This is a genomic window from Collinsella sp. An7, assembly GCF_002159335.1.
In the GTDB taxonomy this organism is placed as follows: domain Bacteria; phylum Actinomycetota; class Coriobacteriia; order Coriobacteriales; family Coriobacteriaceae; genus Coprousia.
The window spans coordinates 1-48,876 of record NZ_NFHP01000009.1; the positions used below are offsets into that span (position 1 = coordinate 1).

Genomic DNA, 48,876 nt, shown 5'->3' on the forward strand with positions numbered 1-48,876 from the left:
CAAGGTGCCCGCCGCGTCCCCTCGCTCTCGGCTCCGGGCCGCGCGGCAAGGAGATATATTGCCAGCCCTCCCCCCGGGGCGCAAGGGGGAATCCGGGGCTCCATAGTTCCTACACAATTTAGAGCTCGCGTTTGGGGTGCATCCCTCTTCCCCTATTCATCTATGCAGCTCTTGAACTGGGAAAATGCATGCACCCCATAAACGCATCCTTATATCTTGCTAGCTCAGGTCCTCTCCGTTTGAAGCGATCACCCTTCTATATCAATCGAAAGATCTCTTCTTTGAGCGCCTCCGCGTGCCATTACCCTCGTCATCCAAGTTGACGTAGATAAAGCCGTAACGCTTGCTCATCTGGCCTGTTGCCACCGACACCGGGCCGATCGGGCCCCAGCATGTATAGCCCATGAGGTCGACGCCGTCCTCCTCAACCGCATCTTTCATAGCCTTTAGATGCGCGCGCAGATACTCAAAACGGTAATCATCCTCTATATAAGTTGCCTCATGAGCTAATCCACAGCACTTGGCGCCCTCTTTCATATGAAAGCGGTGGTAAAAGAGCCCGACAACTCGTTCCAGTGTTTGCCGTTCTATATAGGTATATAGATGGGTTCCTCGCGATCCGCACCGATACATCGCCTTACTTAGGTTCTGTAGTCATAGCAATGTGAGATTCGCCCGGGTTTTGTGCAGATCGGTTTTGCGATCCGCCCGTCTTTTATGCGGAATCGCGCCGGATTCTGCGCAATAGAAGGGTGGGCGAACCGCGCTTTGCGTTGCGACCATGGGTGCGCGGGGGTCGCCCGCGGCGTCGGCTGACAGGGGGCAGCCGCTCGGGCTGGATCGAGGTGAGCGTCCGCAAGTCGCATCGGCCGCCGACTCCCAAGGCGAGCTCTGGGGGCGCAACATCGCCGGACAACAGACCGCGGGAACGTGCCCAGCAGCGCCACGTCCACTTGATAGCAAAACGGGGTGCCCGAAGACACCCCGTTGCAGTTCCCCAAAGGGATGCATGAAGCCGTAGCGGCCTTACGCCTCGAGCGCCTTCTTGGCAATGGCGGCGAGCTCGTTGAACGACTCGATGTCTTCGTAGGCCATCTGGGCGAGCATCTTGCGGTCGAGCTCGATGCCGGCAACCTTAAGGCCGTGCATGAACTGGCTGTAGGAGATGTCGTTCAGACGCGCGGCAGCGTTGATGCGCTGGATCCAGAGGCTGCGGATCTCGCGCTTCTTGGTGCGGCGATCGCGATACTGATACTGGAGCGAGTGCTGGACCTGCTCCTTGGCGTGCTTGTAGGTACGCGAAGCGGCACCGTAGTAGCCCTTCGCCATCTTCATAACGGTGCGGTGGTGCTTACGGGCCATAACGCCGCGCTTGACTCGTGCCATGAAAAATCACTCCTAAAAGGTATTGCTCAAAACAGAAAAACGGACGGTTCGCTCTTAGGCGAGGCGCGAGGTAATCACCTTGCGGTCGGCGGCGGAGAGCTCGGTCTCGCTGCGGAAGTTGCGCTTGCGCTTGGTGGTCTTCTTGGTGAGGATGTGGCTCTTGAACGCCTTGGCGCGCATAATCTTGCCGGAGCCGGTGACGCGGAAGCGCTTCTTGGTGCCGCTGTGGGACTTCATCTTAGGCATGGGGTACTCCTTATCGCTGACAGAACAGGCAAACCGATGAGACGCTAGGCGCTCTGCTCGGATGCATCCTTGGACTTCTCCTTCGACGGCTTCTCGTCGAAGGCACCCTTGATGGGGGCGATGGTCATGATCATGTTGCGGCCCTCGAGCTTGGGCTGCGACTCGACGGTGGCGTAGGGCTTAAGGTCCTCCGCCAGGCGATCGAGCACGTTCATGCCCTGCTCGGGATGAGCCATCTCGCGGCCGCGGAACATGATGGTGATCTTGACGCGCGCGCCCTTCTTGAGGAAGCGCAGCACGTGGCCCTTCTTGGTCTCGTAATCGCCCACGTCGATCTTGGGACGGAACTTCATCTCCTTGACCTCGACGCGGGACTGGTTCTTACGAGCCTGCTTGGCCTTCATGGCCTGCTGGTACTTGAACTTGCCGTAGTCCATGACGCGGCAGACCGGGGGATCGGCGTTGGGCGCGATCTCGACGAGGTCGAGACCCTGCTCATCGGCGACACGCTGCGCATCGCGGATGCCGAAGAGACCGAGCTGCGAACCGTCTACACCGATGAGACGGCAGCGCGTCGCGGTGATCTCGTCGTTGATGCGCGTGTCATCGTGCTTAGCTATTTTTGGTACCTCCCTTTTGTGTACGCTCGCTAACGAAAAAACCCGGAAACCAAAGGGCATCCGGGCATCACGTCGTACGCTACGGTGCCAAGCCAGCCGGCAGGACACGTGCAAACCATGTTGTGATAACCAGACAGCTACCCTCGGGCGCCGCAAGGTGGGGGCGCTTGACCCCGCTTCGTCAGGCACCGCATACGCAGTGTGGGATGCATGATAGCACAAGCGCGCGCGGGTGCGGGTCGTTCACGGGATAATCATGAGGAGGCCTGCGGATTGCAGCGGTGCGGACGATACCGGTCGGGCGAACGTGAGAAAAACGCACCCGTCCCCCTTTTCTCACCGACCGCTCCCCGAAGTTTTGCCGCCGCCCGTCCGGTCGGCTCAAACCGCCCCTTAGAATACGAACTTGTGCGCGCTCAACCACCCTTCGCGTCGCAGCGCGCCGGAAAGGAGGGCCGCTATGGGCCTTCGCTCTATGATTCGGAGTCTCTTGGGACGTTCCGGCGGTAGCCGCCGAGCGCGCCGACAGGGCCGCACCTTGGTCTCGGCGCCAGCAGCGCCACGTGTGGCCGAGATTGCGCCGGGCTATCCCGCCTCGGATTGGGAGGAGCTTCCCGCCTACCTCCCGGTCGACCCCGTCGAGCATCGGCATGCCGTCATCATCGCAACGGCCATCGCCGCGGCGGACCGCCCCGAGAGCTCCTTCTCGGTCAAGCGCGTATCCATCGCGAACCCCGAGTACCGCCGCGTGGCGTGCATCGCCACGGCGCTTGGAGCGGGAGCGCTCCCAGAGAGCTCCTTTGTGGTCAAGCACATCTATCGTGAGAAAGCTTAGGAGGAACCCCATGCTGCGCAAGTTCAAGATCTCGATCGACGGCACGTCCTACCTCGTGGAGATGGAGGAGATCGGCGCCCCCGCGGCGACCCCTGCCGATGCCGTGGCGCCCGCTGCTCCCGCTCCCGCGGCTGCCCCCGCTCCCGCGGCACCCGCTCCGGCACCCGCCGCCGCGCCCGCCCCTGTGGCCCCGGCTCCCGCGCCCGCACCGGCCGGCGCGCACGTGCAGACCGCGCCCATGCCCGGCAAGATCGTCGACATCAAGGTCAACGTGGGCGACCCCGTTAAGGTCAACCAGCCCGTCCTCATCCTCGAGGCCATGAAGATGGAGTCCGAGATCGTGGCGGAGCAGGACGGCGTCATCGCCTCCATCAACGTCGCTAAGGGCGACATGGTAAACCCGGGCGACGCGCTCTTCTCGCTCTCGTAGCCGAGCACCGGCGTGCCGACCGCCCCTAAGGCGCCCAGCCACCGCACCTGCGCACTCCCCTCGACCGCCCGACGGACGCCTCCGCCGGCGGCGCGACAGAAAGGTTTCCACCGTGGAGATATTAATAGAAGGCGTCGTGGCCCTCGTTGCAGAGCCCGGACGCATCGCCATGATGCTCATCGGCGCGGTGCTCATGTACCTCGGCATCAAGAAGCAGTACGAGCCCACGCTCCTCGTGCCCATGGGTCTTGGCACCATCCTCGTGAACATCCCCGGCTCCGGCGTGCTCGCCACCGGCGGCCAGCCCGGACCCTTCCAGATCCTCTTTGACGCCGGCATCGAGACGGAGCTCTTCCCGCTTCTGCTCTTTATCGGCATCGGGGCGATGATCGACTTCGGTCCGCTCCTCTCTAACCCGTTCTTGCTGCTCTTTGGCGCCGCCGCGCAGTTTGGTATCTTCTTTGTGATCATCGTGGCGAGCCTGCTCGGCTTTGACATCAACGACGCCGCCTCGGCCGGCATCATCGCCGCAGCCGACGGCCCGACCTCGATCTTTGTGGCCAACTCGCTCGGGTCGAAGTACATGGGCGCCATCATGGTCGCCGCCTACTCCTACATGGCACTCGTGCCCATCATCCAGCCCATCGCCGTCAAGGCCGTGACCACCAAGCGCGAGCGCCGCATCCGCATGACCTACAACCCGCGGGCGGTCTCCAAGACGGCCAAGATTCTCTTCCCCGTGATCATCTGCATCATCGCCGGCCTCATCGCGCCCGACTCGCTGCCGCTCGTGGGCTTCCTCATGTTCGGCAACCTGCTGCGCGAGTGCGGCGTGCTCGAGAGCCTCTCGCTCACCGCACAGAACGAGCTCGTGAATCTCATCTCGATCCTTCTGGGCCTCTGCGTCTCGGTAAAGATGGAGTACCACGACTTCCTGCAGGTCGACACGCTCATCATCATGGCGCTCGGCCTCCTCGGCTTTGTGATGGACTCCGTGGGCGGCGTGCTCTTTGCCAAGTTCCTCAACCTCTTCCGCAAGGAGAAGATCAACCCCATGATCGGTGCGGCGGGCATCTCGGCCTTCCCCATGAGCTCACGCGTGATCCAGAAGCTCGCCACCGAGGAGGACCCGCAGAACTTCATCCTCATGCAGGCGGCGGGCGCCAACGTGGCCGGGCAGATCGCCTCGGTGGTGGCCGGCGGCCTCGTGCTCGGCCTCCTGCTCTAGAAGGGAGCGACGCTCATGCCTTTTGACCTCGCAAACCTCGAGATTGCCGTCCAGATCCTCGGACTCGGCTGGGGCGGCATCTTTATCGTGATGTTCATCATCTACCTCGTCTCGCTCGCGCTCGGGCGCATCTTCCCGCCGAGCGAGGACGAATAGGTTAGACCCGAGAGGGGTGAGACCCGTATGACCCGCAAGATCCACTTTATGGAGACCATCCTGCGCGATGGCCAGCAGAGCCAGATTGCCACGCGCATGCCTATCGAGGACATGCTGCCGGTGCTCGAGGACCTCGACGCCGCCGGCTACCATGCGCTCGAGGTGTGGGGCGGCGCCACCTTTGACGCCTGCCTGCGCTACCTTAACGAGGACCCGTGGGAGCGGCTGCGCACCATCCGCGCGCATGTGAAGCACACCAAGCTCCAGATGCTGCTCCGCGGCCAGAACCTCTTGGGGTACCACAACTACCCCGACGACGTGGTGGCCGCCTTCGTCAAGAAGTCGGTTGAGAACGGCATTGACGTGCTGCGCATCTTTGACGCGCTCAACGACACCCGCAACCTCACCACCTCGATCCGCGCGGCCAAGGAGGCCGGCGGCGAGGTGCAGGCTGCCATCTCGTACACCACGAGTGACGTGCACACCGTGCGCTACTTTGTCTCGCTCGCCGTGGAGATGGAGCGCGCCGGGGCCGACTCGATCTGCATCAAGGACATGGCGGGCGTCCTCACGCCCGATGTGGCTACCGAGCTCGTGGGCGAGATCAAGGCCGCCTGCAGCCTGCCGCTCCAGGTGCACACGCACGGCACGGCGGGCATCGCCCAGATGACCTACCTCAAGGCCGTCGAGGCCGGCGCTGACATCATCGACACCTGCCTCTCCCCCTTTGCCGAGGGCACCTCGCAGCCGGCCACGGAGTCGATGGCAATCGCGCTCGAGGCGCTCGGCTACGAGACCGGGCTCGATATCGACCGGCTGGAACGCGTGGCCGAGCACTTCGTGCCCGTGCGCGACCGCTTCCTCGCCGAGGGCGTCCTAAACCCCAAGGTGCTGTCCGTGGAGCCCAAGGCGCTCCTCTACAAGGTACCGGGCGGCATGCTCTCCAACCTCATCAACCAGCTGCACGATCTTGGGCTCGACGACAAGTACGACGAGGTGCTCGCCGAGGTGCCGCGCGTGCGCGCCGAGCTTGGCTACCCGCCGCTCGTGACGCCGCTCTCGCAGATGGTGGGCACGCAGGCCCTCATGAACGTGGTGACGGGTGAGCGCTACAAGGTGGTCTCGAACGAGATCCGCGACTACGTGCGCGGCATGTACGGCCGCCCGCCGGTAAAGATCAGCCGCGCGATCCGCGAGCAGATCATCGGCGAGGAGGAGCCCATCACCTGCCGCCCGGCCGACCTCATCCTGCCCGAGCTGGGAACCCTGCGGAAAGAGATTTCCTGCTATGCGCGCTCTGAGGAGGATGTGCTCAGCTACGCGCTCTTTCCCGAGCAGGCGCGCGACTTCCTCGGCCGGCGCGAGGACCCGTTCTACGACGTACCTGTGCAGGAGGTCACCGTCTCGGTGGACGTGGCGTAGCGGGCGCCCGCTGGACCTTTTACCGGCAGTTCTTACGCAACAGAGTGCGGCAACGGCGGGACCACGTCTCCGCTGTTGCCGCACTTTGTTGCGTAAGGACCTGTTTGAGCCGCCTTAGGCGATCATCTGCGGCAGCCGTGCAAAACGAGGCGCGCGGACCGCCGCAGGCAAGCCCGCGCACCCTTCGCTATACCACCGTCACGCGGCCGGCGTTGCCCACGATGGCCTTGGCCTCCGCAATGAGCGGGATGGAGCGGGCGTTCACGCGGGCGGGAATCTCGGCACGCATGGTCTGGCCGTCGCGTTGCTCGATAAAGAGCTCCACCCGGTCGCCGCCGGGGTTGGTGGCAAAGAGCGCCGCGAGGCGCGACATGTTGCCCTGGCTAAAGCGCGCGCTCGGCACCATCACCTCAAAGACCTTGGGCTTGTTGGCCTCGTCGTTGAGCTCGAGCGGCAGCACCTCCTGCGCGATGATCTGATCGCCGCGGTCGCTTCGCTCAAGCTTGCCGCGCACGCGGATGAACGCGTCGGAGAGCACGGCGCCCGTCTCGGGGTCGGTCTCGCCGTAAAGGAAGCTCTCGCACTCCTTGTAGACCTTGGGGAACATGACGATGGTCGCCTCGCCCTCCATGTCCTCCAGGCGCACGATCGCCATGGGATCGCCCTTCTTGGTGACGCGCTTGCCCACCTCGGACACCATGCCGGCAAACCAGTAGGGCTTGCCCTCGGCGATGGGCTTGTTGATGGTGCCGCCGCCGGGCGCCGCGACTTCCACACCGGTCTCGATCTGGGCGAGCGTGTACTCGCGGGCCTTGCCGAGCGCGTACTCGTAAGGGCGCAGCGGGTGGTCGGAGACGTAGATGCCGAGCACCTCGCGCTCGGCCGAGAGCTTGACGTAGCGGTCCCACTCCTGGCCATCGGGCTCGGGTACGCTGACCTCAAAGCCGGAGCCCTCCACATCGCCAAAGAGGTCAAAGAACGAGACCTGGCCGCTTGCGCGGTCCTTCTGGCGGCGTGCCGCAGCGTCGACGATGTTCTCGGGGTTGGCCTTGTCTACAAAGCTCATGAGCTGGCGGCGCGGGTAGCCCGACGAGTCGAAGGCGCCTGCCTTGATGAGCGCCTCGATTACGCGGCGGTTGGCCTGGCTCGAGTCCACGCGGTCGACGAAGTCGTGCAGGTTCTTGTAGGGGCCGCCCTGCTCGCGCTCGCGGATGATGGCCTCGGCCACGCCCTCGCCCACGCCGCGGATGCCCGCGAGACCAAAGCGGATGCCCTCGGGCACGGCCGTGAACTCGGTACCCGACTCGTTGACGTCTGGCGGGAGCACGGCGATGCCGTCGTGGCGGCAGGCCGAGATGTAGTGCACGATCTTATCGGTCTTGCCCGTATAGGAGGTGAGCACGGCCGCCATGTACTCGTTGGGGTAATGGGCCTTGAGCCAGGCGGTCTGCATAACGAGGATGGCGTAGCCGGCGGAGTGCGACTTGTTGAACGCGTAGGACGCGAACTCGAGCACGTCGTCCCAGATGCGCTGGGCGGTCTCGCGCTTGTAGTCGTTGCGCTCGGCGCCGTTCATCCAGTGGTCGTAGATGGTCTCCTCGCGGCCGTCCTCCCAGCTGAACACCTGCTCGGTGAGCATCTTGATCTTCTTTTTGGCCACGGGCTTGCGGATACGGCTGTCCGACTCGCCCTTGGAGAAGCCGCACATCTCGACCGAGATGTTCATAACCTGCTCCTGGTAGACCATGGTGCCGTAGGTCTCGCCGAGGATGTCGTCGAGGCGCGGGTCGTACGAGACGGCGGGCTCCTTGCCGTTCATACGGTTGATGTAGCTCGTGACCATGCCGGCGCCCAGCGGGCCGGGGCGGTAGAGGGCGATAAGAGCGACCACGTGCTTGTACTCGGTGGGCTTCATGTTCTTGATCGTGGCCGTCATGCCGGCGGACTCGATCTGAAAGACGCCCGCGGTGTGGCCGGTCTGCATGAGCTTGAAGATCGCCGGGTCGTCAAAGGGGATGGCGTCGACGTCGATGTCGATGCCGGTGCTCGCCTTGATGTTGGCTTTGGCCTTGGAGATGACGGTGAGCGTGCGCAGGCCCAGGAAGTCCATCTTGAGCAGGCCCATGTCGGCCACCGTGTGGCCTTCGTACTGGGTGATCTCGACGCCGCCCTTGGTGTCGAGCTTGGTGGGCACGTGCTCGTTGACCGGGTCGCGGCAGATGAGGACGGCGCAGGCGTGCACGCCCTCGCCACGCGTGAGGCCCTCGATGGAGAGCGCCGCGTCGATGATGCGACGGGAGTCGTCGTCGGTCCGGTAGGCGTCGGCAAAGTCGGGGTTGAAGTTCTCCTCGTGCCCCTCCTGGCGCTCGAGTACCTGGCGGAGCTTGACCTTGGGGTCGCTCGAGATCATCTTGGAGAGCCGCTGGCCCACGTAAACCGGGTAGTCGAGCACGCGCGCCGCATCGTTGATGGCCTGCTTAGCCTTGATGGTAGAGTAGGTGATGACGTGCGTGACCTTCTCGGAACCGTAGAGCTGACGGACGTGCTCGATTACCTCGAGCCGCCGCTCATCATCGAAGTCCATATCGATATCAGGCATCTCGGTACGCTCGGGCGAGAGGAATCGCTCGAACATGAGGCCGTTCTCGAGCGGGTCGAAGGTGGTGATGTCCATGGCGTAGGCCACGATGGCGCCTGCGGCCGAGCCACGGCCCGGGCCGACGCCGATGCCGTGCTGCTTGGCCCAGCGCACGTACTCGGCCACGATGAGGAAGTACGCGGCAAAACCCTTGTCGCAGATGACCTTATACTCAAACTCAAAGCGCTCCTTGACGGAGACGCCTCCCACCTCTTTGGTCTCCCAGTCGGGCCCGTAGCGCTTGGCCAGACCCTCCTCGCACTCGCGGCGGAACTGGCTCTCGTGCGTCTCGCCGGGATCGAGCAGCGGGTAGCGCGGGAGGATGATCTTGCCCCACTCGAGCTGCACGTTGCACTTTTCGGCAATCTCGAGCGTGTTGTCGCAGGCCTCGGGACAGTAGGGAAAGAGCGCGCGCATCTCGTCCTCGGACTTCATGTAGAACTCCGAGCCCGTCATGCGGATGCGGTTGGGGTCGTCGACCTTGGAGTTGGTGCCGATGCACATCATGATGTCCTGCACCGGGGCGTCATCGCGCGTGAGGTAGTGGAAGTCGTTGGTGGCGATGACCTTGACGCCGATCTGACGGGCGATCTCGATGAGCTTGCGGTCGAGCTCCTCGTCGGTGAGGCCGCTGTCGGTGGTAAGGCCGTGCTCCTGGATCTCGATGTAGAAGTCGCCCGGGGCAAAGGTGTCGCGAAAGGTCTCGGCCCACCTGAGGGCGCCCTCCATGTCGCCGTGGTCGATGCAGCGCGGAATGATGCCCGACAGGCACGCCGAGCAGCAGATGAGGCCCTCGGCATGCTTTTGGAGGCTCGGGAGGGTGACGCGCGGCTTGTAGTAGAAACCGTTGACGGCCGCGTCGGAGACGACCTTCATGAGGTTGATGTAGCCGGTTTCGTTCTTGGCCAGAAGGATGAGGTGGTAGAGCTCGGGCTTGCGGTCGCGCGCAAGGGTCTCGTCGGGTGTGAAGTAGACCTCGCAGCCAAAAATGGGCTTGATAACCGGAGCGGGCTTGACGGCGTCGAGCGAGCCGCACTCGTCCCATGCCGCGCGGTCGCGCTCCCACTGGGCGCGGGCGCGCTCGTCCGACGGGGCCTCGCCGAAGTCGCCCTCGGCAAAGGTTGTGCGGTCGTGCTTCCACTGCTTGAAGTCGGGCGCGCCGTTGTTGACGGCGTCGCACGCGAGACCGAGCTCGGGGATGCCGTACATGTAGCCGTGATCGGTAAGGGCAACGGCCGGCATGCCGAGCTCGACCGCGCGCTTGACCATGTCGTCTACGCGGGTGGCACCGTCGAGCATGGAGTATTCGGAGTGGTTGTGCAGGTGAACAAAGGCCACGGATGCTCTCCTCGTCTGATGCGCTCAGAAATCGCTTCTCTTGCTTGGAACCAGATTCTACCGCACGGTGCGGACCCCAATGGGGGCGCGCGAAGCCGCCACACCTTGTTCGATTGCGGGCGGTTGCCCTCACCCGCCGACGGGGTCAAGGCCGGCCTGCCTGGCCCCAGCTTCGGACAGTCCTGGGCTCGCTCGGAGGCGTCACCGGTGCCTCCGGTTCGTGCGGAACTCGCTGGGACCAGGCGGGCCGATCCCGACCTCGTCGGCTGCTGTTGCCTACGGCTGCAGCAACTCGAGCAGGACGGGACTTCGCGCTGGGAGGGAAGGATGTTGGACGGGTGCCGGTGATGTGCGGGGCACTTGGTTCTAGCGGGCTTGGCGGCCCTGTCGCCTCGCCGGGCTTTGCCCGGCTTGGCGCTCTCGCGCTGCGGCTTCGCGCAGGAAGAGGGGTTGCTAAAAATGCCCGCAACATACGGATAGCCGGCCTATGCAGATGCCGAGAGGGTTCGACCACGGGCGCCACCGTTTGGGAATGTCAGCTGCGCTGCTCGAGAGTGATATTCACAAACTTGCATATTTACGCGTATATATTCAGACAAAGAGGCCGGGGAGCACCACTTGCCCCCGGCCTCTGTTGCAACAGCCATGTTTGGCCAAAGGGCTAGTCCTCTTCGCTCTCCAGCTGCTCCAGGAGCGGGTTTTGGCCATGGTGGTTCTGGCGATCTTTCTTGGCTTGGCGAACGATGGCCTTGAGCGTCTGGTCGGCGCGGCGCTCGGCGCGCTTCTCGTAGCGGCGCAGGCGGAAGTTGGCAAAGAGCCCGCGCTCGGGCGCGGGGTTCACGAACTTCTCGCGGTACGTGAGCGTAAGACCGTCCTCGCCACGCGGTTCTACCTGATAGCGAATGGTATTGCTGCCGGAATCGTAGGCAAAGTGCACCTCATAGACCTCCGGGTAGCGATACTTGCGAATCTTGACGTTCATGGTGACGTTGGACTTGCGGACCTGCGAGGAGCGCTTCTGGTACTTGAGCCCGGCGAGCTTATTGCGGCTCACGCGCTTGCCCGTCGCGCGCTGCACGTCATCAATGATGGAACGCTCAATCTGGTCGAAGAACTCCTCCGGCGTGACATCCAGCTCCCGCGTGAACTCCATGCTCGAAACTCCTCAAATTCCGCCGCCCACCCGGACGGTCCCCATGCACACGGCCTCTATTCTACCCAGAGAGCACCCCACCAACCGCCGCCCTACACCCGAGGCATCCTCACAGCAGCGGCATCCGAGCAACATCCTTACCCTCTCGCAGCCCTAACCCGCTCGTGCAGGGCTGGAGCCGGCGAGGTCCGCCGCGAGTTCCACAGCGAACGGGAGGCGCCAGTGGCGCCTCCCGCCGAGCGAGGACTGTCCGAAGCGCCGGACCTCGCCGGCTCCAGCCCTCGCAAGTACCGGTTACTACTCCTCGCGGGGACGCGCGAGGTCCTCGAGCTCAACGCCCGGATAGCGCTTCTTGAAGTTCTCGTTGAACATGTCGGCGAGCTTCTGAGCGGCCTTGTCGTATTCCTCCGGGTCGTCCCAAGTCTGGCGCGGGTCGAGCAGCGTGGTGGGAACGCCCAGGCACTCGCGCGGCACATCGACACCGAAGATCTCGTCGCGGCGGTAGCCGGCGTCGTCGATCGAGCCGTCCATCGCGGCGCGCACGAGGGCGCGGGTGTGCGAGAGGGCGATGCGGTGGCCGATGCCGTAGGGGCCGCCCGTCCAGCCGGTGTTGACGAGGTAGACGCGGGTGTTGTGGCGCACAATCTTCTCGCCTAGCAGGTATGCGTAGACCATGTGGTCGAGTGGCATGAATGGCTCGCCAAAGAGCGCCGAGAACGTGGGCTGCGGCTCCACGATGCCGATCTCGGTCCCGGCGACCTTGGCGGTGTAGCCGGTGAGGAAGTGGAACATGGCCTCCTCGCGCGAGAGCTTGGAAATGGGCGGCAGCACGCCGTAGGCATCGGCGGTGAGGAAGAGCACCACGCTCGGGCTTTGGCCCACGCCGGACTCCACGACGCGGTCGATATGCTCGATGGGGTAGGCCGCGCGGCCGTTCTCGGTAATGGAGCTGTCGGAGTAGATGGGCTCGCGGGTCTTGCGGTTGAGCTTAACGTTCTCGGACACGCTGCCGAAGCGGATGGCATCGAAGATGTCGGGCTCGCGCTCGTGGGTCAAATCGATCGTCTTGGCGTAGCAGCCGCCCTCGATGTTGAAGATGCCGCGCGGGCTCCAGCCGTGTTCGTCGTCGCCGATGAGCAGGCGCTCCGGGTCGGCCGAGAGGGTCGTCTTGCCCGTGCCGGACAGACCGAAGAGCACCGCAGTCTTGCCCGTCTTGGGGTCGACGTTGGCCGAGCAGTGCATCGGCAGCACGCCGTCCTCGATGGGCAGGAGGTAGTTCATCATCGTGAAGATGGCCTTCTTGATCTCTCCGCAGTATCCGGTGCCGGCCACGACGATCTTCTTGTGGTTCATGTCGAGGATGACAGCCGCGGGCTCAACGCCGTCGCGATCGCGCGAGCAGACGTAGGTGGGAGCCGCGTAGACGGTGATGTCGGGGCGGCCGAACTGCTCGAGCTCGTCGACCGTCGGGCGGACGAGCATCTGGCGGATGAAGAGCGCCTGATGCGCGCGCTCGGCCACGACCATGACCTTGCGGGCGTACTTGCGGTCGGCGCCGGCGTAGCCGCGCACGATGAAGAGGTGGCGGCGCTGCGACATGTAGCGCGCGACGTTCTTGCGGACAACTCGGTAGGTGGCCTCGTCGATGGGCTTGTTCTGCTTGCTCGCCCAGTTGACGTTCTTATCGGCCTCACCGGCGTCGACGATATAGCGGTTCTCGGGCGAGCGGCCGGTGAAGGCGCCCGTCGAGACCGAGAGCGACCCGGTGGAGGTCAGGTACGCCTCGTGGTGGGAGATGGCATGCTCGATGAGCTTTGCAGGGCACCAATCGACGTGCACGCGGTCCTGATCGACCTCGATACCGAGATTGATCAGGATAGATTCGATCATGGGCTCGGTCATACATACTCCTTGGGATAGAGGGCCTATACGCACCATCTTTTTCAGTATGACCGATGGGTTTGGGCGATAGTCCCCGCTCGGGGAAAGGTTCGGCGAACGGTAGCTCGCAAAGCCGACGCTGGGTGGTTGCCGCACACGGGTGCGCGGGCCGGGCGGGGCCGAGGTCCCGGCTTCGGACAGTCCTGGCTCGCACGGAGGCGCCACTGGCGCCTCCGGCTCGTGCGGAACTCGCCGGGACCTCGGCCCCGCCCGGCCCGCCCCCAGCTGCAGCAACACCCCGAACGCGGCGGGTTGACTCGCAGGGGGCAAGATGTTGCAGCGGCTACAGAGGTGCAAGGAGAACGGAGGGCGACACTCGTCCGAACCTGGAGCGGGAGTGGGTCACTTGCTTGTCGGTTGGCCGTGTCCCGCCGGCGGCTGGCTTCGCGCCGCCTAGCGCGACTGGGGGTTCGCAGGCGATATAGTTGTCGCAGCTCAGCCGCATGCCCTCGGCGGCTGGCTTCGCGCCGCCTGGTGCTACTTTGGCACTCCCTGCAAACAGTTCAGCACGGTCGCCGGAACAGATAGGCGCCGCAGATTCCGAGCTTAGAGATGATAAGTAACCGTCTCGGGCTCGGCGGGGTCTGCTGGATCGGGGATCTCCACGCGGACGAACGTGAGGGTCACGTGGTCGTAGCCGGCATCGTGGAGAACGCGGGCGTAGACCTCCGCCTGGAGACGGTGCTTCTCTTGCAAGGCATCGGGCGTCTCGGCGGGGGAACCTCCCGTCTTGTAGTCGAGCACGAGGGCCTCACCGGGGCGGGCGGGGTCGGTGGCGAGAAGATCGATGGCGCCCTCCACGTAGGGGCCGAAGGCGTCGCGATAGGCGGGGTCCCCGGGGACGAAGAACGGCACCTCGGCGCGGAGCTCGGGCCAGGTCAGCACCTCGGCGCGAACGCGCGAGCGCTCCCAACGGGCAAGGGCCGTCTCGAGGCGCTCGCATTGGGCCGGGGTGACGCCCCACTGCCGGCACTGTGCGTCCACGCGCGCCGCGGGCACGGCGTCGGCGCCCGTCTCTACGAGCCACTGCGCCAGCGCATGGAAGGCGGAGCCGAGCGCCGTGGGGTCGCCCGCGCCCTCCCCTCCCGGCGTAGGCCGGTCTGCGCGCGCAGGCGCATCGCGCACCACGGCCTCCTCCCCCGCCGCGCCCTCGGCGTCGGCCGCGCGGACGGAGGCGTCGGCGCGGTCCTCCACCTCAGCATGAAGCGCCGCGGCAAGCGAAGTGTAGCTATACGAGTCGCGCTCCGGCCGGACGGGGGCGGCAACGTTCGCCTCCACGGGCGCGGGCCACACAAGCGGCACATCGCGCTCGGCGGCCTCTTCCTCCGGCCCGTCGGCCGCGGCATCGGCAGAGAGGGCGAGAGGATAGTCCTCCGCGGCAAAATGCACCTGCGGCCCCTTGGCCCCGCGCGAGGGGTAATAGGGAAAATCGAGGTCATCGAGGAGCACGAGCTGGTAGTCGCCCGCGTGCGCCCCCTCAAAGTCGAGCCGGTCGCACCCTAGGTCGGGCGCGCCGGAAAGCTCCGGATCTTCCGGCAGGATACGCCCCATGACCTCGCCCACGAGCGAGGTCGCATGCCCGGGCATGAGCTCCCCCGCGCTCCGCGCACCCATCACGAGGATCGCCACCTCGCGCGCACGGGTGAGCGCCACGTAGAGCTTGCGCGCCGCCTCCTCGTAGTCGAGGGTGGCGTTTTTGGTGCGCATATAGGCAAAGGCCTCCGTTGCCGAGGCGGGCACGCGGTCGAGCTCGAGCACCTCCTCGTCGAGCTCGGGGACATCGCCGAGCAGCTCCTTGTCAGACGCCGGGTCAAAGCGGTTGGGCCGCGCCGCCCAGAGCGTCTCTCCGTCCTCGTCGAGCATCTGGATGCGGTCGCGGCTGGCCGCGATACCGTCGCACTCCGTGACAGCGACCACGGGAAACTCGAGGCCCTTGGAGGCGTGGATCGTCATGATGCGCACCGCGTCGCCATCCGCGCCCGAGAGCATCGCCGGCGACTCCTTGGCATGCGCCACGTGGTCGGCAAAGCCGCGCGCCACGAGCCGCGGCGCAAGCGCGCAGCCCTCCTCGACCTCCTTCACGATCGCGAGCGCCCGGAGCACGTTGGCCGCAACGGCATGCTCCTGCGCGCCACCCCGCTCGAGCCGCCAGAGCCAGCCCGACTCGTTGACGGCGTCGCGCGCGATGACCGACATCGGCTCGCGGCCCACGCGCGCGAGCGCCCGGCTGAGCACCTCGCGCGCGCGGGCGAGCAGCGGAAGCTCGCCAAACTCCTCCATAATCTCGCCCGTAAGCAGCACATCGGCCGTAACGCTCCGGCTGTCGACCACCCCCGCCTCGGCATCCACATGCGTGGCGAGCGCCAAGAGCTCCGTCGCCCCCAGGGCAAACATCGGCGAGGAGAGCAGCGGGGTGATTCCCGTCTCGCCATCGTCGGGGTTAGCCAGAAAGTTGAGGAGCGCCCCCACCGTGCCCACCTCGGGCGCACGGCGAAAGACCGACGTGCCACCCGAGACAACGCAGGGCATCCCCGCGGCGCGCACGGCCTCGGCGTAGACGTCTGCGCGCGAGAGCGCCGCCATGATGATCACCATCTCGCCCGGGGTAAAGCCCTCCTCGTCGCGCAGGCGCCGGAAGCGCGCGGCGATAGCCTCGGCGCGGGTGCGGGCGCGCTCCTCGGAGGTCCCGCCCACCACGAGCACGGCCTGGCGCCGCGAGGTCTCGGTGCCGCGGAGCACGCGGGCATGGGCGCGCCGGTCCTCCCCGCACGAGACGAGGTGCAGAAAGTCGCGCCCGAGCCGGTTGGCGCTGCCGCCCTCAAAAATCCGGTCGGCAAACGAGAGGATGTCGGCGTGGCTGCGGAAGTTGGCGTCGAGGTCGCACACGGTGCCACCAAGCCGCTCGGTCTCATCCTTCTTGGTGCGAAAGACCGACACGTCGGCCCCGCGGAAGCGGTAGATTGACTGCTGCGCGTCGCCCACCGTGCAGAGCTCGCGCCCGTCGGGGCTGCAGAGCAGGCGCACGAGCTCCACCTGCTGCTGAGCCGTGTCCTGGAACTCGTCCACCATGACCATGCGGAAGCGCCCGGCAAACTCCCGGCGGACCTCCTCGTGGTTTTTGAGCGCGTCGTAGGCGAGCGTGAGGAGGTCGTCGTTGTCGAGCACCGCACGCTCGCTCTTGAGCGCCGTGTACTCGGTCTCGACCTCGGAGGTGAGGGCCATGAGCTCGTTGAGCGCGGCGTCGCGGGCGGCGAGGTAGGCGTCGGCAAAGAATCGGTCGCGTGCCGCGCGCACCTCGCGCACGGCCGTCTTCTCGTCCTTGCCCATGCCGCGACCCGTGAGCGAGAGCTTGCCGCACGCCGCAAAGCAGACGCGCAGTGCCGCCACGTCGTGCGCCGAGGCCTGCCAGGCGCCGAGCGCCTCCACGGCCGTGCGCGCCGCCTCGTTGTTGGCGTAGGAGGGCGCCTCCGCTATCTCGCGGTAGGCCTCGATGAGCTCGCGGTAGGCGGGCTCTGCCGGCACCCGGTGGAAGGCGGCGAGCCCCTCGGTGGAGGCGGAGGCACGTGCGAGAAGCGCCACCACGATCTTGAGGAGACTGTCGAGGTCGTGCGAGCCGGCTGCGGGGCTCTCGAGGTTAAAGGTACCAAGGAGCTCGTCATAGGCACCCGACCCCTGCGCGTCCTCGGCGCTCACGCGGCGGAGCACGTGCTCGGCCGCGCGGCGCTTAAGATCGTCGGCGTATTCCGCCACCGAGAAGCCCGGGTCCACGCCCAAATCGAGCGCGTGGGCACGGATGATGCGGGCGCACATGCCGTGGATCGTGGAGATCCAGGCGCCGTCGACCCGCTCAGCCTCGGCCTCCATCCCCTCGGCGATGAGCCCCGCGCGGATGCGCTCCTTGAGCTCCGCGGCGGCCTTCTCGGTAAAGGTGATGGCGAGCACCTGGTCGATTCCGTCGAGGAAGGGCTCGGGTACCGCCGGATCTGCCCATTCGTCGCGCGGCTTGGAGCCGGGACGGAGCGCGTAGAGCACCCGCTGGGTGAGCGTGAAGGTCTTGCCCGAGCCGGCTCCCGCAGAAACGAAGAGCGGTCCCTCGAGCGTGCGGACGATGCGCTCCTGCTTTTTCTCCAACTGCGGCATTTCAGCGCCTCCTCGCGCACATCGTGAGCGGGCAGTGCCCGCAGGAATCTTGAGCCGGTGACGGTGCCACACGGCCGGCCTCGAGCGCGTCGAGCTCGACGGCAATCGCTCGCTCGACCTGCTCCAAAAGCTCGCCAAACTCGAGCTCGCCATCGTGCTTGGCGGCGCTCCGCCCGCGCGCGGGCTTGACGCCGGGGTAGCCCGAGACCTTATCGCGCGGGAAGGCCGGCGGCTCGCTCTCCACAAGCGCCGCGGCAACAGCGCCTTTAACGACGGGACCGCGCGTGCCGAAGTAGACCGCGCCCTGCGGCGAGCCGCCCGTGAGCCGCGCGTAGGCCGTGGCGTAGATGAGCGTCTGCACCTTGGGTGCGCGGTCGGCCTCGCGCCCGGGGAGCCAGACCGGGCTGAGCTGCTCGTCCTCGTCGAGCGCCATGGTGGGGTCGGGGCAGGCAAACTCCCCGAGCGAGGCACGGTTTTTGTAGTCGATGATCACAAAGCGCTCGCCTGCACCCGCCGCGGGCGCCGTGTCGATGCGGTCAATCCGGCCGCCGAGCGGACGGCCCGCATAGGAGACGCCCTCCTTGTCGAAGGCGTACTCCAAAAGCGCCGGCGAGAAAATGCTGAGCATATCGCTCTCGTGGCGCACGACCTCACGGAGCTTGGGGCGCATGGCCTCGATCTGGTTGCGCTCGAGCTCGTCGGTGGCCACAAGCGGGCCCTTGATGGTCTGTGGCTTGCCGCCGGTGGCCTTGCTGTAGCGCCCATGCGTGTGCTTGCCGCGGGCGTGGTCGTCGCGCGTCTCGTCAAAGGCAATTTCGAGCTCGGCAAGACACGCGTCGAGGTTGGCAGGGGTCACGCGCGCAAGGCCCGCCTCGATGAGCCGCTCATGGAAGCGCTGCATAACATCGTGGACGAAGTTGCCCATCTCGATGGGGCCAAAGCCCGCGTCGAGCCGGCGGGTCGAGACGCGGTTGGTGACGAGCCACCGGTAGGGGCAGGCGAGATAGCTCTCGATCTGGGAGGCCGAGAGCGTGCGCGGGCGTGGCTCGCCACCCACGACGCGCGTGGGCAGGAGGAGGAAGGGGTTGAGCTCGGGCGCAAGGGCGTGCTCGGCGGGACGGGGCGCACGGTCGACGCAGGCACCGCGGCCACCCGCCGGGTCGAGGTTGGCAAAGAGCGCTCCCTCCGTGGGGAGCGGTTCTGCGTGCGCGGCAGGCGTACGCGCGGGGAGCGCCGCCTCGCGGGCGCGAAGCTCGGTGAGGGCGAGCGCGGGATAGAGCTCCTCGCCATGGGCATCGTGCGCGACGTAAGCGAGTGCCGCAGACGTGCGCGCGGTCCCGAGCGCACAGCGAAACGCGCGGCGCTGACGCGGGGCGGGGGCCATGGCATACGGGGCGGCACCGAGCTTCTCGGCAAGAAGGTCTGCCACCGTGGCACGGACCGAAAGCGGATAGGATGCGGCGTCGGCATCGGCCAGAAGGACCGCGTCGTAGCTCATCGGCGCCGCAGCGGCAAGGGTATCGATCGTGGTGAGGGTCACCTGGACGGGGCGGTCGCTCACGGCTTGCGGGGCAACGGTATACGCCGCGCGCACGCGCAGGGCGGGGAGCACGGTAAAGACCCGCTCCTCCCCCACGCCCCATGCGCGCGCCTCCTCAAAGAGCGAGAGCGCGGCATCGAGCGCGGCGAGCTCGGCCTGCTGTGCGGCCGCACCCGCGGAACCAAACGCACCGGCAGGCGCGCCGGCGGCAGCCTCGCGCATGAGGGCGAGCGCGCGGGCATAGGCACCGCGGCGGATGGCATCGAGCACGTCGCGCACCACGATGGGGCGCGGCTCGGTGGCGGGCAGGCCCTCGGCCTCGGCGGCAGCCGCACGGTCGTGAGCCCGCTGGCGCTCGCGGCTCTGGAGCCGATCAAGCTCAGCCCAGAGCGTATCGCGGGTGAGCTTGCGCGTCTTGCGGAGATGACTGTCGAGCGTACGCGCCGCGCGGGAGGCGGCAGGGCCGAGTCCCGAGAAGGGCGAGCGCATCCAATCGGGCAGCTCGGGCGCGGGCCACCACGTACTCGGCTCCTCCGTCTCGAGGCGCTCGACAACGTCGGCGAGCATAAAGAAGGCCTCGCCGGCGCGCGTGCGCTCAAAAGCGAGAGATTCCTCCCCGGCTACGGCGATGCCGCGTGCCGCTAGGCGAGGCGCAAGGTCGCGGAGCGCCGCGAGCGGGCGCGGCACCGCGACGGCGATGGTCGCCGTCGCGCCCGACTCGGGGGAATCCGCCTGCGCGACGACGTCCTGCCCGCCTGCCGCCACATTGGAGACAGCCTCGTGCGCCAACTCGTCGATGAGCTGGGTGTAGGCGGCGGCGCGCGCCGTCGGCCCCGCCACCTCGGCGATACGCGGGACGAGGGGCACCGAGGCGTGCGGTCCCTCCTCCGACGCGGCGTCATCGCACGCTGGCAGTGCGCACGACCTAACGGTAACGCCTTCCTCCAACAACACCGTGCGCAACTCACTTGCAAGTGCATCGGCCTCGGGCTCAGCGAGGATCGCGACCTCGCCCTCCCCCGCCACCGCGGTGAGCAGGCAGGATAGGTGGCGCGGATACTCGGCGATGCCCCGCACGGCGACCGCCCGGGCACATGCGGGCGCCCCCTCCGCTAGAAAACCGGTTGCAAGCAGGGTCGCCGCCGCCGACGGCTCGAGGTACCCCGCAGCATCGAGGCACTCACCATAGGCGGCAACGAGCTCGACCACCCGGCGCTCTGCGGCGGTCAGCTGGGCGCCAGACGCCTTGTCCTGAAGCGCGGGCAGCAGATCGCGCGCCGCCTGTGCGAGCATCTCGACCATACCGCGCGTCTCGCGGAGCTCCTCGCGCCCCGCATGGGGCGTCGGGGCCGAGTGCGCAGCAGCACCCGCCCTCCCGCGCTCCGCATGGGGCGCCATGTCCTCATCTTCGAAAGCCACGACAGAAGCGTCCCCCACGCCGCTCGAGCGCGACGCACCCTCGGAGGCATCCGCCAGCACCTGGGCTGCAAGGAGCTTTCGCGCCTTGGTGCCCACGAGCGCCCGACCGTCTCCCATGAGCTCCCAGAGGGAAGCGATCCACGCGGTGGGCGTCGTTACCTCAACGGCAAGGCCGCACCCGGCATTGGCGAGCGCCCGGCGGCAGAGCTCGCGCTCGGCAAGGCTCGGCACGATGAGCGTCGCACGGCCATGCGTGCGCACGAGCTCGGCCAGGACCGCAATCTCGCCCGAGGCAGGTACTGTGCCGCCGCGCGTTTTATAGAGAGCAACCGCCATGCGTCCTCCGTTCCGCCGTTCGGTCTTCTAGATACTACCCTAGCGGCTCGTGCGGACAGAACTTTTCAACCCGCGCACAACGCCCGTACGCAACGGGCCGCCCCCGCCAACGCGAGGGCGACCCTCTCTCACGCTATTGCCCTTCTATAGCATCTCGCCCGCAAGCCGCACTCGATCCGGGTGCGACCGAGCCGGCGCCGACGCTACCCGACGCGCTTCTCCATGATGTAGTCGTCCATGACAAAGCCGCTGCCGATATCGGTCTCCACGGCGTCGATCGTCGAAAAACCGTTGCCCTCGTAGGCACGGATGCCCAAAACGTTTCCCTTGTTGACGGTGAGGTACATGGCATCGAGCCCGCGGGAGCGGCAGAGCTCGGTATAGAAGCGCACAATCGCGCTTGCAAAGTGCTTGCCGCGCTCCTCGGGCTTGAGGTAGATCTTGGAGATAAAGAACCGGTTGGTCTCGGGCTCCACGCGGCCGCCCGTGTAGCCCACGATGCGCCCGTCGTCCGCCGCGCAGACAAACCAGTACTCGTAGGCGTGCTCGGCGATGTCGCGCCGGATAGCGTCGAGCGACTGGAAGTTCTCGACCATGTAGCGGGTCTGGTCCTCGCCAATGAGCGGTGGCCAGTATCCCTCCCAGATCTCGCGCGCGAGGGCGGCGAGACGTTCCTCATTCTCGGGCGTAGTAACCGGCGTAAGCCCAATCAAATCTTGCATGAGCACTCCCCTTTGTCGATGGGCCGCCGCGGCATCTCACCGCAGCCCGGCCAAACCCGCCCGGTGGCAACCCAGCTGCCAAGCCGCATCGCCACAGGTCTAAACGCCGTCCTCCAGGCGGATGAGCATCTGACGGTAGCCGCCGCGCTCGCCGTTGAGCGCCTTGGAGACGCGGCTCACCGTGGTGGACGACGCACCCGTGCGCGTCTGCACCTCAACGTAGGGCTCTCCCTCGTCGAGCAGGCGCGCCACCTGCAGGCGCTGGGCAAAGTCGCAGATCTCGCGCGGGGTGCAGAGGTCGGCCAGAAACGCCTCGACCTCGTGCTCATCCCCGAGAAGCGTTAACGCGTGCACGAGTTGGTGCACGTCCTCATTTTGGTACAGCTTCTCGAGATCCATGGTGACCTCCGCATCGACGATTTCTCGGGTGCGGCGGCGCCGCCGCGGCCCGCCCGAGCCAGTGTAGCACACCACTACGCTAAAGTGCTCGCAACCCCCTGCCCTAGACAAGAACAGGGAATCCACTCTCTACAGGGCGGTACGCCCATCGTCGGGCGGCCCCGCCTGCCCTCAGACAAGCCCGGCCGCCGCCGACCCCCGCCGCCGGACTGTCACGTCGCCCCCCCCGGCAAACGGCCTCCGCCGCCGGGCTACAGCCGGGGCAGCGTAGGGATGAGCGAGAGCCGCTCGGCAAGGCCAGAGGTCCACTGCACGCGGTCGCGCTCGTCGATGAGCACGGCCTCCACACCGGGGAGCTCCTCCACAAAGGCGCGCCCGCGCTCCATCCCCATCATAAAGACCGTGGTCGACCAGCCGTCGCCATCGATGGAGCGGTCGGAGATGATGGTCGCGCTCACAAGGTCGCTCGCCGCGGGCATGCCCGTGCGCGGGCTCAGGATGTGGTGGTAGGTGACGCCCCCGCGGGTAAACGACCGCTCGTGCACGCCGCTGGTGACGACCGACCCGTCCCGCACCTCAACAAGCGCCCGATGATGGGCCGCGTCGAAGGGGTTGACGATGCCGATGCGCCACGGGTCGCCCGCACGGTGGGGCGGCCGGGCGTCGGGCGCGGCGGGGCGCCCCCCGCCCACAAGCACGTTGCCGCCGAGGTTGAGCACGTAGCGCTCCACTCCGTGCTCCACGAGAATGCGGGCGAGGTCGTCGGCGATGTAGCCCTTAGCGATGCCGCCGAGGTCGAGGACCGTCTTGGGATCGGTGATCGAGAGGGTCGGACGGGACGCGGAAGCGGCCCGGCCCGCAGGCGCGGACGGGTCCGCCGGCTCCTCCCTCACCCGGATACGCTCGGCGCCCACGTGCTCGAGGGCGCGCGCGAGCTCGAGCTTGCTCGGCACTCGGCCCGTATGGAAGTCCCAAAGCGAGGTTATCGTGCCCATCGTGATATCAAAGAGGCCCTCGCTCGCCGCGCCGTAGCCAAGGGCGAGCCGGGTGAGCTCGGCTGTCTCGGGCGTCACGGGCACCGGCTGGGGCGCGGCGGCGTGGGCACGGGAGATATCGGAGTCAGCCCGGGTGCGCGAGAGTGTCCACTCAAAAAACGCACAGCGCTCCGCCGCCGCGACGAGCGCCGCATCGAGCCGCGCGCGGACCGCGGGATCATCCGCATCCTCGTCGTCGGCGGGATAGGCGTAGAGGAGCACGTCGGTGTTAAAGACAAAGAGCTCTGCTCGGCGCGCGCCCAACTCAGCATCGGCGAGACGGCAGGCGGGCTCGTCCGATCGGCCGGAGGGGCAGGCGGCGGCGTCCCCGCCGCCCGGTACGTCGCCCGGCGCCGCGCCGCCGGCCGCAGGTGCCCCCGGGCGTGCGTCCTCAATAATTGATACGTTATGGGTATCGTTTCCTGCCATTTCCATACCTTCCCCACCAACGGGCCGCGTCGGTACTGGTCCGAGGCGGAATCGGGCATAATCATGCGAACCGGCGACCGCCGGCCGCGCAGCAGCGTGCTCGCGTCGCGCAAAGGAACGTGTCCGCGCGGGCCGCTACCATGGTAGCGCAAGGGTGCTCGGCTATGCGCCCCTTGGCTGCGGCTTGGGCGCATGCTTTTGTGGGGCCCGCGGGCGTCTGCCGCCAGGCCCGGCCTCGCCCGGCACAACCCGCCGCGCTCGGCCGCACGCAACCGTGCGCCACCCCATCACCCCGAAAGGAGGGTCCATGCGGTTTTTGCTCAACTGGCTCGTCGCCTCGATCGCCATCGCCGTCGCGGCGGCGCTCGTTCCCGGGATTGTTCCCTTTGGCCCCGTCGACGCCTGGCTTGCCTTTGCCTTCGCGGGGCTCTTCCTCGGAATCGTCGACTCGCTCATCAAACCGGTGCTATCGCTGCTCTCGCTTCCGCTCACCATCGTGACCTTTGGCATCTTTCAGCTCGTGGTCAACGCGCTCATGCTCTCGCTTGCCGGGTGGCTCTCGCTCAACCTGCTCGGCGCGGGCATCGCGATCGCGAGCTTTGGGTCCGCCTTTGCCGGCGCCATCGTGGTGAGCATCATGTGTACCATCCTGGGCTTCATCACGCGCGACTAGACCCGGGCAGATGCCCGGCGCATGCCGCGACGCCGATGGGGCTCAGGACCTTCACCCGCCGCCTCGAAAGGCAGCATGCTCACCGACCGCACGCGGCACCTGCGCCGCACACCACTGCTACCGGGGTGGTGCGACCGCCCCGCACAAGGAGGCATCATGGCCATCTACACATCCATCGACCAGATCATCGGCAAGACCCCGCTTCTTGAGCTCACCGGCATGGAGCACCGCGAGGGGCTCCGGGCCCGCGTGCTCGCCAAGCTCGAGTCGCGCAACCCCGGCGGTTCCGCCAAGGACCGCATCGCACGCAACATGATCGACGAGGCCGAGCGCGCGGGGCTTCTGCGTCCGAACGAGGGCTACACCATCATCGAGCCCACGTCGGGCAACACCGGCGTCGGCCTCTCGATGATCGCGGCGGCGCGCGGCTATCGCGCCGTCATCGTCATGCCCGAGACCATGAGCGAGGAGCGCCGCCGCCTCATGCGCGCCTACGGCGCGGAGCTCGTGCTCACGCCAGGCTCCGAGGGCATGGCGGGCGCCATCCGCCGGGCCGAGGAGCTTGCGGCCGAGACGTCCAAGAGCATCATCGCCGGCCAGTTTGAGAACCCCGCCAACCCTGCCGCGCACTACGCCACGACCGGCCCCGAGATCTGGGAGGACACCGAGGGCACGGTCGACATCCTTGTGGCGGGCGTGGGTACGGGCGGCACCATCTCGGGCGCGGGGCGCTACCTCAAGGAGCGCAACCCCGAGCTCAAGGTCGTTGCCGTGGAGCCCGCCGACTCGCCCGTGCTCGAGGGCGGCGTGCCCGGCCCGCACAAGATCCAGGGCATCGGCGCAGGGTTTGTGCCCAAGGCGCTCGACACCGATATCTACGACGAGATCATCCCCGTCACCACCGAGGACGCCTTTGCCACGGGTCGGGCGCTCGGTCGCGAGGACGGTGTGCTCGTGGGCATCTCGTCCGGCGCGGCGGCGTGGGCGGCGCTCGAGGTAGCCCACCGTCCCGAGAACGCGGGCAAGACCATCGTCGTGTTGCTCGTGGACACGGGCGAGCGCTACCTCTCGACCGACCTCTTTGCGTAAACGGCGGAGGGGAGCGCAGATGGTGCAGAAGCCGCGCGTGCTGGTGGCGATGAGCGGGGGCGTGGACTCGAGCGTCGCCGCTTGGCGTCTTATCGAGGCCGGCTTTGACTGCGTGGGCGCAACCATGATCCTGCACGACGCTGCGTCTGGCTCCCAGCTTGGCGGCTCGCCTGCGCCCGCAGGCGAGCCGGCCGACGTTGCGACGGCGCGTGGCGTGGCCGAACGACTCGGTATCCCCTTCCATGTGCTCGACTGCCGCGCCGCGTTTGAGCAAGCCGTGGTGGAGGAGTTCGTCGCCGCCTACGAGCGCGGCGTTACCCCCAACCCCTGCTGCATCTGCAACCGGCACATCAAGTTTGGCCTCTTGTGGGACCGAGCGCGCAGGCTCGGCTGCGACTTCATGGCAACGGGTCATTACGCGCGCATCGTACGCCGCCCGCTCGCAGACGGTCGCACGGTCCCCGCGCTCGCCAAGGCGCGCGACCTCAGCAAAGACCAAAGCTACTTTCTCTATGGGATTGGGCACGAGGCGCTCGAGCATACCCTCTTTCCCCTGGGCGACCTCACCAAAGAAGGCGATGTGCGGCGCATCGCGCGCGGGCAGGGCTTTGCCAATGCGGAGAAGCGCGACAGCCAGGGCATCTGCTTTGTGCCAGGCAACGACTTTGCCACCTTTATCGAGCGGCGGCGCGGGCGCGCACTCCCCGAGGGCGAGGTGCTCGATACCGCGGGCCACGTGCTCGGGCGCCACCACGGCGCCATCCGCTACACGGTGGGCCAGCGCAAAGGCCTCGGTATCGCCGCCGAGCGGCCGCTCTACGTAACGGCGATCGATGCCGTCGCCAATACGGTGACGCTCGGCAACGAGGAAAGCCTCATGGCCGGCTCGCTCGTCGCGGACGACTGGGTGTGGACCGCCCCCGCCAACGAGATGGAGGCGGCGCTCGATAGTGCAGGGCCCGAAGGACTCGCCGTGGGCGCCAAGATCCGCTACCGCCAAGAAGACCAAACTGCTCGCCTTATGCGTGACGAGGCCGGCCGTATGCGCATCGACTTTGAGGTGCCCCAGCGCGGCATCGCCCCCGGCCAGGCCGTCGTGATCTACCGGGGAGACATCGTCCTCGGCGGCGGCACCGTCCTCCGATAATGGCTCGATTGTTAGGTACCCGGCCATTGCACCAGCGGCAAATCATGGGTGATTTTGAACACGATTTGCCGCTGGTGCAATGGCCGGGTACCTAACTTTTCGATTGAAAACGAAGCTCGTCCGCCTTCATCAGTGCGATAAAGGCAGGCGGGCAGAATAATGGGTCAAATGGAACACGTCCCCAAATGACTCATGTAGGTGGAGCCCCCGACAACGAGCGGACCCCGGGTGCGCCGGATCGCCGTGAAGCGAGGCGGCGTGCCCGGGGCCCGCGCAACGGCGGCCCGTTCCGCGGTTCGGCAGAACCGCGGAACTCACTTACGCCATGATCTTCTTGAAGAGCTCCACGACGGTGTCGTGATCGGCCTCGCGCGGGTTGCCCGGATAGCAGGCGTCGGCGAGGGCGTCGTCGGCGATCTGATCGAGCTCGTCAGCCTTGATGGCCTCGCAGACCTTGGGGATGTTCACGTCCTCGGAGAGCTGGCGCACGGCGGCGATGGCGGCATCGGCGGCCTCGTCGGTGGTCATGCCCGTGGTGTCAACGCCCATGGCAACGGCGACGTCGGCCAGGCGCTCAACCACAACCGGCTTGTTGAACTCCATGGCGATCGGCAGGAGCATAGCGCAGGCCACACCGTGCGGGGTGTCGTAGTGCGCCGAGAGCGTGTGCGCCATGGCGTGGTCGATGCCCAGACCCACGTTGGAGAAGCCCATGCCGGCGATGTACTGGGCAAGCGCCATGCCCTCGCGGCCCGAGCCCGGCTCGCCGCTCTTGGCCTCGGCCACGGCGTCGCGCAGGTTCTTGGAGATGAGCTCGATCGCCTTGAGGTGGAACATGTCGGTGAGCTCCCAGGCGCCCTTGGTGGTGTAACCCTCGATAGCGTGGGTGAGCGCGTCCATACCGGTGGAGGCGGTGAGGCCGGCCGGCATGGTGGCCATCATCTCGGGGTCGACCACGGCGACCTCAGGCGCGTCGTTGGTGTCGACGCACACGAACTTGCGGACCTTCTCCACGTCGGTGATGACGTAGTTGATGGTGACCTCAGCAGCGGTGCCGGCGGTGGTGGGCACGGCGATGGTGAAGACGGCGTGCTTGGTGGTGGGGGCGACGCCCTCGAGGGAGCGCACATCGGCGAACTCGGGGTTGTTGATGATGATGCCGATGGCCTTGGCGGTGTCCATAGCCGAGCCGCCGCCCACGGTCACGATGCAGTCGGCCTCAGCAGCCTTGAAGGCCTCGACACCGTCCTGCACGTTCTGGATGGTGGGGTTGGGCTTGACCTCGTCGTAGAGGCTCCAGGCAATGCCCGCCTCGTCAAGCAGGTCGGTGACCTTTTTGGTGACGCCGAACTTCACCAGGTCGGGGTCGGAGCAGACAAAGACCTTCTGGTAGCCGCGACGCTGAATCTCGCCGGGGATCTCCTTGATGGCGCCGGCGCCGTGGTACGAGATGGTGTTGAGCACGATGCGGTTGGACATAGGGCCTCCTTGGTTGAATGCTGCCGGCGCCCAGATCCGGCGCCCGCATTACTGTATACCCGCAAGATCGCACCCACGGGGGTGATTTTCTCCGAGCGGGCAGACGCTACCGGGAGAGCGGCGGCCGCCCCGCCGACAGCACAGGGGCGGGCCTAGCCGCGTGCGAGGGGACCGCGGGCATGCTCCCGGTCGATGAACATGAGGAGGAACGCGGCGAGATCGAGCAGGGAGCAGACGGCTATGGCATGCAGGCCGATCGCCTCGACGAACCAGTTGCCCATGACCGCGCCCGCCACGAAGCATACGATGACCCCGAAATACAGCACGCCGTTCTCCAGGAAGCCCCGCTTACGGGTGACTATGTAGTCGTCGACGCTCTGGAGCGCCGAGCGCAGGTTGCCGATGCACATGGTGGTGGCGATACCGTGACCGTGGATCTTCCTGAACGACTCGACCTGCATGCCGCAGGCGAATGACGTGAGGCAGTTCGCCGGGAGGTTGAGCGCCGACGGCAGGAAGCTGACGCCGAGAAGTATCACCGCCTCGGCGAGCACCGTCACCTGGCGCCAATGGATGCGGCTCGAGAATCTCTCGTGGAACAGGTCGGCGAGCATGATGCCCGCGGCGAAGCTCAGCACGGGGAAGAGGTAGCGGAGCGCCAGAAGCGGGTCGCCCTCCGAGATGTGGACACCCACCAGCAGGATGTTACCCGTCTGCGCGTTGGCGAAGACGCCGTCGCGCGCCACATAGGAGTAGACGTCCATGAACCCGCCGGCGAGCGCGAGGATCACGCCCAGCTCGATCGATTCGGAAACCTGCTTCGCTCGCTCCATGGGAGCCACCGTGCCCTTTCACGTGGACCATGACGCCGTTTGGCACCGGCTCACTATCCTAGCGCAAGCGGGCCCCGGGCGCGCAAGCGTATTCCGGGAACACGGCACCGTCATGTCGGTGGCAGCCGAGAGGCGCTAGCAGACACGCGAGCCCCCGTCGCAGCCCTCATCGCCCTCGACCTGAGAAGATCCGAAGGCGCCGGCGGGCGATATGTCGAAAGGAAAGGTTCCACAGCGGTTGAACGCCGCTATGAACATGCGGATGGCGTTGGAGGGTGTGGTCCCCACGCGCTGGGTCGCCGCCGCGAAGGCTGCCTTTTCGCAAGGCAGCACCTTCGCAACGACCGGGGTCATGTGTTCTGCCATGGCGGTTCCTCGTGCTACGGCGTTGCTGCGGTTGCGGAACGGCGTGCCTGTTGCACTACGGATGGATGGTTGCGCGCCGCTCCCTGGTGCGTTTTGGTGTATTGGTATGACTCTGTTTTACTAAGTAATACCCCAAGAGGAAGAGTACCAGAAACGCCGCCGCACCACAAGGTGCGACGGCGTTTTGAGGAGCTAACGATGTTGAGGGTGCTGAGGGTCGGCGCACATTATTCAGCGTCAAGCTCGCCCCGGCCGGCCGCATCGTGCAAAATCCCCGGCAATGAACCCGACAGTGAACCCGCGCATGAACTCGTGAAGGAAGCGCTGGTAGGGGACGCGCGCTTTCGCGCGCAATGCGCTTGTGCACCGGGGAAACCGCCCCGTAGCGCATTTGCGGGTTCATTGCCGCGCGAAATGCACGGAGTGCCCCGACAAAAGGCCCGGTCGTGAACCCGCAAATGCACCCGCCGGCGCGGAGGCCGGATAGAAGGAGTAAGTCATAAGACGGTTGGGCCGCTCCAAGCGACCCATTTTGGCCCCGTCCTAAAATGAGTCACTTGCCCACCGGCCCATTCGTGAGCGGCAGGCCCAGCCTACCGCTTGCCACCGCGGTCACCGGGGCGGCGGCCCGTGGCACCACCGTAGGGAATGCCCTGCGACTTGCCGCCGTGACCGTACCCGGCGCGGTTATCGCGGCCGCCCGCGCGGCCGGAGCGCGCCCCGCGGCTGCGGCGCTCGCTCACCTGGTCGGCGTTGCGCCAGTCGTGCGCCGCGGGCGAGAGCGAGGGGTTGCGGTTCTCCCCGCCCGAGCGCTGCGAGCGACGCGCCCTGGACGAGGACTTGCCGTCCGCAGCGTCTCCCCGCCCAAACCGCTCTCCATGCGCGGAACGTCCGCCGCGAGCAGCATCGCGCCCGCCGCCGCGCGAGGTGGAAGACGCCTTGCGGCGGGACCCAGACGCCTGGTCCTCCTTGCCAGCGCGAACACCATCCTCGGAGGCAGCCTGCGCATGACGGCGATCGTAGCGCGACCAGCCAGCGTGATCGCTCGACCCCTTCACCGGCGCCGGCTCGTACTCGGCGCGCACCGCGCGGCCAAACGCCACGGCCTCGGTCGCGTCGCTCGCGTGCACCCGCGCCTTGCCCGCATGCTTGGGCCTGGCCGGTCGCGGCGACCGCTCCCCCGCCGCAGCGCCGCGCGCGGACCCGTCGCGCGCCGCGCTGTGAGCCGCCTGGGCACCGGACCTGCGGCGGCTGCCGGCGCCATCGCCCGCACCCCGGCCGTTCCGCGCCGCAGCGCCGCCAGATGCGCGCCCGCCGCGCTTGGAGGTCGACTTCCCGCGCTTGGTCTTCTTCTTGCCCGGCTTTTGCGCCGGCACGCGCGCCGGGTCCACGACGGGCGGCTTCTCGCCCAACTCGAGACCTGTCGCGTCGAACAGCTCAGCGGTCTTGCCCATGAGCGCCTCGATGGCAAAGAACTCGTCCACGTCGTTCTCGGTCACAAAGGTCAGCGCCCAGCCCAGCTCGCCGGCACGCCCCGTGCGCCCAATGCGGTGGATGTAGTCCGTCGGCTCCTCGGGCACATCAAAGTTGACCACATAGCGCACATCGGAGATGTCGATGCCGCGCGCGAGCACGTCAGTGGCCACGAGCACATCGCACGCGCCGCGGCGGAAGTCGGCCAGGGCACGCTCGCGCTGGCCCTGGCTGCGGTTGCCGTGGATGGGAAGCGCCTTGATGCCCGCGCGGTTGAGGCGCCGGCAGCAGGCGTCGGCGCGGTGCTTGGTGCGCGTAAAGACGATCACGCGCTCAGCCCCCTCGCGCTTGAGCACCTCGGCGAGCAGGGCGTTTTTGGCCTCGAGTGAGACGGGCAGCACGTACTGGTCGACGGTCTCGGCCGTTGAGGTGGCCGGCGCGATCTCCACGCGGGCGGGGTCGCCCACCAGGTCGGTGATGGCGCCGACGGCCTTATCGTCGAGCGTGGCCGAGAAGAGGAGCGTCTGGCGCTCCTCGGGCGTCTGGCCCACAATCTTGCGGACGGCGGGCAGAAAGCCCATGTCGAGCATACGGTCGGCCTCGTCGAGCACGAGCACGCGCACCTCGCCGAGGTTCGCGGCACCCTGGTCGATAAGATCGACGAGGCGCCCCGGCGTGGCCACCAGCACGTCGCAGCCGCGCTTGAGGGCGCTCTTCTGCGGGTTGTACGACACGCCGCCCACCACCGTTACCGCGGTGTGGTGGGTGCGGCGAGAGATCTTTGCTGCCACCTCGTCGATCTGCTGGGCAAGCTCGCGGGTGGGCGTGATGATGAGCATGAGCGGGCCGCGACCCTGTGCCTCGCGACGGGCGCGGGCGCGCGCCGCCGGGCTCTTACCGCCGCTCTTGGGGGCAACGGCGACGTGCCCGAGGTTATTGAGCGCGGGCAGCAGAAAGGCGGCCGTCTTGCCGGTGCCCGTCTGGGCCGCGGCGAGCAGGTCGCGGCCGGCGAGCACCTCGGGGATGGCGCGCTCCTGAACCGGGGTGGGCGCGGTATAGCCGAGGTCGCGCACGGCGGCGAGGACAGCGGGCGAGAGGCCGAGGTCGTCAAAGCTCGGCGCGTTGCCCGCAGGGCCGACGGACAGGGGCCCGGCCGCCCCGGCAGCGGGCGCGACGGCCTCCGGCGCGGGCGAGCCCGCTTCCCCGGCGCCGTGCGGCACCGCCCCGTCCGCCTTGGACGCGGTCACGTGCAGATTCTCTTCGGTTGTAGACATATATGCGGTTCCATTCTGCGCGGTGCGGCACCCTCGGCGCCCACCGCGTCTGCAAAGCGATCTAAAGAAAAAACAGCGGCATCGTATCGGCGTGGGAACGCCGCAACGGGAGCAGTATCCGCCGGAGCTAAGTATACGTGCGCAGCGCCGCCACGCCCCGCCCCTGCACGCAATTACCACGCTGATTCGGCAATGAGAGCACACGATCCCGCTTCGCCCTTGACACCCCCAGGGGGTGGGGGTGTAGGATGGGCACAGCAACAACGAGGGACCTCGCAGAAAGGACCCCTATGGCACACGAACAGTTTGATGTGGGCGGAATGACCTGCGCCGCCTGCCAGGCACATGTCACGCGCGCCGTCGAGAAGCTCGACGGCGTCCAAAACGTTGCGGTCAACCTGCTCTCAGGCTCCATGGCCGTGGACTTTGATGACGCCACCGTCACCGACGAGCAGATCTGCGCCGCCGTGGACCGCGCAGGCTACTCGGCATGTCCCGTCGGCGGCACGCCCAGCGGAGCCGCCGGCGCGACGGGAACGTCCGCCACCCCCACCAGCGCCCCGCGGCTCGAGTCGCCCACCAAAAAGCTCGAGGCAACGGCGCGCGCCATGAAGACGCGCCTTATCACCTCGTTCGTTTTCTGGATCCCGCTCTTCTACATCGGGATGGGCCACATGGTGGGGCTTCCCGTGCCCGGCATCTTTGCCGACCCCGCGCACGCCATGACGCTCGCCCTCACCGAGCTCGTGCTCACGCTGCCCATTCTCTATGTCAACCGCGCCTACTTTGAGAACGGCTTTAAGTCGATGGTCCACGGCGCCCCCACCATGGACGCGCTCATCGCCGTGGGCGCCACGGCGAGCGTGGCGTGGTCGGTCTACGCAATGTTCGTCATGGCCGACCAGCTCGCCGCAGGCACCGCTGCGGGCGTGCACGCCGCGCACATGACGGCGATGGATAACCTCTACCTCGAGAGCGCCGGCACCATCCTCACCCTCGTCACCGTGGGCAAGTACCTCGAGACGCGCAGCAAGTCCAAAACCGGAGGCGCCCTCGAGAAGCTCATCGACCTTGCCCCCAAGCGCGCCCGCATCGTGGAGGCCGACGGCACCGAGGCCGAGGTGCCCGTAGAGTCGATCGCGCTCGGTGCGACCGTAATCGTGCGCCCGGGTGAGTCGATTCCCGTGGACGGCGTGGTGCTGGAGGGCACCTCCGCCGTGGACGAGAGCGCACTCACTGGCGAGTCGATCCCCGTGGAGAAGCGCCCCGGCGACACGGTCAACGCCGCGACCGTCAACCGCACCGGCTCCTTTACCTTCCGAGCCACGCGCGTGGGCGCCGACACCGCGCTCGCCAAGATCATCCGCCTTGTGGAGGACGCCAACGCCACCAAGGCGCCTATCGCGCGGCTGGCCGACAAGGTCGCCGGTGTCTTTGTGCCCGTGGTGCTCGGCATTGCCGTGGTGACGTTTGTGGCCTGGCTCGTTGCGGGCGGAAGCATCAACCAGGCGCTCACCTCGGCCGTTGCCGTGGTGGTTATCAGCTGCCCGTGCGCGCTCGGACTCGCCACGCCCGTCGCCATCATGGTGGGCACGGGCAAGGGAGCCGAGATGGGCGTGCTCTTTAAGAGCGCCGAGGCGCTCGAGACGCTCCACAAGGTGAGCTGCGTAGTGCTCGACAAGACGGGCACCATCACCGAGGGGCGTCCGGCCGTTACCGACGTGCTGCCCGCGCGCCGCGCCGACGGCTCGCTCGCCATGAGCGAGAAGGCGCTGCTCAAGCTTGCCGCCGCGCTGGAAAAGAAAAGCGAGCACCCGCTGGCCGAGGCCATCATGGCGCGTGCCGAAGAGCGGGGGATCGTCGCCCGCACGGTGGAGGATTTTCAGGCGATACCCGGCCGCGGTGTGACCGCACGCGAGGGGCAGAGCGTCATCGCCGCCGGCAACGCCGCGCTTATGGCAGAGCTTGGCATAGAGGTTGCCGCGGAGGACGTGGAGGCGTTTGCGCGCGAGGGCAAGACGCCGCTCTTCTTTGCCCGCAACGGCGAGCTTGCCGGGACCATCGCCGTGGCCGACGAGGTCAAGCCCACGAGCGCCGCGGCCATCCGGACGCTCGGCGAGCTGGGCGTCTCGACCGCCATGCTCACCGGCGACAACCGCCTCACCGCCGAGGCGATCGCGCGGCGCGTGGGCGTGGGCAAGGTGATCGCCGACGTTATGCCCGCCGACAAGGAGCGGCACGTGCGCGAGCTGCAGGACGCGGGCCGGACCGTGGCCATGGTGGGCGACGGCATCAACGACTCCCCCGCCCTCGCGCGCGCCGACGTGGGCCTCGCCATCGGCACCGGCGCGGATATCGCCAAGGAGGGCGCCGACGTGGTGCTCATGAGAAGCGATCTTATGGACGTCGCGCGGGCGATCGAGCTCTCGCGCGCCACCATCCGCAACATCAAGCAGGACCTCTTCTGGGCACTCTTCTACAACGCATGCGGCATCCCGCTGGCGGCGGGGGTCTTCTTCCCGCTGCTGGGCTGGCAGCTCTCGCCGATGTTCGGCGCGGCGGCCATGAGCCTCTCGAGCGTGTGCGTGGTCACCAACGCACTGCGCCTGCGGGGGTTCCGTCCCAAGGTGGCCGACCGAATCGCCGCGGTGCAGCAAGGGCGCGCCTAAGCCGCAAGGCAAGCACCTGGTCCCCGCTTCAGCCGACGCCCGGCTTATACTTGCTACCCAGCGAGCAAAATCGCTCGCCCGGATATAGACACATGGCAGGTCGTTCGGCTTTTCCAGGTGCCGCAGATCGGCGCGAACGAGGAGGGAGCGCGCCTTATGGCGGCGACCAACGAGTGAACGCCGAGGTGCGGCGCCTGAGAAAGCCGAACCCAACGAAAGGAGTACGTATGCATTACACCATCAAGACCGAGGGCCTCCACTGCGGACACTGCGACGCATCGGTGGAAACCGAGCTCATGAAGGTCGCCGGCGTGACCGACGCCGACGCCGACCACGAGACCAACACCGTTGAGGTCGAGTGCGACGGTGAGGTTGCGGCCGAGGCGCTCGAGGCGGCCGTGACCGCCGCGGGCGACGGGTTCAGCGTCGTCTCGATCGCCGCGGCCTAGCATGCAGGCCGACCGCGAGAAAACGCTCCGCCTGCTGCGCACCGCGCGCGGGCAGATCGACGGCATCATCCGCATGGTCGAAGCCGACCGCTACTGCATCGACATCTCGACGCAGCTCATGGCGACCGAGTCCATCCTCGCGCGCATCAACGCCGACGTGCTCAAAGCGCACCTCGAGCACTGCGTGACGACGGCACTGGAATCGGGCACGCCGGAGGAGAAGGCCGAGAAGCTCGCCGAGATTGAGCGGGTCATCGACAAGCTGGCAAAGTAACCGTGCTGACCGCGGCGAGCGGGTCGATGCGTTGCCCGACCTGCCGCGGTGGGCGGGGTCTCCTCCGGGCTCGGCGGTCTGCGGCCTCGCTGCGCGACTCGCCCCGAAGAAGACACCCACCCGCCGCTCCCGTAACATCATGGCACCGCACTGCGGAGCCTTCGGAAAACTCGACCCCCGATGTGCGTGTATCTTTTGGGAACGTTCAGTAGCACTCTATCGCACTAAAGCGCTCAACTGGCCTTTTGTGGGGCAGAATCCCGGAAAACAGCCAAGCTATCCGCCCTCCTGCAAAAGATACACTCACATCGGGGGTCGAGTTTTTTGAAGCTGCGTTGCAGCCCGCACGGAAGGGCTTTCTCGCACCCTGACAGAACCCCGCGAGAGCAAGGCGAACGAAGTAGGTGGGAGGCGGGAGCGCCCGCCTGAAAGGCAGCGGCGCTTTTTTCGACGCTGTTCATAATCTGGAGTTATCAACGATTTGGAACGCGTGCCGTCCGTTTGCGCGACAGCAATCCTGGGGTCGCCGCAACCAAATGGGTCAGATGGAACACGTCCCCAAATGACCCATTAGAGCAGTGCCGCCGCCGTGCGCTCGAGAACGACGGGCGCCACGTGCTCGACCTTGCCGAGCGGCTGCCCAAAGACAAAGGAGCCCGCCTCCGCAAACGCGTCCACGTCGCCCGAGGTCGTGGCAAAGCGGTGACGCGGCACGGTGCCCATCGGAGCGAGCTCTTCGCGGCGGGCAAGCATCTCCGCGAGCTCACGCGTGATCTCCTCGGCCGACGACACCACGCGCACCCCCGGGCCCAGCGCAGCCCGGATGGGCCCCACCAGCAGGGGAAAATGCGTGCACCCGAGCACCACGGTATCGATGCCGTGCCCGGTGAGCGGCGCCACGCGCTCGGCAACCTGAGCGCGCACCTCGGGCGTGTCGAACACGTCCACACCGCCGAGCCAACGCGCGCCATCGCGCACCCCGGCTGCGAGCTCGCGCTCGACCGTCTCCACAAACTCCGGCGCCGCGCAGCCAAACACGTCCACGCCCGCGTCAAAGTCCTGGATGGCCCGCGCGTACGCACCCGACCGTATGGTGAGCTCGGTGGCGAGCACGCCCACCTTACGCGAGCGCGTGCTGTGGATGGCCGCCCGTGCGCCCGGCACGATCACGCCGATAACCGGCACGCTGAACGTCTGCTGCGCTAGATGGAGCGCCGCCGCGGTGGCGGTGTTGCAGGCGATCACCATCACCTTGACGTTCTGCCGCGTGAGCCAGCTCCCCACCTGCAACACAAACGAGCGCACCTCGGCCTCGGAACGCGTGCCGTAGGGACAGCGCTCGGTGTCGCCGATGTAGCAGATTGACTCGCCGGGCAGGCCGTGGGCGATGGCGCGCGCCACGGTAAGGCCGCCGAGCCCCGAGTCAAAGACGCCGATCGGGCGCGCATCGCCCGGCGTAGGCACCACCGCCTCGGCGCCCGCGCGCCCCACCGCACGCAGCCCCGACGCGCCCTCGCAATCCCCCGCCATGGTCTACGCCTCCAGCTCGCCCGTCACCGCGGCAAGCACGGTGCGCATCGCCGCAACCCAGCCGTCGATCGTGCGTCCGTGCGTCAGCAGCGCGGAGTCGTGCGCGGCGAGGAACGTCTCGGCCGCAGGGTCCTTGAGCCCGTTCTCGACGAGGACAAACTGAGCCGTGGCGTCTGCCATCAGAAAGTCCGACGAGGCGTCGCCGATCGAGAGCGTCTCCGCCGGGTCGATGCCGCGGCGCTCACAGAACCGCTCGATCGCGCGCCCCTTGCCAAGGCCGCGCGGCTGGATGTTGAAGGCGCGGCCGCGCACGCCCTCGGGCAGGTTGAGCGTTGTGGGGGCAGAGATGTAGTTGAGGTAGCCGTTGGAGACCCAATCGAGCGGCAGGCCCGAGGCGTCGAGGATCCCCTGCGCCACGGCATCGTCCACCTCGCCGCGAATCCCCACAGTTACCTCGCGGTACTTGTAGCCGTTCGCCATGTCGTTGTGATACTCGAGCATGCCCGGCCAGCGCGTCACGAACTCGTCGCACACGCCCGCCGCCTCGATCACCTCGTGCGGGGTCTTGCCGTCCGCCGGGTCAAAGGGCATGTCGGCGGTGAAGTACTCCCAGTCGTTATGCTCGCGGTCGAGCATGATGAGCCCGCCCATCTCGCCGATGTAGCTGTTGAGGCCGAGCACACGGGTGTCCTCGTGGAGCATCGAGCGGTTGCGCCCCGAGCACGGGATGACCTCGATGCCGGCGCGCACAAGCTCCACGAGCGTTGCGGCAAAGTCAACGCTGGGCTCGCCGGCGGCGTTTTTGAGCACGCACGAGCCGGGCCCCATCATGGTACCGTCGAGGTCAGTGAACACGTAGCGCACGCGTGCGTAGCGCTCCTTGAGCTCCGTCGCGGACAGGTCGGTGAGAAATGCGTTTGCCATGGCTCCTCCCGGGCAGGGTCGTCGGCGCGGCGCGGCCCAGGTGCCAAGGCGGGCCGCGAGCGGCGGGCGCGGGCTCCCCCGGCACCGCCAACGCCCCCTATCATACCGGTCGCGGCGCGGCGGGGCACGCTCGGCGCTCCGCCGCCATCGCAAAAGCGCGAGCGTGGCGCACGGGGTATAACCGCAGTGAACGCCGCCGGGCGGCGCGTTCGCAACGAAACGCCCCATGCGCCCATGCACAGCGGGTCCGAGACAGCAGGCGGGCCGCCCGGCACCGTGTCCAGGTTCGGACGATGGGAGGTACAGAGATGCTGTTCAAAAAGGTACTGGTTCCCTACGACGAGTCGGACCACGCCAAGAGCGCGCTCCACATCGCCTTCGGCATGGTGGGCGACGACCCCGAGGCCGAGGTCCACGTGGTGACCGCCGTCTCGGTGGGGGCGCTCCCCGATCCGCTCTTTGGCGGCACCTCGCTCGAGAGCCCGTTTGCCGTGACGAGCCAGATGGACTACGACGCCATTCTCGGATCGCTGCTGCAGCACACGCGCGACGACATGGCGGGCGTGATCGAGGGCGCGCGCGACGGCGCGGTGTGCAAGGTGGAGACCAACGCCATCGTGGCGGCATCGCCCGTGGAAGGCATCGCCGAGTACGTGGAGAGCCACGACATCGACCTTGTGGTGATGGGCCGGCGCGGCCTCGGGCGGCTCTCGGGCATGATCGGCAGCGTGAGCTACGGCGTGCTGCGCTCGGTAAGCGTGCCGGTGATGACGGTCAAGTAGCACCAACGGGGCGAACGAGACAGCAGGGCGAGAGCGCGTCGCACCGCCTTGCCCCTTCTCATAAAATGAACCGGTCGATTGCATAGTCCAATCGACCGGTTCTTTCTATTAGATGGAATTGGACACGACGGAAGCAGCGGGCAGCCACACGGAGAGGCAGAGCCCGCCGGTGCCGCGCTAGAACGTTACGTTGCCGAACTCGGAGAGCTCGAGCTCGGGGTTGTGCTCGCGCGCCCAATCGACGTTCCAGGGGCTCGTAAAGAGCAGAAGCTTGCCGCCGCGCATGTCCTCGACGCGCAGCGTGTCGCGCGTGAGGTCGAGCTTGGCCACGTCGACCGTGCCCGGCTCGTTGGCGATCCAGCGGATGTCGGTGTAGCCGAGCGGCTGGCGGCGCACCTCAACGCGGTACTCGCTCTTAAGGCGCTGCTCGAGCACGTCAAACTGCAGCTCGCCGACCACACCCACGATGACGCTCTCCATACCGGCGCCGAGCTCGCGGAAGATCTGGATGGCGCCCTCCTGCGCAAGCTCTTCCATACCCTTGACGAACTGTTTGCGCTTGAGGGTGTCCACCTGGCTCACGCGGGCAAAATGCTCCGGCGCAAAGGTGGGGATGCCCGCATAGCGCACGGTGCGCTTGCCGGCGCAGAGCGTGTCGCCGATGGAGAAGATGCCCGGGTCAAAAAGTCCCACGATGTCGCCCGCATAGGCCTCGTCCACAATCGCGCGGTCGTCTGCCATCATGGCCGTGCCCGTGGCGAGCTTGATCTTGCGGCCGCCCTGCACGTGCGTCGCCTCCATGCCGCGCTCGAACTTGCCCGAGCAGATGCGCACGAAGGCGATGCGGTCGCGGTGGTTCTTGTCCATGTTGGCCTGAATCTTAAAGACAAAGCCCGAGAACGGCGCCTCCACAGGGTCGACCGGCTCACCCGTCGCCGCATCGGTGTGCGGGCCGGGCGCCGGGGCAAGGCGCAGGAAGTCCTTGAGGAAGGGCTCCACGCCGAAGTTGGTGAGCGCCGAGCCAAAGAACACGGGAGAGAGCTTGCCGGTGCGGACGGCCTCGAGGTCAAACTCGTCGCCCGCGCCGTCGAGGAGCTCCACGTCGTCCATAAGGTTTTTGTGGTTCTCCTCACCGATGAGCGCGTCGAGCGCTGGGTCGCCGAGCTCGGCCTCGATCTCGCCCACCTTCTTGGTGGCGTTGGCGTGGCCGTCGCCCTCAAAGGCCAGCACGTGGCGGCTCGCACGGTCAAACACGCCGCGGAAGTTCTGGCCGCAACCGATGGGCCAGTTCATGGCGTAGGTGCCGATGCCGAGCACGTTCTCGATCTCTTCCACGAGGTCAAAGGGGTCGCGCGTCTCGCGGTCGAGCTTGTTGATAAAGGTAAAGATGGGGATGCCGCGCAGCGCGCAGACCTTGAAGAGCTTGACGGTCTGCGCCTCGACGCCCTTGGCGCCGTCGATGACCATGACGGCGGCGTCGGCCGCCATGAGGGTGCGGTAGGTGTCCTCCGAGAAGTCCTGGTGGCCGGGGGTATCGAGGATGTTGACGCAGCAGCCCTGGTAGGTGAACTGCAACACCGAGCTCGTGACGGAGATACCGCGCTGCTTCTCGATGTCCATCCAGTCGGAAACCGCGTGCTTGGCGCTCGACTTGCCCTTGACCGAACCGGCGGCCTGGATGGTGCCGGTGTAGAGCAGAAGCTTCTCGGTGAGCGTGGTCTTGCCCGCATCGGGGTGCGAGATGATGGCGAACGTTCGGCGCGAGGCGATCTCGTCGGCGATGCTTGGCATGGTCTCCCCTCCCGCCGCGCGGCGGCGCGGCATGCACGGTGTTGCGATAACCCGACGTATTGTAGCGAATCGCGCGCGGAGGAACCGTGGAGAGGGGCTGGGGGCGGTGGATGACGGGTTCTTTCTGCTGAGGCGCGGGCGCGGCCGAGTCTTTCTGCCGGGGCGTAGTCGCGTCTGATTCCTTCTACCGACGCATGTACGTGACCGATTCCTTCTACCAGCGTGCGGCCGATCCCGTTCGCCACGACGCGTCCAATTCCTTCTACTAGAAAGATTCGGTCATAATCTGGGACTTTTTTGACGGATTCGTTCTAGTAGAAGGAACTGGACAGGCGGAAACAGAAGGAATCGGACACAGCCGGCCGCAGTAACGCGCGGCACGTGGCAACGACCCCGTCAACTGCGCCAGCGGTTAAGACAGGCAAAGAACTCTTGGCGGCGCGGGAGCGCGAGGCCGCAGGCAACGGCTCGGCCACCCGCGAGCGCCTCCCAGCCGTCGCGGTCGAGCTCGTCAAAAAGTCCGTCGACCATCTCCGCGAGCGAGCGGCTTCCATCCAGCAGACGGCGCTCCAGCACGAGCCTCGCAAGCTGGGCGAGAACCGCCGTCTGCTCGACATCGACCAACTGCTCCACCAGACGCAAGTCCGCCGAACCATTGCCGACCGAAAACCCGTCCCTACCCCGGACACGCACCATGAGGCGGTCTCTGCCCGCGTTCCCGCCGGAGCGGGTGCCCGCGCGCGAACCGTCGCGCCCTCCGCCGCGCGAACCACTGCCACCCGTGGCCCCTGTCCGCAGCACGAGCCTTCGACTAGGGCGCTCGCCCAGTGCATCGACCGGCACCGTGTCGGCACGAGTCTCCGATTGTGCCGCGCCGCGCTCGTCCGGCACCGTACGGATGCCCCGCTCGCGGCAGACCTCGCGCACCCGCTCGGTCACGTCGCTCGACTCGTAGCGGTCCATCTGCAAAACCGTATTGGCCACCGAGAAGAACGCGCCCGAGCTCCCCACCACGAGCACCGTCGAGACACCGTGGCGCTCCCAGAGCCCGCGCACGCGCGCCACGAAGGGCGTGATGGGCTCATGCTCCGCCGCAACGACCGCCTCCATCAGCTCGTCGCGCACCATGAAGTTTGTGGCGGAGGTGTCCTCGTCGATGAGCAGCACCCGCGCGCCGGCCTCCAGCGCCTCCACGGTGCCCGCCGCCTGCGAGGTACTGCCGCTCGCGTCCTCCGTGGAAAACGAGCGGGTGTCTCGGCCGTCGGGCAGATTGGAGATGAAGGGTGCTATGTCAACGTCGTGCACCGCGCGACCGTCCTCGGCGCGGAGCTTGACGGCGGTCGCATCGGTGATGACGAGCTCGCGCCCGTCGCACGCCGCATGGTTATAGATGCCCTCCTGCAGGGCCTTGAGCAGGGTCGACTTGCCGTGGTAGCCACCGCCCACGATGAGCGTGACGCCGCGCGGGATGCCCATGCCCGCCGTGGGGCCGCGATGCGGCAGATCGAGCGTGACGCGCAGGCTCGCCGGCGAGCGAAAAGGCGTGGCGCCCACAAGGGGACGCGCCGAGACGCCGCTCGCACGCGGCAGCACCGCGCCGTCGGCAACAAAGGCCACAAGGCCGCGGCGGTCGAGCTCGGCGCGCACCGCTGCCTGGTCGTCCGTGAGGTCGGCCGCGGCGCGGGCCGCATGCAGGAGGTCGCCCTCCCAAGCCGCCGCGGAGTCCTCGGACCCCGCGCCACGCCCAGCGCGCATCCCTCGGGCCGCCTCCGCACGCACGGCGGCACCCGCACCCGTAGCCCGCGACCCGCGCACCATAAGCGCTCGCTCCACGCAGCGCGGCACGAGCTCAAGGAGCATCCGCGCGAGCGAGCGAGCGTCGGTGGTGCGCCCGTGCGCCGGGAACCCCGCCACGAAGCGCAACACCGCGCCGTCCTCGTAGAGGTCGCAGGCAGAGCGCGCGAGCACCTCGGGGCCGGGCGAGCTCGTGGCGATAAGCCCGCTTTTGCCCGAGCCGCCCACCACGCGGCTCACCCGCGCTGCCTCGCGCGCAAACCGCCGCACGAGCAGATCCTCCACGGCGATGCGCCGGTGCGGCACGTCCATAAGCTCGAGCGGCAAGCCGAGCACCTCCATCGGCACAAACACCGAGAGCTCTGAGGGCGCTGCAAACGGATCGCCCTGCACGTGATCAATCGACAACTCAAAGTCGCCGAAGTCGTACACGCCCCGGAGCTCCTTGTATGCCGGGTAGTTCCGTCGGTCGATCGCCGCCAATCGACGCCTCAGATCGTCACTCGTCTGCATGCGCCCTCCTTGTCCGCCTGCCCGCCGCCGCGCGGGCCCTCGCCCGCCGCGGCGCCTCTCCATGGTATGCGCTGCGGGCTGTACGGTGCGGGAGCGGGACAGAATCGGGTACAACTTCCTCAGCCACCGAGAGAAAGGACCGCTATGGACGACGTGCTCGAGTTCCTCAAAGCCGCCAAGACCTACTACCTCGCCACGGTGGATGAGGAGGGCAATCCGCGGGTCAGGCCCTTTGGCACCATCGCCAAATTTGAGAGCAGGCTCTACATCCAAACCGGCAAGAAGAAGGCCGCCTCGCGCCAGATGCACGCGCATCCGCGCATCGAGATCTGCGCCGTAGGCAAGGGCGGCACGTGGCTGCGCCTTGCCGCCGACGCCGTGGAGGACGACCGCGTTGAGGCACGACAGGCTGTGCTTAACGAGTACCCCGGCCTGCACCGCATGTATGCCGCCGACGACGGCAACTGCGAAGTCTTCGCCCTGGAAAACGCCACGGCGACCTTCTGCTCCTTTACCGCCGAGCCCCGGACCGTCACGTTCTAGCGGATTGCGCGCGCAGGCGCCCTTCCCCACCCCGAGCGACGGACACCCACGTGCCCGCCGCTTTTGCTCTAGGTGCGATCGGATCTTCGCTACAGCAAGGGAGACAGGCTTTCATGGATGTGATGACCAGCGCATATGCTTCGCCGCTGGGCACTATTACGCTTGCCGCAGACGAGCGGGGGCTTGCCGGCTTGTGGTTTGACGGGCAGCAGCATTTTGGGGAGCTCGGCTCTGCGCAGCGGCGTCTTGATACCGCCACCAACGTCGACACGCAAGACCCCGCCGCGCAGCACACAATTGACGCAACGCGCGCATGGCTTGACGCCTACTTTGCAGACGAGAACCCCGGGAGCCTACCGCCACTTCATCTGCAAGGCACGCCATACCAACAGCGCATATGGCACCTTCTGCTGGACATCGAGCCCGGCACCACGACGACCTACGGTGCGCTCGCGCAGGCATACGAGGAACGTTTCGGAACGCGCACTTCTCCGCGCGCCGTCGGATCGGCGGTCGGACGCAATCCCGTCTCCCTCATCGTGCCCTGCCACCGCGTGCTGGGGGCGGACGGCAGCCTCACCGGCTACGCCGGCGGTGTTGAACGCAAGCGGGCGCTGCTCGCGTTGGAACGCGCATCAGTCTGACGCCGCAGGGCGGAGCCTACTCAACCATCCTTCTCGCTTTTGTCCACCAAATCGAAGCATCGCTCGCTACCCAAAGCCCCGCCGAGAAGCGCAAGCCCGAATGTGGTCGCCATGACTCAAAACAACCCCGTCCCAATATGAGTCATCCTCGTGCAGCGCTACACTGACAAGCGAGCCGCTACTCGGGAGGGAGCCCCTATGGCCCAGAAGAATCTTCTTGCCGCCCGCCTTGTTGTTGATGACGACTTTGAGGTGGGCCCTGTTAACGACCGGCTGTTTGGCTCGTTTGTCGAGCACCTCGGCCGCTGCGTCTACACCGGCATCTACGAGCCCGGGCACCCCACCGCCGATAGCCACGGCTTTCGCGGGGACGTTATCGAGCTCGTCAAGGAGCTCGGCGTCACCACCGTCCGCTACCCCGGCGGCAACTTTGTGTCCGGGTACCGCTGGGAGGACGGCGTCGGCCCCAAAGAGCAGCGCCCGCGCCGCCTCGACCTTGCCTGGCACTCCACCGAGACCAACGAGTTTGGCCTGCACGAGATGGCCAAGTGGCTCGAGGTCACCGGTGGCAACGAGCTGATGGAGGCCGTCAACCTGGGCACGAGGGGCCTGCAAGAAGCCCTCGACCTGCTGGAATACGCCAACGTGCCGGACGGCACCGCCCTCTCCGAGCAGCGTCGCGCCAACGGCGCGGACAAACCCTTCAACATCCGCATGTGGTGCCTCGGCAACGAGATGGACGGCCCGTGGCAGCTCGGCCACAAATCCGCCGAAGACTACGGCACGCTCGCCGCGTCCGTAGCCGCCGGCATGCGCCAGATTGACCCGGACTTGGAGCTCGTGGTGTGCGGCTCCTCCAATCACGGCATGCCGACCTTTGGCGCCTGGGAGCAGACCGTGCTGGAGAAGACCTACGAGAACGTAGACTTTATCTCCTGCCATGCCTACTACCAGCCGTATCTAAACGAGGACGGTACGCGCGACATGGCGAGTTTCCTCGCCTCCAGCGTGGACATGGACGGCTTTATCAAAGACGTCGCCGCCACGATTGACGCCACCAAAGCCCGCCTCAAGAGCACGCACGACGTGCATATCTCGTTTGATGAGTGGAATGTCTGGTATCAGGGCGAGGAGCCGAGCAAGGTGCCCGAAGGCATCGGCAACTGGCCGGTGGCGCCGCGCCTGCTCGAGGACGTCTACAGCGCCGCCGATGCCGTGGTGGTCGGCGACCTCCTGATCGCCCTGCTCAAGAACGCCGACCGCGTGCACGCCGCCAGTCTAGCGCAGCTTGTTAACGTCATCGCCCCGATCATGACGGAGCCGAGTGGTCCGGCTTGGCGCCAGACCACGTTTTTCCCGTTCTCGGCGACCGCGCGCCTGGCCAAGGGCGGCACCGTGCTGAAGCCCAAACTCGCCGCGGACCGCGTGGACACGCCGCGCTATGGAGCGGTCGACGGCGTTAACGCCGTGGCCGTGCGCTGCGCCAACGGCTCGCTCGCCATTTTTGCCGCAAACCGTTCGCTCGAGGTGAGCGCCGCGTTTGAGATCAAGCTGCCGGAGGGCACAGAGCCTGCGTTTGTTGAGGCGCAGACGCTGCACAACGATGACCCGCTTGCCGCAAACACGCTCGACGACCAGAACCGCGTGAGGCTGCAGCCCAACGAGTCGGCCGGCTACGATGCCGCCGCCGGCGTGGTGCGCGTGCTGCTGCCCGCGGTGAGCTGGACCGTGCTGCACATCAGTTAAGGTCGGCTGGCTGCACCCCACCCGGTACTGAACTGCGTCCCAAAACTTGGACGCGATAAATGATAGCCGCTAGACGGCCGCCCGAAGGGCCTGCTCCCGGAACTCCGCCGGGGTCAGGCCCTTCAGCTTGACTGAATCTACCCCGATTCCGTTTACACCCCTGCGCTGCCCTCGGGGCGGCGCCCTCCGTGCGCCCCGCCTCGAACTCCTCGGGGCTGAGGCTCCCCAGCGCGGAGCGTATCCGCACCCTGCTGCAGGAGCGCCCGATGCACACGAAGATCTCCGGCGCCGCCTGCTCGCGCGTCTCGAACGTGCGGGCGCGCACGCGCTCGGCCCTGACGGGCCCCGTGGGCGACCCCGTCGCGGCGTTGTCCCACGGCGACGATACGGGGCCCGTGGAGGGCCCGATGCCCGCGGCGCGCATCGTCTTCCCGAGCGGGGGCGACGCGTGCTGGGGGCCGCGGTCCGGATGGCGGATGCGGCCCCTCGGCGGGCGCCGCCCCGCGATCGCCGTCCCGAGCGCGTCGTCGGCGAGCCCGGCGGCCGTGCGCGGCGCCATGAACCGGCCGACGATCCCGCGCGACCGTATGTCCATGACGGCCGCCGGGCAGATCCGGCCCCGATGGGTCCTCGCATAGGCGATGTCGGCGAGCCGCGCGCGGTTCGGGCCGTCCGCGCGGAATTCCCGGCGCACCGGGTCGGGCGCGGTGTCGGCCTGCGGGGCGGCCGGTTCGGCCGCGCCCCCCCGGGCGCCTGGCGCCGCCCCCGGTGGTGCCGGACAGGCCCTCCTCGCGCATGATGCGCGCCGCGCGCCTGCGCGACGTGCGCTCGCCGGAGCGCCCGAGCTCGGCGAGGACCTTGGGGGCGCCGTAGACGCCGCGGCCGGCGGCGTATATCCCGGAGATCGCCGCGGCCGGCTCGGCGTCGCGCAGGTCGCGCGCGCTCGGCGGCCGCCTTCTCCATGCGCGGTGGCCCCGCCTGGTGACATGGAGGGCCGCGCACATCCCGGATATGTTCCAGGCGCCCTCGTCGAGCGGGATGGAAGCGGACTTCGCCCCCTCCGCCCGCGAGCCTACGGCTGCCTGCCGGCGAAGAGGGCGCCCGCTTTTAAAAGTACCTCGCTCCCCCTCCTCAGCCGCTCGTTCCCGCGCCTCGGCCCGCGGAGGTCCCCCGCCGTCTGGAAGGGGCTGTCCCCTGCCGGCGCCTGCGCGGCGTCGGCCCTCCCGACCCGGTCCGACGGGCTCCCCGGGTCGACGCCGGGCTCGCGGGCGGTCTCCGCGCAGGCACCGCCCCGCCCCCTGTGCAGCCTCGCCGCCTGCTGCCTGAACCCTGCCGAGTACTCGGGCGACGGATGTCCCGCCCCATGCCCCCCTTCCCCGTTTGCGGCATCATGCCCAAACGGAACTCGATGTGTCAACGGGAATGGGGCAGATTCAGAGAACCCGCTCACAGCCGCCCCCGGGCGCGTCCGTACGCGGTGGCGCGCCGCTGCTGCTCGCGGCCCAACCGGTCGGTCTCGGAGGTGCCGAGCCGGCCATCGTCCCGCGCATCGCGCCGAGCCGGCCCCTTTATATGATTGTCGCGACCGCGGTTACCGCGCCCGCGTCCATGCCCGTTACCCAACATGCCTCAACACCGTGCAGATCAAGGTGAAACCCCACAGCCACCGCCCGGACCCGTCGCGCCCGCGCGGACCGGAGCCGTCGGAGTCCGCCGAGGCGATCCTCACCCCGTCGACGTCGATCGGCCACGCCGCCCCGCGCAGTGCCCGCTCTGCAGCCAGGCAAACGGCCTCCGCGGCACCGGCCTCCTCGCGGTACACCAGCACGCCGACGTCCACGCGCCCGCGCTCGCCGCCGTCAGCCAGGCGCGCCTCCCGCGCGAAGGCCCCTTGGGTCACCACGATCGGCTCGGCGCAAAACCCCGCCGAGGGCGGGGCGCAGAACACGCCCGCGAAGCCCAGCGCACAGAGCATCGACGCCACCGCGCCCGCCGCATCGCTGCAAGGAGCCATCAGCCCACCTCCAGTTCCCAGTGGTGCACGTGCCCGCGCACCACGCAGCAGCGCCGGCACCTGAGCACGTGCGCGCTCGGCCCCGCGCCCACCAGCACGCGCGACCCCGCGGGCACCTCGAAGGCGCCCCCCGAGCTCGCCGCGTCGACGAAGATCCGCCCCGCGCCGCCGTCCGCGCTGCGGTGGGCGTCGTCCACGGCAGATTCCGTACGCTCGAAGCGCACGTGCCTCACCAGCGCGGACGGCCCGTACGTCCCGTCGCCCGCAGCCGGCCACACCAGCATGTCGTCGGGCAGCAGCCGCCTCGGAATCGTCCTCAGAAAGCGCACCTACCTCACCCCCGCGAAGGCGAGCTCCGTGCCGGCGAGCTCCGCCAGCGCAGCAGCCCGCGCCACCTCGGCGCCCGTCGTGCCGTCGTCGCGGCAGTTCGTCACGGAGAACTCCCCCGACGGAGAAGCCGCCCACGCGCCCCTCGCCGTACTCGGCGAATGCCTCGGCGGCCGCGCACGCCGCGCGCCGCCAGGCGTCGGCGACATCGGCGTCCCACTCGGGCCGCACCTCCCGCGCGCCCGTGAGCGCGCCGACGCACCGCAGCGCCGCCGGCATCGCCTCGGAGAGCGCGGCCGGGAAGAGCTCCCCGCCGTACCCGTCCCGGTAGAACCCATAGGAGACGGCAGCCATCGCGCGCCCCTTACGCCGCCGGCGCCGCGCTCACGCGCACGCCGTCCAGCTTGTTGTCCAGCAGCTCCACGATGCCGTACTTCCGGCACTTCATCATGTAGGAGTCCAGCGTCTCCAGCTCGTCGGGGCTGAACGCACGGCTCGCCACGTGCTTGTCGAACTTGATGACCGCCGAGCGCTCAACCACCATCCAGTTGATGTCCTTCGCGGCCGCGCCCTTCGAGTAGCCGAACCGGTCGCCCTCGCCGCTGTTCAGGGTGATCTCCGTGTAGAATCGGCTCTGCGGCACCTCGACAATGCGGCTGAAGCGCGTGAGCACGCGGTTCGAGCGGTTGGGGTTCGCGAGGGAGAAGTCGTCCAAGATGCCCTTCAGCGTGGGCGTGATGAACAGGATGCGCGAGCCCGTCGTGACCTCCGACTCGTCCATCTCGTTCGTCACGGTGCGCAGGGACGCCAGGATGTCCTCCGCCTCGGCGGCGGAGAGGTCCTCGTCCGTAACGGTCACGCCGGCGTGGCCGGCGATCTCCGAGAACGTGAACGCGTCGGCCTCCGGCGCCACCTGCGTGCGCTGCAGCTCGCTGCCCGCCTCCACGAAGCAGTCGAGCACGCCCGCCTCCTCCACGTCTATGACGTCGGCCAGAAGGCGGATACCTCGGTTGTCTAGCACGCGTAAATAGTACCGCTGTTCCGCCTACCGAGTACCGGCGTTCCGCGCACGCGGTACCGGCCCCAACCGAATAGCCTTTCCTCAGGAGGGGGCGCCGCCCGGGTGCCCC

General features: G+C 67.5%; 38 protein-coding genes and 1 pseudogene. 16 read left to right on the forward strand and 23 right to left on the reverse strand.

Annotated elements, in window-relative coordinates; all coding sequences use genetic code 11:
- Positions 1–261: 261 nt before the first annotated feature.
- The 4 genes and pseudogenes from B5G20_RS09190 to infC all read right to left on the reverse strand — a co-directional run.
- A pseudogene (locus B5G20_RS09190) lies at positions 262–504 on the reverse strand (family 1 glycosylhydrolase); the annotation flags it as partial.
- A 522-nt stretch (positions 505–1,026) separates the two neighbouring features.
- A complete protein-coding gene (gene rplT, locus B5G20_RS09195) occupies positions 1,027–1,386 on the reverse strand; it encodes a 50S ribosomal protein L20 (RefSeq protein ID WP_087356618.1) in 360 nt (119 codons plus the stop codon).
- A gap of 54 nt (positions 1,387–1,440) precedes the next feature.
- On the reverse strand, positions 1,441–1,632 hold the full coding sequence (rpmI, locus tag B5G20_RS09200; protein ID WP_087356619.1) for a 50S ribosomal protein L35: 192 nt from the start codon (positions 1,630–1,632) through the stop codon (positions 1,441–1,443).
- A gap of 44 nt (positions 1,633–1,676) precedes the next feature.
- Positions 1,677–2,312, reverse strand: a complete 636-nt coding sequence (gene infC, locus B5G20_RS09205; protein WP_087356620.1) for a translation initiation factor IF-3 — start codon at positions 2,310–2,312, stop codon at positions 1,677–1,679.
- A 505-nt stretch (positions 2,313–2,817) separates the two neighbouring features.
- Here infC and B5G20_RS09210 point away from each other — a divergent pair.
- The 5 genes from B5G20_RS09210 (at position 2,818) to B5G20_RS09225 (ending at position 6,323) form a co-directional block, all read left to right on the forward strand.
- The gene (locus tag B5G20_RS09210) at positions 2,818–3,087 is read left to right on the forward strand and encodes a hypothetical protein (protein ID WP_239286960.1); all 270 of its coding nucleotides are present in this window, start codon (positions 2,818–2,820) and stop codon (positions 3,085–3,087) included.
- 10 nt (positions 3,088–3,097) lie between these two features.
- Positions 3,098–3,517 (forward strand): biotin/lipoyl-containing protein, encoded by a 420-nt coding sequence (locus tag B5G20_RS09215; RefSeq protein WP_087356621.1) that lies wholly within the window; start codon positions 3,098–3,100, stop codon positions 3,515–3,517.
- Between the two features lie 136 nt (positions 3,518–3,653).
- Positions 3,654–4,745 carry a sodium ion-translocating decarboxylase subunit beta gene (locus B5G20_RS09220; protein WP_239286961.1) on the forward strand — a complete coding sequence of 364 codons (1,092 nt, stop codon included), beginning with the start codon at positions 3,654–3,656 and terminating at the stop codon, positions 4,743–4,745.
- Between the two features lie 15 nt (positions 4,746–4,760).
- Positions 4,761–4,901 (forward strand): OadG-related small transporter subunit, encoded by a 141-nt coding sequence (locus B5G20_RS10490; RefSeq protein WP_204207754.1) that lies wholly within the window; start codon positions 4,761–4,763, stop codon positions 4,899–4,901.
- Positions 4,902–4,928: 27 nt separating this feature from the next.
- Complete coding sequence (locus tag B5G20_RS09225) at positions 4,929–6,323, forward strand: oxaloacetate decarboxylase subunit alpha (protein ID WP_087356623.1); 1,395 nt, start codon at positions 4,929–4,931, stop codon at positions 6,321–6,323.
- Between the two features lie 187 nt (positions 6,324–6,510).
- Here the strand turns inward: B5G20_RS09225 and dnaE are convergent, their stop codons facing one another.
- The 8 genes from dnaE to B5G20_RS09265 all read right to left on the reverse strand — a co-directional run bounded on the left by dnaE (position 6,511) and on the right by B5G20_RS09265 (position 23,412).
- Positions 6,511–10,299, reverse strand: coding sequence for a DNA polymerase III subunit alpha (gene dnaE / locus B5G20_RS09230; protein ID WP_087356624.1), 3,789 nt, complete (start codon positions 10,297–10,299; stop codon positions 6,511–6,513).
- Between the two features lie 661 nt (positions 10,300–10,960).
- A complete protein-coding gene (locus tag B5G20_RS09235) occupies positions 10,961–11,452 on the reverse strand; it encodes a DUF3284 domain-containing protein (protein ID WP_087356625.1) in 492 nt (163 codons plus the stop codon).
- A gap of 297 nt (positions 11,453–11,749) precedes the next feature.
- Complete coding sequence (gene pckA / locus B5G20_RS09240) at positions 11,750–13,354, reverse strand: phosphoenolpyruvate carboxykinase (ATP) (protein ID WP_239286962.1); 1,605 nt, start codon at positions 13,352–13,354, stop codon at positions 11,750–11,752.
- A gap of 585 nt (positions 13,355–13,939) precedes the next feature.
- Positions 13,940–17,533 (reverse strand): UvrD-helicase domain-containing protein, encoded by a 3,594-nt coding sequence (locus tag B5G20_RS09245; protein WP_087356626.1) that lies wholly within the window; start codon positions 17,531–17,533, stop codon positions 13,940–13,942.
- 1 nt (position 17,534) lies between these two features.
- A complete protein-coding gene (locus B5G20_RS09250) occupies positions 17,535–20,828 on the reverse strand; it encodes a PD-(D/E)XK nuclease family protein (protein WP_087356627.1) in 3,294 nt (1,097 codons plus the stop codon).
- 203 nt (positions 20,829–21,031) lie between these two features.
- Positions 21,032–21,550, reverse strand: a complete 519-nt coding sequence (locus tag B5G20_RS09255) for a GNAT family N-acetyltransferase (protein ID WP_087356628.1) — start codon at positions 21,548–21,550, stop codon at positions 21,032–21,034.
- A 99-nt stretch (positions 21,551–21,649) separates the two neighbouring features.
- Entirely contained in the window at positions 21,650–21,949 is a 300-nt protein-coding gene (locus B5G20_RS09260; RefSeq protein WP_087356629.1) for a YerC/YecD family TrpR-related protein, read from the reverse strand.
- A gap of 251 nt (positions 21,950–22,200) precedes the next feature.
- Positions 22,201–23,412, reverse strand: coding sequence for an FAD:protein FMN transferase (locus tag B5G20_RS09265; RefSeq protein ID WP_087356630.1), 1,212 nt, complete (start codon positions 23,410–23,412; stop codon positions 22,201–22,203).
- Between the two features lie 307 nt (positions 23,413–23,719).
- On the opposite strand from B5G20_RS09265, the gene B5G20_RS09270 reads away from it, so the two are divergent.
- The 3 genes from B5G20_RS09270 (at position 23,720) to mnmA (ending at position 26,321) form a co-directional block, all read left to right on the forward strand.
- Positions 23,720–24,085: a phage holin family protein gene (locus B5G20_RS09270; protein ID WP_087356631.1), complete on the forward strand. Its 366-nt coding sequence runs from the start codon at positions 23,720–23,722 to the stop codon at positions 24,083–24,085.
- Positions 24,086–24,238: 153 nt separating this feature from the next.
- Positions 24,239–25,174, forward strand: a complete 936-nt coding sequence (cysK, locus tag B5G20_RS09275; protein WP_275531860.1) for a cysteine synthase A — start codon at positions 24,239–24,241, stop codon at positions 25,172–25,174.
- 19 nt (positions 25,175–25,193) lie between these two features.
- A complete protein-coding gene (gene mnmA / locus B5G20_RS09280; protein ID WP_204207756.1) occupies positions 25,194–26,321 on the forward strand; it encodes a tRNA 2-thiouridine(34) synthase MnmA in 1,128 nt (375 codons plus the stop codon).
- A 318-nt stretch (positions 26,322–26,639) separates the two neighbouring features.
- On the opposite strand, the gene fucO is transcribed toward mnmA, so the two are convergent.
- The 4 genes from fucO to B5G20_RS09300 all read right to left on the reverse strand — a co-directional run bounded on the left by fucO (position 26,640) and on the right by B5G20_RS09300 (position 31,746).
- Positions 26,640–27,800, reverse strand: coding sequence for a lactaldehyde reductase (fucO, locus tag B5G20_RS09285; RefSeq protein WP_087356633.1), 1,161 nt, complete (start codon positions 27,798–27,800; stop codon positions 26,640–26,642).
- A 152-nt stretch (positions 27,801–27,952) separates the two neighbouring features.
- Complete coding sequence (locus B5G20_RS09290; protein ID WP_087356634.1) at positions 27,953–28,633, reverse strand: YoaK family protein; 681 nt, start codon at positions 28,631–28,633, stop codon at positions 27,953–27,955.
- 135 nt (positions 28,634–28,768) lie between these two features.
- On the reverse strand, positions 28,769–28,999 hold the full coding sequence (locus tag B5G20_RS09295) for a type II toxin-antitoxin system RelB/DinJ family antitoxin (RefSeq protein ID WP_087356635.1): 231 nt from the start codon (positions 28,997–28,999) through the stop codon (positions 28,769–28,771).
- A gap of 593 nt (positions 29,000–29,592) precedes the next feature.
- A complete protein-coding gene (locus B5G20_RS09300; RefSeq protein WP_087356636.1) occupies positions 29,593–31,746 on the reverse strand; it encodes a DEAD/DEAH box helicase in 2,154 nt (717 codons plus the stop codon).
- A gap of 290 nt (positions 31,747–32,036) precedes the next feature.
- On the opposite strand from B5G20_RS09300, the gene B5G20_RS09305 reads away from it, so the two are divergent.
- From B5G20_RS09305 to B5G20_RS09315, 3 genes are all read left to right on the forward strand, one after another.
- On the forward strand, positions 32,037–34,415 hold the full coding sequence (locus tag B5G20_RS09305) for a heavy metal translocating P-type ATPase (RefSeq protein WP_087356637.1): 2,379 nt from the start codon (positions 32,037–32,039) through the stop codon (positions 34,413–34,415).
- Between the two features lie 227 nt (positions 34,416–34,642).
- A complete protein-coding gene (locus B5G20_RS09310; protein WP_087356638.1) occupies positions 34,643–34,864 on the forward strand; it encodes a heavy-metal-associated domain-containing protein in 222 nt (73 codons plus the stop codon).
- Position 34,865: 1 nt separating this feature from the next.
- Positions 34,866–35,138: a metal-sensing transcriptional repressor gene (locus B5G20_RS09315; RefSeq protein ID WP_087356639.1), complete on the forward strand. Its 273-nt coding sequence runs from the start codon at positions 34,866–34,868 to the stop codon at positions 35,136–35,138.
- Between the two features lie 570 nt (positions 35,139–35,708).
- Here the strand turns inward: B5G20_RS09315 and murI are convergent.
- Both murI and B5G20_RS09325 read right to left on the reverse strand, forming a co-directional pair.
- Positions 35,709–36,668 carry a glutamate racemase gene (murI, locus tag B5G20_RS09320; protein ID WP_087356640.1) on the reverse strand — a complete coding sequence of 320 codons (960 nt, stop codon included), beginning with the start codon at positions 36,666–36,668 and terminating at the stop codon, positions 35,709–35,711.
- 3 nt (positions 36,669–36,671) lie between these two features.
- Positions 36,672–37,592 carry an HAD hydrolase family protein gene (locus B5G20_RS09325; RefSeq protein WP_087356641.1) on the reverse strand — a complete coding sequence of 307 codons (921 nt, stop codon included), beginning with the start codon at positions 37,590–37,592 and terminating at the stop codon, positions 36,672–36,674.
- Between the two features lie 308 nt (positions 37,593–37,900).
- Between B5G20_RS09325 and B5G20_RS09330 the strand changes: the two genes are divergently transcribed.
- A complete protein-coding gene (locus B5G20_RS09330; protein WP_087356642.1) occupies positions 37,901–38,374 on the forward strand; it encodes a universal stress protein in 474 nt (157 codons plus the stop codon).
- Between the two features lie 177 nt (positions 38,375–38,551).
- Here B5G20_RS09330 and B5G20_RS09335 read toward each other — a convergent pair whose 3' ends face one another.
- Together B5G20_RS09335 and B5G20_RS09340 are read right to left on the reverse strand one after the other, a co-directional pair.
- Positions 38,552–40,165, reverse strand: a complete 1,614-nt coding sequence (locus tag B5G20_RS09335) for a peptide chain release factor 3 (protein ID WP_087356643.1) — start codon at positions 40,163–40,165, stop codon at positions 38,552–38,554.
- Between the two features lie 396 nt (positions 40,166–40,561).
- Positions 40,562–42,472 carry an ABC-ATPase domain-containing protein gene (locus B5G20_RS09340; protein ID WP_087356644.1) on the reverse strand — a complete coding sequence of 637 codons (1,911 nt, stop codon included), beginning with the start codon at positions 42,470–42,472 and terminating at the stop codon, positions 40,562–40,564.
- Between the two features lie 144 nt (positions 42,473–42,616).
- Between B5G20_RS09340 and B5G20_RS09345 the strand changes: the two genes are divergently transcribed.
- From B5G20_RS09345 to B5G20_RS10620, 4 genes are all read left to right on the forward strand, one after another.
- The gene (locus B5G20_RS09345; protein WP_087356645.1) at positions 42,617–43,015 is read left to right on the forward strand and encodes a pyridoxamine 5'-phosphate oxidase family protein; all 399 of its coding nucleotides are present in this window, start codon (positions 42,617–42,619) and stop codon (positions 43,013–43,015) included.
- A 113-nt stretch (positions 43,016–43,128) separates the two neighbouring features.
- Positions 43,129–43,659 carry a methylated-DNA--[protein]-cysteine S-methyltransferase gene (locus B5G20_RS09350; RefSeq protein WP_087356646.1) on the forward strand — a complete coding sequence of 177 codons (531 nt, stop codon included), beginning with the start codon at positions 43,129–43,131 and terminating at the stop codon, positions 43,657–43,659.
- 198 nt (positions 43,660–43,857) lie between these two features.
- Positions 43,858–45,405: an alpha-L-arabinofuranosidase C-terminal domain-containing protein gene (locus B5G20_RS09355; RefSeq protein ID WP_087356647.1), complete on the forward strand. Its 1,548-nt coding sequence runs from the start codon at positions 43,858–43,860 to the stop codon at positions 45,403–45,405.
- Between the two features lie 266 nt (positions 45,406–45,671).
- Entirely contained in the window at positions 45,672–46,043 is a 372-nt protein-coding gene (locus B5G20_RS10620) for a hypothetical protein (protein WP_239286963.1), read from the forward strand.
- A gap of 977 nt (positions 46,044–47,020) precedes the next feature.
- Here the strand turns inward: B5G20_RS10620 and B5G20_RS09370 are convergent.
- From B5G20_RS09370 to B5G20_RS09385, 3 genes are all read right to left on the reverse strand, one after another.
- Positions 47,021–47,419 carry a hypothetical protein gene (locus B5G20_RS09370; protein ID WP_087356649.1) on the reverse strand — a complete coding sequence of 133 codons (399 nt, stop codon included), beginning with the start codon at positions 47,417–47,419 and terminating at the stop codon, positions 47,021–47,023.
- Positions 47,419–47,748 carry a minor capsid protein gene (locus tag B5G20_RS09375; RefSeq protein ID WP_087356650.1) on the reverse strand — a complete coding sequence of 110 codons (330 nt, stop codon included), beginning with the start codon at positions 47,746–47,748 and terminating at the stop codon, positions 47,419–47,421. Before B5G20_RS09375 ends, B5G20_RS09370 begins: the two co-directional genes overlap by 1 nt.
- 362 nt (positions 47,749–48,110) lie before the next feature.
- Positions 48,111–48,767, reverse strand: coding sequence for a hypothetical protein (locus tag B5G20_RS09385; protein WP_239286964.1), 657 nt, complete (start codon positions 48,765–48,767; stop codon positions 48,111–48,113).
- Positions 48,768–48,876: the final 109 nt, after the last annotated feature.

Coding starts and splice junctions, on each gene's coding strand:
- infC (WP_087356620.1), bottom strand. CDS start 2,312: ATGCCCTTTGGTTTCCGGGTTTTTTCGTTAGCGAGCGTACACAAAAGG.
- B5G20_RS09370 (WP_087356649.1), bottom strand. CDS start 47,419: ATGGCTCCTTGCAGCGATGCGGCGGGCGCGGTGGCGTCGATGCTCTGT.
- B5G20_RS09295 (WP_087356635.1), bottom strand. CDS start 28,999: ATGGCAGAACACATGACCCCGGTCGTTGCGAAGGTGCTGCCTTGCGAA.
- B5G20_RS09345 (WP_087356645.1), top strand. CDS start 42,617: ATGGACGACGTGCTCGAGTTCCTCAAAGCCGCCAAGACCTACTACCTC.
- B5G20_RS09325 (WP_087356641.1), bottom strand. CDS start 37,592: ATGGCAAACGCATTTCTCACCGACCTGTCCGCGACGGAGCTCAAGGAG.
- B5G20_RS10620 (WP_239286963.1), top strand. CDS start 45,672: ATGCACACGAAGATCTCCGGCGCCGCCTGCTCGCGCGTCTCGAACGTG.
- B5G20_RS09235 (WP_087356625.1), bottom strand. CDS start 11,452: ATGGAGTTCACGCGGGAGCTGGATGTCACGCCGGAGGAGTTCTTCGAC.
- B5G20_RS09265 (WP_087356630.1), bottom strand. CDS start 23,412: ATGGCAGGAAACGATACCCATAACGTATCAATTATTGAGGACGCACGC.
- pckA (WP_239286962.1), bottom strand. CDS start 13,354: ATGACCGAGCCCATGATCGAATCTATCCTGATCAATCTCGGTATCGAG.
- B5G20_RS09315 (WP_087356639.1), top strand. CDS start 34,866: ATGCAGGCCGACCGCGAGAAAACGCTCCGCCTGCTGCGCACCGCGCGC.
- B5G20_RS09330 (WP_087356642.1), top strand. CDS start 37,901: ATGCTGTTCAAAAAGGTACTGGTTCCCTACGACGAGTCGGACCACGCC.
- B5G20_RS09300 (WP_087356636.1), bottom strand. CDS start 31,746: ATGTCTACAACCGAAGAGAATCTGCACGTGACCGCGTCCAAGGCGGAC.
- B5G20_RS09335 (WP_087356643.1), bottom strand. CDS start 40,165: ATGCCAAGCATCGCCGACGAGATCGCCTCGCGCCGAACGTTCGCCATC.
- mnmA (WP_204207756.1), top strand. CDS start 25,194: ATGGTGCAGAAGCCGCGCGTGCTGGTGGCGATGAGCGGGGGCGTGGAC.
- B5G20_RS09310 (WP_087356638.1), top strand. CDS start 34,643: ATGCATTACACCATCAAGACCGAGGGCCTCCACTGCGGACACTGCGAC.
- B5G20_RS09250 (WP_087356627.1), bottom strand. CDS start 20,828: ATGGCGGTTGCTCTCTATAAAACGCGCGGCGGCACAGTACCTGCCTCG.
- fucO (WP_087356633.1), bottom strand. CDS start 27,800: ATGTCCAACCGCATCGTGCTCAACACCATCTCGTACCACGGCGCCGGC.
- B5G20_RS09255 (WP_087356628.1), bottom strand. CDS start 21,550: ATGCAAGATTTGATTGGGCTTACGCCGGTTACTACGCCCGAGAATGAG.
- B5G20_RS09355 (WP_087356647.1), top strand. CDS start 43,858: ATGGCCCAGAAGAATCTTCTTGCCGCCCGCCTTGTTGTTGATGACGAC.
- B5G20_RS09290 (WP_087356634.1), bottom strand. CDS start 28,633: ATGGAGCGAGCGAAGCAGGTTTCCGAATCGATCGAGCTGGGCGTGATC.
- B5G20_RS09350 (WP_087356646.1), top strand. CDS start 43,129: ATGGATGTGATGACCAGCGCATATGCTTCGCCGCTGGGCACTATTACG.
- B5G20_RS09215 (WP_087356621.1), top strand. CDS start 3,098: ATGCTGCGCAAGTTCAAGATCTCGATCGACGGCACGTCCTACCTCGTG.
- B5G20_RS09260 (WP_087356629.1), bottom strand. CDS start 21,949: ATGGATCTCGAGAAGCTGTACCAAAATGAGGACGTGCACCAACTCGTG.
- rpmI (WP_087356619.1), bottom strand. CDS start 1,632: ATGCCTAAGATGAAGTCCCACAGCGGCACCAAGAAGCGCTTCCGCGTC.
- murI (WP_087356640.1), bottom strand. CDS start 36,668: ATGGCGGGGGATTGCGAGGGCGCGTCGGGGCTGCGTGCGGTGGGGCGC.
- rplT (WP_087356618.1), bottom strand. CDS start 1,386: ATGGCACGAGTCAAGCGCGGCGTTATGGCCCGTAAGCACCACCGCACC.
- B5G20_RS09305 (WP_087356637.1), top strand. CDS start 32,037: ATGGCACACGAACAGTTTGATGTGGGCGGAATGACCTGCGCCGCCTGC.
- B5G20_RS09245 (WP_087356626.1), bottom strand. CDS start 17,533: ATGCCGCAGTTGGAGAAAAAGCAGGAGCGCATCGTCCGCACGCTCGAG.
- B5G20_RS09270 (WP_087356631.1), top strand. CDS start 23,720: ATGCGGTTTTTGCTCAACTGGCTCGTCGCCTCGATCGCCATCGCCGTC.
- B5G20_RS09340 (WP_087356644.1), bottom strand. CDS start 42,472: ATGCAGACGAGTGACGATCTGAGGCGTCGATTGGCGGCGATCGACCGA.
- B5G20_RS10490 (WP_204207754.1), top strand. CDS start 4,761: ATGCCTTTTGACCTCGCAAACCTCGAGATTGCCGTCCAGATCCTCGGA.
- B5G20_RS09225 (WP_087356623.1), top strand. CDS start 4,929: ATGACCCGCAAGATCCACTTTATGGAGACCATCCTGCGCGATGGCCAG.